The sequence below is a fragment of the Methylobacter tundripaludum SV96 genome, from assembly GCF_000190755.2.
Lineage (GTDB): Bacteria > Pseudomonadota > Gammaproteobacteria > Methylococcales > Methylomonadaceae > Methylobacter_A > Methylobacter_A tundripaludum.
The window spans coordinates 2,111,937-2,169,607 of sequence record NZ_JH109152.1 but is presented as its reverse complement, the minus strand read 5'-3'; the positions used below and the strand labels follow the sequence as shown (position 1 = coordinate 2,169,607).

Below are 57,671 nucleotides of genomic sequence, written 5' to 3'. Positions count from 1 at the left end.
AAACCACATTTTAAGTCTTAAATAAGAATCGTTTGCGTCATCATAACCATTTACTTTATACTGCTTTTACCCATTATTTGTGAGAGGCCGTATCAATGAAAAAAAATAAATTTTTAAAAAGCGGGATACTAGCAGCACTTGTCACTTTGAGCGCGCCTGCCAGCGCACTGGAAAAACCGCAGACTATGGAAGATATGTGGAAAATCATCCAGGCACAGCAAAAGCAAATTGATGAAATGAAAGCAGGGATGCAGGCGGCCCCTGTTCCAGCCAAAACGGCCGGTGCCGACGTAAAAACTTTAGAACGAAAAACCGATGTCTTGAGCCAGGAAGTTGAGAAATTGCGCACCAACCTGACTATTCCGGATGAAGTCCAGTATAAAAGCGCTTATGGCTTGGGACCTGCGGCATCCAAGGTCTATCAGGTAGGCAAAGGTCTGTCGATCGGCGGTTACGGCGAAGCCAATTATCAGGCCACCGTCGGCGACGAAAAAACCAAGAATGATAATGCCGATTTTGAACGAATGGTGTTGTATGCCGGTTACAAGTTCACTGACAGTATTTTATTTAACAGTGAGCTTGAATTTGAGCACGGTTCGACCGCTAATGGCGGCTCGGTATCGGTCGAGTTTGCGGCGCTGGATTTCTTTATCGATCCGATGGCTAATGTTCGCGCCGGTATGGTGTTAATGCCGATGGGTTTCGTCAACCTGATTCACGAACCGCCGTTTTATTTCGGCAATAACCGCCCTGAAGTGGAGCGGCAGATTCTCCCGAGTACTTGGCGTGATGTTGGCGTAGGCCTGTTTGGCGAAGTGTTGCCGAACCTGACTTATACCGCCTATGTCGTAAACGGCCTGGACGCCAAAAATTTTACTGCTGACGGCATCCGTTCCGGCAGGCAGCAAGGCAGTCAGGCCAAAGCCGAAGACCTGGCGTTTGTCGGACGACTGGATTATGCGCCTGCCGTGGTGCCGGGCTTGTCATTCGGGGGCTCCGCGTATTTGGGCAACTCCGGGCAAAATCAAACCTTTACCAATCTAACGACGAAAGCCCAACAGAACGTCAACGCCTTTATCCAGCTGTATGAAGGCCATGTGCAATGGAAATATCACGGACTGGAGTTCCGTACTTTAGGTTCCTGGGGACATATCGACGATGCAGGCGTGCTGAGTGCCGCCAAAGGCCAAACCATCGGCGAAGAAAACTACGGTTGGTACAGCGAAGTCGGTTACGACATATTGCCGTTGCTGAGTCCCAATACCACGCAATATCTGGCGCCATTTTTCCGTTATGAACAGCTGGATACTATCGCCACCGCGCCGGTCGGCTTTTCTGACGATGAAACGAAAAACAAGAAAATTTACCAGTTCGGCTTGCAATACAAGCCCATCCCCAATGTCGTCATCAAAGCCGATTATCGCAATTTCACGGCCAAAAAAGGCAGCTTGCCGGATGATTTCAACTTGGGCTTCGGCTTTATTTTCTAACTCATCAGCATTTCTCGGCATAAAGAACACGAACGACTGCCGCCGTTCGTGTTCTTTGCGGTAAATTGTTTGTTGGTGGTGTTAAACTATTTGCGTTTATCCACCTAAGTTTAATCAATTCAGCAAACGAGACACACTATGAAAACAATCAGGCAAGGGGGATTTTTTATTCTCTTTTTATTGCTGTTGACCGCAGTAACCCCAAGCTTCGCCACAATCTTTTACAGCAAGAATGAAGCGCTGGAACTGGCGTTCGGCAAAAGCGCACAGGTCGAGCAGTTATCGTTATTCCCCGATGAGCAACAAGTCGCCAAAATCGAGGAGCTGGCCAAGGTTAAACTCGATTCCGGCCTGTTTACGTTCTATGTCGGCAAAGATCAAGGCAAGGTACTCGGTTATGCGGCGATTGAAACCGGTACGGTCCGAACCAAACCGGAAACCTTGATGATAGTGCTGACCGCGGATGGCGAATTACGCAATGTCACTACCCTCGCTTTCCATGAGCCGCCGGAATATCAACCGCCGGAACGCTGGTTTGAACAGTTATATAAGCGTCCGTTAGCGGAAATGGATTTTAATAAAGGTGTCGACGGCATCAGCGGCGCAACCTTAAGCACCCGAGCGGCCGTCAGCAGCGTTCGCAAAGTGATGGCGATTTATCAAATTCTGGTAAAAGATCAGGGTCAACATTAATGCGTTATTTTGTTACCGGCGAGCAGCATCGCAAATCCTTACTCAATGCCCTGGTGTTAATGTTTCTGGTGTATATCGCGTTGTTATGGGTCAGTAACGGCATGATGTATTTTCATCATATGGACTTAACGCCCGATTCCGTAATTGCCTATTATCTGGGTTCCGAAGAACAGTTTACCCAGCCGCGCAGTTATCAGGGCATGCTGGAAGTTTCGCATTTTCATCTGTTCTCGATGGGCATGCTGGTGCTGACCTTAACCCATTTAATGCTGATGACCGAGTTCTCGGTGCGGCTGAAAATCTGGCTAAGCAGCTCGACATACGCGGCGGCATTGGCCGATGAAGCAGGCGGCTGGCTGGTCCGATTTGTCGATCCGCTATTTGCCTATTTCAAAATTGCCGCATTCGTGGTGCTGGAACTCTCACTGGCGGCTTTATTGATTGTAGTCATTACCACACTGGTGCGCGCCAGGATTCAGATGAGCAAAGCCCGTTCCGAATAACCCCCCGCTTTTTTATTTACCGCGAAGCAAACAGTCCTCTTCGCGGTAAATCCACGCTTATTCCATCCAGCTACTCTTAGCTACGCAGGCCCTTAATGGAAGCATCAAATTAGGTGATTCTACTAATTGCCTGAACGATCCGCTTCCTCTAACCTCCATACTCTAGCTATTTTTATCACGCCACCTGAATCCGGGCTGGACGATAACAAAAACAACACTCCCTATTCGCTACGATTCATCAGGAGGCCCACCATGCGCTATGCCTTATTGCCGGTTCTTGTTCTGGCGACTTTATTCGCCCAAAAGCAGGCCGACACCAAACCGCTGGCTGAGCCGGCCGCCGTCAATCCCCAATCAGTCCCCGATAAAAATAATCTGCTAGGTTTGCCGCCGCTGCCAATACCGGCAAACAACCCGCAAACCCCGGACAAAATTGCGCTGGGGGATAAACTGTTTCATGACAAACGCTTTTCTGTCGATGGCACCGTCAGCTGCTCAAAATGCCATGACGATAAACAAGCGTTTACCGACGGCCTGCCTGTTTCGATCGGTCACCACGGGCTGACCGGAACGCGCAATGCTTCCACCGTGCTCAATGCCGCATTCAACCAGTCACAATTCTGGGACGGACGCGAACCGGATCTGGAAGGTCAAGCCAAACAGCCGTTAATCAACCCGGTTGAACACGGCTTGACCGACCATAAACAGGTGCTCGAAATCATCCGCACCGATCCTGATTATCTTGCCACCTTCCAATCCGTATTTGATGTCAGCGCTAAAAAACTGACCATAGACCATGTCGCCAAAGCCATTGCCAGCTTCGAGCGCACCCTGATTGCCGGGAATTCACCGTTCGACCGTTATTATTTCAACGGCAAAACCGATGCGATGACCGATGCCCAGATTCGCGGATTCGAGCTTTTCATTGGCCAAGGCCGGTGCGTTTCCTGCCATACCATTGAGCAGGATCACGCGCTTTTTACCGACAATCGTTTTCACAATATCGGTGTCGGCATCAATCAAATTCAGCAAGACATTTCCCGGCTAACCCAGGCTTTTCTGGAGGCTAAAAATAAAGGCGGCCAAGTCGATACGATGGTATTGACCGATAAAAAGTCGTCGGAATTGGGCCGCTTTGCCGTAACCGATGAATTAAGCCAAATCGGCGCGTTCAAAACGCCTACCTTGCGCAATGTCGAGTTGACCGCGCCCTACATGCACGACGGCAGCCTGAAAACATTGAAAGAGGTGATGGTTCACTATAACAACGGCGGCGTGAACAAGGCGGACGAACGGGTGAACGATTTCCTGAGCGGCGGCATCCGTCCGCTGAATCTGACCGACCCGCAGCTGAACGATCTGGTGGCTTTTATGAAGGCGCTGACCAGCTCATGGTCCGGTTCCAGATATGCCAATCCGATACCCACCCAAGCGGCCAACTGAATGAGGAATTCACGTTATGAACACCATCGATAACAGTCGCCGGAATTTCATCAAAACCGCGGGTACTTTAGCCATCGGCACCACCTTACCGATCAGCTTGGTCGAACTGGCCTTTGCGGAAAGCAGCCAAAACTTCACCTTTGCCTATATTTCGGATGCCCATATCCAGCATATTAAAGACAACCGTTTTGTCAGAAACTGGGATCGTGGCCTGATCCGCGCCGTTGCGGAAACCAATCTGCTGACGCCCAAACCGGATTTTGTGATGTTCGGCGGCGATTTAGCGCAGCTTGGCAGCAAGCCCGAACTGGATCATGGCGCGGAAATCCTGTCGGCCTTGCATGGCAATGTTCATTACGTGATGGGTGAACACGATTATTACCTGGATCTGGGCGAATATTGGGGGAAGTTGTTCGGCCCCCAATACTACAGCTTCGACCATAAAGGCGTGCATTTCGTAGTGCTGAACAGTATCAAAACCTATGACGACTGGACCTTCAAGCGCTGGCCGACCGCCGAACAACGGATGCTGGAAATGGCCGATCTCGACAACCCGAACGGTTCGCCGTTCATGGTTGGCGAGGAGCAGCGAGTGTGGCTGAAAGATGACCTGGACAAGATCGACAAAGATACGCCGGTGGTGGTATTTTCCCATTCGCCGTTACAGAAAATCTACAAAGGCTGGAATTTCTGGACCGAAGATGCCGACCAAGTTCAGGCTCTGCTGCAACCGTTTAACAAGGTATCCGTCATTTACGGTCACGTCCACCAGATCCAGTACAACCAGATCGGCAATATCAGTTTCAACTCGGTGATGGCAACCGCCTGGCCGTGGCCTTATCCGCAAGCTTATGCCCAGGCGGAACAATATTTGCCCAAATTGACGGTGCCGATGAACCGGGCCGATCCGTTTTTTGACCGCGATGCCACCGGCTGGCAGTTTATCAACATAGCCAATGGCAACCTGGATTTGAATTACACGCTTTATAACAACACCAGCCGGATTGTCCGCTACAACACGGATAAAAAACGTCCGGAAGACGTTGCCTATCAGGACGAAAAGGCGCGGATTGTCCCCCAAACACATTATTAGCCGCGGCACAGGAGCAAAAACATGTCTACTTATCAAAAAACAGCGATGGCGCTGTGTTTGGCGTTTGCATCCACCGGTTCATCGTTGGCCGATGAATTTACCGAGGCCGATGTGCAACGCTGGCAGCAACAATTTATGGCCGTTGTGGGCGAAGGCCGCGAGTTATGGACCAGCCCCAAGTTAGGTACCAACGGCGTCGCCTGCGCCCAGTGCCATCCCAATGCCGCTAATACCCATCCCGAAACCTATCCGAAATTTCAAAAACAGCTGGGTAAAGTCGTGCCGCTTTGGCAAATGATCAACTGGTGTCTTAAAAATCCGCTGGAAGGACAGCCTCTGGCAGCCGACGATCCGAAAATGACCGTGCTACAGGCTTATGTTACCTATGAAAGACGGGGCGTAAAACTGGAGCCGGGCAAGCATTGATTTAACCCTGAAAAATCAATTGTCCACGAAAAACACGAAAGGCACGAAAACAATGTTACGCTGGTTCCCAAGCTCCAGCTTGGGAACCCAGATAGCGAAGCTCCAGCTTCGCGGGACAGGAAGCTGGAACTTCCGACACTGAATTCCCAAGCTGGAGCTTGGGAACTAGTACTCACTAAAATCTTTAACTTAAGCGCTGTGCCCCGAAACACTATAGCCATAACAGAATGTTTTTTCGTGCCTTTCGTGGACAAATCGCCGTTCGTTTTCAGGTTTAACAAACAATTTAAAATCACTCTTCAAGAAGACAACTATGAAAGCAAATATCGGCTTAATCGGCCTAGCCGTCATGGGACAAAACCTGGCGCTTAATATGAACGACCACGGTTTTAAGGTGGCGGTCTATAACCGCACTACGAGTACAGTCGATGAGTTCCTGACCGGCCCCGCCAAAAACACGCAGATTATCGGCACGCACTCGCTGGAAGAGCTGATCGACAACCTGGAATCGCCGCGCATCGTCATGTTGATGGTGAAAGCGGGCGAAGTCGTCGATCAGTACATCGACAAGTTAACACCGCTGTTATCAGCCGACGATATTATTGTTGACGGCGGCAATTCGCTATTCACCGACACCGCTCGCCGCATGCTCTCCCTGCAACAACAAAACATCCTTTACATAGGCGCAGGCGTTTCCGGCGGCGAGCAAGGTGCAAGACACGGCCCGTCTATCATGCCCGGCGGCAATAAAGCCGCATGGCCTATCGTCAAAACCATTTTCCAGTCCATCAGCGCGCAGGTTAATGGCGAGCCGTGCTGCGAATGGGTTGGCGATAACGGGGCCGGGCATTACGTCAAGATGGTGCATAACGGCATCGAGTACGGCGACATGCAGTTGATCGGCGAGGCTTACCAACTGATGTCCGACGGCTTGGGCTTAGGCGCTAATGAAATGCACTCGATATTTGCCGCGTGGAATCAGGGCCCGTTAAATTCTTACCTGATTGAAATTACCGCCGCCATTTTGGCGTACAAAGATGAAGACGGTCAGCTGCTGCTGAAAAAAATCCTCGACACCGCCGGGCAAAAAGGCACCGGCAAATGGGCGGGCATCAATGCCTTGGACTTGGGTATTCCGTTAACCTTGATCGGCGAGTCGGTATTTGCCCGCTGCTTGTCCGCGCAAAAAGAGGAACGGGTTAAGGCCGCGTCCGTACTGCCTAAACGCGCACTGCGGTTTATCGGCGACAAAAAAGCCATGATCAATGCCATCGGCGATGCGTTGTACGCGGCCAAGATTATTTCCTATGCACAGGGTTTTCGTTTGATGCGCGAAGCGTCGAAAGAATACGGCCTGTCACTCAATTATGGCGATATTGCGCTGATGTGGCGCGGCGGCTGTATTATTCGCAGCCTGTTTTTAAACGACATCAAACAAGCCTACGATGCCAATCCCGATCTGGAAAACCTGCTGTTCGCCGATTTCTTTGCCAAGACCATGAAACAAGCCGACGAAGGCTGGCGTAAAGCGGTAATATTAGGCATCGAGCTCAGCATCCCGACCCCGGCATTGTCCTCCGCCCTGGCGTATTACGACGGCTATCGCAGTGAAAAACTGCCGGCTAATTTATTGCAGGCGCAACGGGATTATTTCGGCGCGCATACCTATGAACGGACAGATCAACCCCGAGGCCGGTTTTTTCATACCGATTGGACCGGGCATGGCGGTAAAACGGCATCTACTAGCTATACTGTTTAAACTTAAACCGGACAAGCCGGAACCAAAACTAAAAGCTTTTTATTCACCACGAAGGCGCTACCGATGAAAGCCGAACCCTGTACCTACGCCATTTTTGGCGCCACCGGAAATTTGTCCCGGATTAAATTAATGCCGGCGCTGTATCATCTGGATGCCGCAAACCGCTTGCCTGAAGGCACCCGTATTCTGGCAATAGGCCGCAGACCGTGGGATCAGCAGAAATGGCTGGAAGAAGCTAGGCAGATGATTCAGGCCAAGGCTCCAGGCGATTTTGATGAAACCGTATTCCAGCGTTTTAGCGCCCGCCTGTATTATCATCAAGGCGATATAAAGCAGGCGCAGTGCTATACGGAACTGGTCGACACGCTCAACCGGGAAAACCAATTCCCTAAAAACATCGCGTTCTATCTTTCTATCAGTCCCGCTGACTTTGGCACCGTCATGGAGATGTTAAGCACTAACCGCTTATTCGATGAAGAACACGGTTGGCGACGGGTCATTATTGAAAAACCTTTCGGTTATGATCTGGACAGCGCCCAGGCCCTGCAAAAACGCATCAGCCGCTATTTAACGGAACAGCAAATTTACCGCATCGATCATTATCTGGGTAAAGGCACCGTGCAAAATGTGCTGGTGTTTCGTTTTGCCAATGTGATGCTGGAACCGTTATGGAACCGCAATTATATCGACCATATCCAGATCACCCACTCCGAGGACATAGGCATAGGCAGCCGCGCCGATTACTATGACAACGCCGGAGCCATGCGCGACATGCTGCAAAGCCACCTGCTGCAACTGCTGACGCTGGTCGCCATGGAACCGCCGGTTTCGATGGATGCCGAGTCCCTGCGCGACGAAAAAGTCAAAGTCCTGAAATCCATCCGTCCTATTCCCAGAGAAGCGGTACACGGGCATGCCTTCCGCGCTCAATATACCAAAGGCCGTATCGGCGGCGAGCAAGTGGGCGGCTATCTTCAGGAAGACGGCATACCGGCGAACAGCATGACCGAAACCTATGCCGCGATAAAACTGTATATCGATAACTGGCGCTGGCGGGGCGTGCCTTTTTACCTGCGTACCGGCAAGCGCATGGCCAAGGCGCAATCGACCATTTCGATTTGTTTTCGCCACCCGCCGCTACAGTTTTTCCGAGGCACCGAAGTGCAATGCATGAACCCCAACTGGGTGCTGTTGGGCATACAGCCGGAAGAGTGCATCCGCATTGAAATGACCGTCAAAGAGCCCGGCCTGGAGATGCGCACCCGCTCCACCAGCCTGGACGCCAGCTTCCGCCAGCAGAATGAAAAACCCATCGATGCCTATGAAGACTTATTGCTGGACGTATTAAAAGGCGACCGCTCATTATTTCTGCGCTTTGATGAAGTAGAATATGCGTGGCGCATTGTCGACCCCATCCTGCAAACCTGGGCGATTGAACGTGACTATATTGCCACGTACCCCGCCGGTTCCTGGGGGCCTGAAGACAGCCGCCGCTTATTCGACAAAGAAAGCCAATCCTGGCGCAGCTCATTAACCCCGGAGTGTAACTAAATGCAAAACAACAGCCGCTGGCATTATCTGGAAACCGCAGAACAAGTAGCAGAGGCCGCCTGTCAGCAAATTCTTAACGCCGCAACATCGGCTATTTCGGAACGCGGCAAATTCAAGCTGGTGCTAGCCGGAGGCGGCACCCCGGAAAAAGTCTATCGACTGCTGACCGAGTCGAATGCCGACTGGGCCAACTGGCACATTTATTACGGCGACGAACGCTGTCTTCCCGCAGATCATCAGGATCGAAACAGCCTGATGGCAAGCCGGGTTTTACTGGACAACGTGGCTATTCCGGCCAATCAGGTCTTTACCATTCCCGCCGAACGGGGTCCGGAACAAGCCGCTGAAAGCTATAGATTAACCGTCGCCGAGGCCGGTGCATTCGATATGGTGTTGCTGGGCATGGGCGAGGACGGCCATACCGCCAGCCTGTTCCCCGGCCATCAGCATCAACAGGATGAACTGGTGCATGCCGTTTACAATTCACCCAAACCGCCGCCGGAGCGCGTTTCGATCAGCGCCAAGGCATTGAGCAACACACGGGAATTGATCTTCCTGATCACCGGCGCGAACAAGCAGGAAGCCGTCAACCTGTGGCGCTCAGGATCGGATTTGCCCGTTGCAACAATTGAACCGGAAAACCCTATCGATATTTATATCGATAGCGACGCGTTTAAGCCGTAGTTCATAAGTGTAAGGGGGCTTTGTCACGAAGAAAAGCACGCTCCGTCGTGAGAACGATATGAATCGCGGTTTGTTAATCATGCTCGTACAGGGTGCGGGCCATAGGACAGGAGTGCAGGCTTCGCCTGCTGTACAAGCGAAGCTTGTACTCCTGCCTTTCATTCTGCTGATTACCGCGTCCCAAGTTTAATGATCCGCATAGCTAACCCGATTGAAGATCGAAAACCGGAAAAACAGACCGCAGTTCTAACGGCTACTTTGTCCGAGCGGTGGCATCCTGTATCATGTAGGACCTTGTGTGTGCTCATACAAAATACATATCCATTCAGATTCGATCTTGAACCTTTCACCTCGAGCCTTTCACCTTAAGACTTATGAACATCGGCAAACTGTATATTATTTCCGCCCCATCCGGCGCCGGTAAAACCAGCCTGGTTAAACAATTGGTTGCCGATCTGGACGACCTGACCGTATCGGTCTCCCATACCACCCGCCAGATGCGCCCCGGCGAAGCACACGGCCAGGATTATTACTTTGTCAGTGTCGCTGACTTTCAAGCCATGCAGGAACAACAGGCGTTTCTTGAACATGCCCAGGTTTTCGATAATTTCTACGGCACAGCGCAGCAGACCGTGGAAGAAAACCTGAAACAGGGCTTGGATGTCATTCTGGAGATCGACTGGCAGGGCGCGGAGCAAATCAAAAAACTGCTGCCCGACAGTCTGTCGATTTTTATCCTGCCGCCATCGACGGAAGTGCTATTGCAGCGCCTCAGAAACCGGGGCCAGGATGGTGAAGAGATCATCGCCCGCCGGATGCGCGACGCGGTGACCGAAATCCGCCACCATGACGAGTTCGATTATCTGGTGGTTAATGACGATTTTGCACTGGCGCTGACCGAATTAAAAAGCATCATCATCGCCAACCGGTTAACCCGGCAACGCCAGTTGCATAATCTGCGGCCTTTATTGGCATCGTTGCTTTCGTAGGGACAGCTAAAACATTTATCGTTCCCACGCTCCGGCGTGGGAACGATAAAAAAAAGAATTTACTTCAATATTTCCAGAGCATGAACGCTGGAATACACGCATTGGCTGATTACAGCGTTCCCATGCCGAAGCGTGGGAACGTAAAAACTTCGTGCTCCTCGTGTCTTCGTGGTGCAAAAACGTCCTCAAATAACCCCGTTCTCAATCACCGGCAGCACCCAGTACTTAATCCCCGAACCGGAAAACTCCGCTCTCAGTTGCGCCAATAATTGGGCTAATCCATCCTCCGGCACGTACATTTGAAAGCGGACTTTTTTCTGCCGTCCGGTGACCTGTTCGGCCAGCGACAAGCCTTCATTTTTATGATCATGCGAATTGACCGGAAAACTGCTAAAGCCGTGTTCCGATTCCAGCATCAACAGACTATCGACAACCGCTTCTTCAAGGCTGAGCGGCACGTTGAGTGTGACTAAATATTCCTTGCTGTTCATTGCTTCTCCTCCGGTGACAGTCCGAATAATTTAAACAAAATCGGCAATAAAAATAAGGTTAAAAAGGTCGATGACACCAAGCCGCCTATCACTACGATAGCCAATGGGCGCTGAATTTCAGACCCCGGCCCGGTTGCAAACAGCAACGGAATCAGGCCGAATGCCGCGATGCTAGCGGTCATCAGTACCGGGCGCAAGCGCCGGGACGAACCGACCAGCACCACTTTAACCAAATCCATGCCGGTTGCGAGCAGCTGATTAAAATAGCTGACCATGACCACGCCGTTAAGCACGGCAATACCGAGCAGCGCGATAAAGCCGACCGATGCCGGTACCGATAAATACTCCCCGGATAACCATAAGGCGAAAACGCCGCCGACCATCGCCAACGGGATGTTGGAGAGCACCAATGCAGCCTGACGAACCGAACCGAAGGTTGAAAACAATAACAAGAAAATCAGCCCTAACGAAACCGGAACGACCAACGACAATGTCGCCGCAGCGCGTTGCTGGTTTTCGAACTGTCCGCCGAATTCAACGGTGTAGCCGGTCGGCAAATCTACCTTGTCGGCAACGGCCTTGCGGGCTTCATCGACAAAGCCGACCAAGTCCCGGTTCAGTACGTTGCTGGTAATGACCACGAAGCGCTGGCCTCGCTCCCTGCCCACCGACACGACGCCTTCCACTTTTTCTATTTTGGCAACCGCCGTGACCGGCACCTGCCCGCCACCCGGCAAGGTAATTTGCAAATTGTCAAAAGTAGCGGTATTGCTGTCGCCGCGTAAAATTAACGGCGTGCGCTTGATGCCTTCCTGGACCACGCCCAACTTTAAACCTTCGATCTGCGCGCGCAGCAACGTTTCAATGCTGTCGCTGTCCAGGCCCAAGCGCCCTGCGGCCGATTTATCGATGGTCAGTTGCAAAAACTGCATCCCGTCATTTTGCTTGGCGAACACATCGCTGGCGCCGGTTATGTTTTTCAGTACCTCCGCTATTTGTTGCGCTTTTTCATTTAACACGGCCAAGTCGGTGCCGAATAATTTGACCGCCACATCGCCGCGCGTTCCGGTCAGCATTTCCGAGACGCGCATTTCAATCGGCTGGGTAAACTGAAAGGCAATGCCCGGCGTTTGCGCCATGACCTTCCTGATCTCATCCAGCAATTGTTCTTTGCTGTCCATGCGCCATTGCTTTTTAGGCTTGAGTATCAAAAAGGTATCGGTATCGTTCAAACTCATCGGATCAAGCCCCAACTCATCCGAGCCGACGCGGCCGACAACATCAATGATTTCGGGAATGTTTTTACGCAGGTTTTTTTGCACCTGAAGATCCAAGGCCACGGATTCCTCCAGGGTAATCGACGGCAATTTTTCCAACTGCACGATGATGTCGCCCTCATCCATAGTCGGCATAAAGGTGCTGCCGATCTGGGTAAAGACCAGTACGGTCACGGCCAACAGGGAACCTGCCGCGATAAATACCTTTTTGCTGTTGGCAAGACACCAGACTAAAGCGGGCTGATAAAGCTTTTGCAATTGTCTGGGCAGCCAGGGTTCTTCGTGCGACACCTCTTTCAGCAAATAAGAGGCGATCACCGGAATCACCGTCAGCGACAACACCAGCGAACCGCTGAGTGCAAACACAATGGTTAAGGCTACCGGCGTAAATAATTTACCTTCCAGCCCTTGCAAGGTCAGCAACGGTAAAAACACGATAATAATAATCAAAATGCCGGAGACAACCGGGGTAGCGACTTCGCGGGTGGCCCGGTAAATCACATGCAGTCGCGGCAAACGCTGGGCTTTTTCGACATGCGCCAGATGGGTGATCAGGTTTTCAACCACCACCACGGCGGCATCCACCAGCATACCGATCGCAATCGCAAGGCCGCCCAAGCTCATCAGGTTGGCCGACATGCCCATGTAGTTCATCAAAATGAAGGTGAACAGCGCCGCCAGCGGCAAGGCCAGTGCGACAACCAACGCGGCGCGCAAATTACCCAGAAATAAAATCAGCAGCACGATAACCAGCGCGATGGCTTCGAGCAGCGCATGTAAAACCGTATCTACCGCCTTGTCCACCAGGTTGCCGCGATTGTAAAAAACTTTGGCTTCCACGCCTTTAGGAAAGCCCGGGCTGATTTCGGCCAGTTTTTCTTCTATACCGGCAATGGTTTGCCTGGCGTTAGCGCCTCGCAAACTTAGCACCAGTCCGGTGACCGCTTCTCCTTCGCCATTTTTACTGACCGCACCGTAGCGGGTCAAAGCGCCGATTTTAATTTGAGCAACATCACCGACGGTAATAGGAACGCCGTTTCTGTTATCCACCGCGATAACGCCGACATCGTCCAGGGTTTTGATGCGGCCTTCGGCACGGACGATCAAGGCTTCCTCGCCATCGGTCAAACGGCCTGCGCCATCGTTGCGGTTATTGTTTTGCAGGGCAGCTGTCAGTTGAGCAATGCTGATGCCTCTGGCCGACATGCGGGTATTATCGGGTATGACTTCAAAACTCCTGACCATCCCGCCCAGCGAATTGACATCGGCAACGCCGGATACCGTGCGCAGTGCAGGCCTTATCACCCAGTCCAACAGACTGCGGCGTTCCATTAGGCTCAAGCCTCCGCCTTCCACGGTGAACATGAACATTTCGCCCAGCGGCGTGGTCATCGGCGCAATGCCGCCTTCGACACCCGCGGGTAAACTCCCCCACATCGTATTCAAGCGTTCGGCAATCTGCTGACGCGCCCAGAAAATATCCGTGCCTTCTTTAAAATCGACGGTAATGTCGGTCAACGCGTATTTGGCGATAGAACGCAGCATGGTTTGATGCGGAATACCCAGCAGCTCGACTTCGATCGGCGCAGTGATCCTGGCTTCGACTTCCTCGGGGGTCATGCCGGGCGCTTTGACGATCACCTTGACCTGGGTCGGCGACACTTCAGGAAAGGCGTCAATCGGAATGTTTTTAAAGGCGTAATAGCCTCCGCCTGCCAGCAGCACGACCAATAACATCATCATCAGCCGCTGACCCAGCGCAAAGCGAATCAAATTAGCCATTATTCATCGCTCCTAGCCAGTTGGCTTTAAGCGCAACCGCGCCGTTGATGACAATTATCGTTTCCACGCTCCGACGCTCATCTTTATACACAAGTCTGTCGAAGAGCGTCATTTCGCTATGGACGCTGGAATGGCGGGCTAGGATGTAGGCCGGAATAAGGCCATCCAAGCGCATAGCGCGAGGTGGCGTTTCCGGCGAGTTCGGGAGGTGTTTGCCGGAAACGCCAGTTCTCGCTGCCGCTCGAACCGGCTTATTCCGGCCTACTTCGAGATGTGTATAAATACGAGCGCTCCGGCGTGGGAATGCAGTTAGTGACGCTCCAGCGTCACGGTTAGCAACGCTGGAGCGTTGCCGAATGCGTTCCCACGCCGGAGCGTGGGAACGATGCGACATCATCAGCCGCTGACCCAGCGCAAAGCGAATCAAATTAGCCATTATTCATCGCTCCCCAGGCCCAGCCAGTTTGCTTTGAGCGCAACTGCGCCTTTAACGGCGATTTCTTCATCGCCGGTCAACTCGCCGCTGATAATGGACTCGTCACCCTGTTTACCGACTACGGTGACCGGAGTCACCGAAAATCCCTGTTGCGTGCGGATAAAAATAAAGGCTTTACCTTCATTCTGGGCAATCGCCGTATTGGGAACCTTAAAAGCCGCCTTGTCACTGGGCTGGATAATCCGGGTATTGAGTCTTTGTCCGGGGCGTAGAGAGGTAAAATCCTGCGTCTTTGTCACTACCGCTCTCGCCAGCATAGTCTGGTTTTCCGGGTTAACGCTTTGTCCCAATAAGGTGATTTTTGCTGTGATCTTGGTGTCTTCAACCGCCACCCGATCGCCTATTTTAATGCTGTCCATGCGTTCCTGCGGAATCGCAATTTCCAACCAAAGCTCATCCAGATTGGCGATACGGTATAACGGCGCCATCATATCGATATGCGTTCCGGCGACGGCCAAGCGCTCCAGCACCACTGCAGCAATGGGCGCCCGAACATTGAGCTGACGGGTTAAGCGGTGCGTTTGGGCAAGATGATTAACTTCGCCGGCCGTCATTCCGGCAATTTCCAGCAATTGCTTGTGTTCATCGGTCTCGGAAACAGAGGAATGATACTGGCTGCTGCTTTCCTGCCAGCGTCGATCAGGAATCACACCTTCTTCCAGCAATTTTTTATCCCGATTGTAGTTAATCAAGGAGGCTTGCTGTGCGGCGCCCGCTTTCAGGTATTCCCGTTGCAGCGTCAGCAGGTCGGGGCTGTTGAGCTGGGCTAGAACCTGCCCTTTTGCAACTTTATCGCCTATCGCCACATTCAGTTTGTCGATGACTCCGGCTTGCGATGCGCTGACAATATATTCCTGAGTCGGCGGAATCACCACTTTCGCCGGAGCGGACAACACCGGAATTTGCGTAACCGGCTCCGGTTTGCCCAATGTTACGCCGAGGTTTTCAAGATTTCCCTGGGAAATTTGAATAACGTTTTCAGCTGCATAACTGCCGAAACCGGCCAGACTCAATAACAACGCCATTGCAGAGCGGGTAAAAAACAGTCTCATGGCATAACTCCTATGACTTGATTATAAAGTGCAATATCACGCTGTAGCATGATTGCCCGTTGTTTGGCATTTAACACCGCTTGCTGGGTTCTGGACTGGATTTTTAACAAATCCATCAGATCGATTTCCCCGACCGAAAAGCTTAACTGGGTCATTTTTAAATGCTCTTCAGCAACTTGCTGTAACTCATTGGCAATACCCAATTCAGCCCGGTTGACCTCCAGGTTGTGTTCGGCCTCGTGATGCGCCTGTTCCAAATCGCGGGACAGTTGTTCGCGTTCCGCAATCAGTCTATTTAATTCGACATTAACCGCAGCAACCTGCCGCGCCATATGAGCGCTGCCGCCGAAAGGAACGGTAACGCCGATGTTGAAGCTTTCCGTTTGATTGCTTCGGGGATCATTAGTGAACCGGTCGCTGTTGATGCCGACCGCAAGATTGGTCTGGCCGGAGCCTATCAATTTAACCGCATTGAGTTCCGCCTGCTTGCGTTCGATCTGGTCGTTAATCGCCGCTAAGGCCGGATGATTTTGCTGAATTTCGGTTAGCTCAACCAGCTTTTCCTGGTACGCGCCTGGAATTCTGGTTATTTGCGTGATGCTGGTATAGCGTTTACGGGCATGCATTAATTCCGCTTCAGCCAGTGTTGCCGCTGAACGTTTTTGCAGCGATTCCGATTGCGCCAACAATAAATCGGCTCTGGGCAAATCGCCCAATTCGACGCGCCGCTGCACTTTAGCCAATAACTGATCGGTCAGCGTAAGCTCGGCTTTCGACTGTTCGTAACTTAAGTTTGCCAACGTCATATCCCAAAGGGCGGTTCTAATCAATCCTGCCACGCGTAATTTGACGGCCGCCGCTTGCGACATGGCACTGCTTTCCGCCAACTTTGCAGTCCTTTGTTCGGCATCGCGCTGGCCCAAATTCCATAACGGCACTTGCACCGTGCCGTCAATATAATGCAGGGTGCCGCTGGTCGCTTCCTGAAAACGCAGCCCCGCTTGCGACGCACCGGCAGTCCAACTGTCGCCGCGCCGCCCCATCGCCGCCGCCTCTTCTTCCAGCGATTTAAGCCAAGCCGTATCGGGATATTTCTCCAAGGTCAGATCAATGACTTTAGATAAACTCAAAGTCGCATCGCTTTCAATCGGGTCATGGTGCTCGACAACATGCGCCGCCTCGGCAAAGCTCAGCGCTATCGACGCAAAAAAAACAATATTCCCAAGCAGCAACTTAGGAATGAGCCTTCTGAAAAGGTTCAAAAAAAACATAGGTTAAACTCGATGCGGCGCTAACCGCGTTATAAAAATTTTATGAAAAACGGGTACATACGACTGCATGGATGCAGGTGGCAAAGGAATACCTGGCGTAGCGGTGGGCCAAGGTAACGTTTCGATACTTATAATTTAATACCATAACGCATCAATATTTGGGTCATTAAGAAATAGCATCCGGCCGTCACTGACATTGAAAGTCCCAGACTCAGATAAAAATTAACGCCATTCTTTAGCAAAATAGGTAAGCTGACAAAAAAAGCCAGGGAGGGAATAACCAGCCAAAAAACACCCGTTGCCAAATCAGACACTTTCGCAACATCCTTGGTATCAATGTAAAGCCAGAGTATCGCTAAAACAGATATGAGCGGCATTGAGGCAAATAAAGCGCCAATCAATGAACTTCGCTTCGATAGTTCCGATATCGCCACGATAAGCAGACTTGTAGCAATAACTTTGATTATTGTGTAGATCATTTTATGTCGCCGTTATTCTATTCCCGAATAATGGGAATAAGCTCAATGCAGTTTAGTGTAGAGACACAATAAATCACGCCTCCATGGAATAAAAGAAGGCTTATTGAGCGGGAGGCGCGCGAGGGGATAGCGAGGGGATAAGCAACCGGCAAACAAACTGCGCCGGTTGCGGAGAAAAATTAGTATCGAAAGGCGATAGCGCGGTTTTAAATAGTGCGCTCCGTTGATGCAGATAGTGATTGTCATCCAAATCTACCACGGCATTATCTTGTCCGTCTTTCATGCCGGCATCGACACCCACTATGATCCCGTCAGAATTGAAATCATAATTGACTGCCTGAGACATCAGGGCATCATGTTTAACGCCATACATTTCAAGGCCAGGGACATGCAGGCCCAAGTCTGAAACTTTCTCTCCGGCATGCGCATGCACCAACGGTGCAATCAATTGCAGTATTGCCAGAAAAATAAAGAGAAATTTGCGTAGTGCTGAAAACATACTCACAATGCTATGCTATTAAAAAGCAATTAACAACTTGTTGTTTAATTATCCACCCCAATAATACAAGAACCAGACTTGTTGCCTGAAGCAACAAACATCGCCCCGAAGCGTGCATGACAGGAATAGTCGGCATGATTCAACTTACTAAACTTGCGAGCATATGAACAAATATACCGGAATTATTGCTACTTTATTAATCGGTCTTTCCTTAACATTAGGCGGGATGTCGGACGCGGATGCCAAACGTTTCGGCGGCGGCAGCTCTTTTGGCGGCCGGTCCTCCTACAGCGCGCCGTATCAACGCTCGGTAACCCCACCCGCTCGCCCTGCCAACCAGCAACAAGCCGCTACGCCGAACCCGGCCGCCACACCTTCCAGAGCCAATCGTAGTGGCTTAATGGGCATGCTGGGCGGTTTGGCGCTGGGCGGGCTATTAGGCTCGCTGTTCTTTGGCGGCGGCTTTCAGGGCATCAACTTTACGGATATGCTGATTTTTGGCGGGATTGCCTTCTTGCTTTACAAATGGTTTGCCGCCAAAAAAGCGGGGGCTGCACAGCGGCCTGTCTATAACCGGACGGCTGATAACAGCTATCAGGATACGGCTTCAAGCGACCATGAGCCTGAACCGACTCAAGCTAATCCCGCCGGTTTTGACACCGACATCCTGTTCAAAAAAGACAACAACGCTACGCCGTCTTACGCCCAGCCGGTACAGCAGGATGCGGGATTCGCAAGCGCCGTTGTTCCCAAAGACTTCGACCAACAGGCTTTCCTTAGCGGAGCCAAGATAGCCTTTACCGAACTGCAAAAAGCCTGGGATGAACGCGATCTTGCCGAAATCCGCGGACTGACAACAGACAAAGTCTTTGCCGAAATCCAGGATCAGCTGAAGGCATCCGATGCGGCAAACCGCACTGAAATACTAAGACTGGAGGCGGAACTACTGGAAGTCAGGGAAGTCGGCTCGGAACTTGAAGCCGTGGTGCTGTTTGACACCATCATGCGCGAAGACGGCAATGCCCAAGCGGCGCAAGTCAGGGAAGTCTGGCATTTTATTAAACCGAAAGTCAGCATCCAGCCCAAATGGTACCTGGATGGTATTCAGCAATTGGAAGATTAATTATTGAGCGTAGCCAGGAATGAGCCGGTTCGAGCATCAGCAAGAACCGGCGTTTCCGGCAATCAGGCTGCCCGTTTTTTGTAACGAATCGATGAAATCACCGATAAGGCTATCAATACAGCCCCGGTCAAGCCGGTGATGACCTCAGGGATATGATGGGTCATGCTAACCAGCATAATGCCCGCCAGCACCCCGATCGCATAATGAGCGCCATGCTCCAGAAACACATATTCATCCAGCGTGCCTTTCCGCACCAGATAGACGGTCAGGCTTCGCACAAACATCGCGCCGATAGCCAAACCCAGCATGATAATGACCACATCCTGGGTAATCGCAAACGCGCCGATCACGCCGTCAAATGAAAACGACGCATCCAGCACTTCCAGATAAATAAAGCTCATCATGCCGCTTTTTTTAAGCACCGCGACAACCTCTTCGCCTTCTTCCTCATGCTCGAACAAGGCCGCTAAACTATCCACGATAACAAACAAGATAACCCCTGTGACGCCTGCAACCAGCGCATCCAAACGGATTTCCTGCGGCAGGTAGTTTTGGATGATTAACAGCGGCCCTAATGCCATGATAATTTCAATCGCTTCGAGCTTTCCGAATGAGGACATTTTTTCTTCTATGTAGCCCAGCCAATGCAACTCCTTGGTTTCATCAAAGATGAACGAATAAAACACCATCAGCAGGAACATGCCGCCGAATGCCGCAATTTGTACATGCGACGCGTCTAAATGTTTGGCATAAGTCGCAGTGTCTTTTAGCGCCATCTCGGTGACGCCCATAAAGTCGATACCGGTGGCCGCCGAAACAATCACGATAGGAAACAGCAGGCGCATGCCGAAAACGGCAATCAAAATCCCCCAGGTCAAAAAGTACTTCTGCCAGCGGTCATCCATACGCTTTAGAATTGATGCGTTAACAACCGCATTATCAAATGATAAACTGACTTCGAGAACTCCGAGAATAATGGCGATAAAAGCCCCCATTATTCCCCCCCAATAAAATGCTGCCGCTAAACAGACTGCGGTGACGAAAAAAGAAAGACGAAAATGTTGCATATATACTCTCTAAAGGTTGGTTATTTTTGTCAGGCAACTATAGGTGTATTTGATTTAAAATCAATATTTATAAAAGACTGAGGTCGGTTTTCATTGCTCGCAAACGGCATCAGAACCCAAATATAGGTTAAGCGCTGAATAGGGGTCGACAAACGCTTAAAAGTCTTTTATTTATCACGAAGAAAACAAAACTTCGTGTCCTTCGTGTCTTCGTGGCGATAAACTTTTATCGTAAGTGCTAAATTACAAACCTACATGCCGATGCCAAAATGCTAGAATTACACATTTTCACACACTGATGCTTATGCCCTTGTTCCGGTTGGCTGCTTTATTGTACCTGGCGCTCTGTTCATCACCTTTATTAGCGGAACTTGCACAGCCTTCCGAAAAAGTTTCATTGCAACTCAAGTGGCTACATTCATTCCAGTTTGCCGGCTACTACGCGGCAAAGGAAAAAGGCTTTTACGCTGAAGAAAAGCTGGATGTCACTATCCGTGAGCGTATTCCCGGCATCAATAACATTGAGCAAGTTCTAAAAGACCAGTCCCAATACGGCGTAGCCGATACCGGCCTGCTGGAACAACGGCTGGTCGGCAAGCCGGTCGTGGTTTTGGCCTCCATTTTCCAGCATAGCCCGCTGGTGTACCTTACCTTAAAAAATTCCGGCATCGTCAGCCCCTACGAGCTTAGAGGCAAACGGGTCATGGAGGACAGTTATGACAATGCTCCGCTGCTCGCCATGCTTTATGAAACGGGTATTTCTACCGATGAATTTACCCATTTGGATAACTCCTTCAACCCCGACGACCTGATCAACGGCAAAACCGATGCGATGGTCAGCTATCTCACCGACCAGATTGATTACTTCAAAAACAAAGGCGTCGAAATCAACATCATCGATCCTCGCAACTACGGCATCGATTTTCTGGGCGACAACCTGTTCACCACCGAACAGGAGATAAACCGGCATCCGGAAAGAGTTCGGCGTTTCCTGCGCGCTTCGCTCAAAGGCTGGGATTATGCGCTCAAACATCAGGACGAACTGATCAGGATCATTCTCAGTCAATACAATCCCGGCAACCGGCTTTCTGCCGAGCACTTGCGCTTTGAAGCGCAGGAAACGGTAAAGATGATTTTGCCGGAGACCGTCCCCATCGGCCACACCGACACCAAGCGTTTTCAACGCATCGCCGACACTTATCGGCAACTGGGCCTTATCAATTCAATAGATCATCTGGAAGGCTTTATTTACCTCCAGGAAAAGCACGGCAAGCTTGATTTCGCCCCGGAGGAACAGGCCTGGTTGCAGGCGCACCCGGTTATTCGCGTCGGCATAGACCGCGATTTTGCGCCGTACGAATGGATAGACGCCAACGGCAATTACGTCGGCCTGAGCGCCGACTATATTGCCTTGATCGAACAGCGGCTGGGCGTAAAACTTGACATAGTGAAGGATAAATCCTGGGCTGAAATGCTGGAAATGGCGCAACGCGGCGAGTTGGATATGATCGCCAACGCCAACAAAACGCCCGAACGTGAGCGCTATTTATTTTTCACGGAAGCCTATCTAAACACCCCCGCCATCATTATCAACGATAGTAATAACGGATTTATCGGTACGCTGGATCATCTCAACGGCAAGCAGGTGACGCTGGAAAGAGGCTACTTCATGCAAGAACTGCTCATGCATGACCATCCTGAAATACAACTGGTTCCGGCCGAAAATATTCACGATGCCTTGAATCTGGTCAGCAGCGGCAAAGCGGATGCCTATATTGGCGATGCCGCTTCAACCCACTACGCGATTAAAAGAGAGGGCATGCTTAATCTCGGTTTTTCCGGGGATACCACTTACAAAAGTTACCATCGCATGGCCGCCACCCGGCTTAATCCCGAGCTGGCATCCTTACTTGCCAAAGCACTGGCCGACATCCCCCAGGCTGAAAAAGACGCTATCCAGAATCGTTGGATGAGTTTGAAATATGAGCCCGGTGTAAAAACTGAAACCGTTCTGCTTTATGCCGCGGCGGCACTGTCGCTGCTTGCTTTTATTGTCACCTGGAATATGCGTTTACGACGCGACATCAGCAAACGGAAACAGGTTCAAGAAGAACAGCGTATGGCCGCCAGCGTTTTTGCCAGCACGCAGGAAGGCATCCTGATTACCGATGCACAGCGTAACATTATTGATATGAACCCGGCGTTCGGCAGCATAACGGGCTATTCGCGAGACGAAATATTGGGCAAAAAGCCAAGTTTGCTTAAATCGGGACTTCACGATACCAGCTTCTATGAAAACATGTGGCGGGCCATCAACCGGCAGGGCTACTGGCGCGGCGAAGTTTGGAACCGTAAGAAAGGCGGGGAAATCTTTGCCGAATGGCTCACCATTTCCGCGGTTGCCGATCAGCAGGGCAAAATAACCCATTACATCGGCACCTCTTCGGATATTACCCAGCTTAAAGAACAAGAACGGAAGCTGGAGCTCATGGCTCACTACGACCCGCTCACCGGTGTGCCCAACCGGATTCTATTGGCGGATCGTATGCATCTGGCCTTTGCCCAAACCAAACGCGATAATTGTTTAATGGCGGTGGGTTATCTGGACCTGGACGGTTTTAAACCGGTCAACGATAGACTGGGCCATGAAGCGGGCGACCAGCTGCTGATCGAAGTTGCCCTGCGCATTAAAAACGCGCTGCGCGAAGGCGATACCATCGCCCGTTTAGGCGGCGATGAATTCGTGTTTTTATTACTGGGTCTGGAAAAGGTTGAAGACTGCGAAACCACGTTGCACCGTCTGCTGGAAGTCATCAGCGAGCCTGTTTCCTTGAAAAACCAGGCCGTTTCGGTATCCGCCAGTATTGGCATCAGTATTTTCCCCGAAGATAACACCGACCCGGATACGCTGTTGCGGCATGCCGATCAGGCCATGTATCAGGCCAAACAAGAGGGCAAAAACTGTTTCCATATTTACAACCTGGAACTGGATCGTCAACTCCATTCGCATCGCGAGGCGCTAAACCGCATTGAACAAGCGTTTGAAAACGAGGAATTCGAACTTTTTTTCCAGCCCAAAGTCGACATGCAACAAGGCATCGTGTTTGGAGCGGAAGCGTTGATACGCTGGCGACATCCTGAACGCGGCCTGGTCATGCCGGGCGATTTTCTGCCGCTGCTTGAAAATCATGACATTATAACCCGGCTCGATGCCTGGGTTATCGACAAGGCCTTGCAGCACATGGAAAACTGGCAGAGTCAGGGGCTTCAACTCCAGATCAGCGTCAACGTCACCGCCAGATCGCTGCAAACCGACGATTTTATCCTGCAACTCTATTATGCATTTGAACGCCATCCCTCTATCAAACCGGCTCATTTTGAGCTGGAAATACTGGAAACCCAGGCGTTACTCGACTTATCTCTGACCTCCCAGGTTATTAAAGACTGTCAAACATTGGGCGTACAATTTGCGCTGGATGATTTCGGAACGGGCTATTCATCGCTGAGCTATCTCAAACATCTGCCTGCGGAAACACTTAAAATCGACCAAACTTTCGTGCGAAATATGCTGGAAAATGAGGATGATTTAGCTATCGTGCAAGGCGTTATCGGTTTGGCCGAATCTTTCCGGCGACAAGTCATCGCCGAGGGCGTGGAATCGATCGAACACGGCAGCGCTCTTTTGCAAATGGGCTGTCATCATGCGCAAGGCTACGGCATTGCCAAACCGATGCCCGCATCCGATCTTGCCGATTGGGTGAATGAATGGCGAGCGCCGACGGAGTGGAAAATATCCCATCCGCATCAGCTCAAAGCATAAAACGTTAGTAACTGCTCAACAGTCAAAAATAGAACGCTGATGACGCTGATAATTATGATTAAATAAGATTTTCTATGCCGGACGGGGTTTGCAACCCCGTCCGAAACGTTTAACTCCCACAACCATTAACCGACATGACGTATAACGAAGACTTTTTGATGCTGGCCAATCAGCTGATTGATGCCGGTCAATTTATCGACAGTAAAGGCTGGGTGCCTGCAACCAGCGGTAATTTTTCCGCACGCTTGCCTGACGGTACCATTGCCATTACCGTTTCCGGCAAGCACAAAGGTCGTTTGCAACTGGACGATATCATGCTAATCGATGCCGATGCCAACTCCCTGGATGGAAAAAAGCCATCAGCGGAAACGGCATTGCATACCTCACTCTATAAACGGTTTCCGGCCGTTCAGTCGGTATTGCACCCGCATTCGATTAATGCCACGCTGACCTCACGGCTGTTCAAATCCGAAATCGTGCTGGAAGATTATGAATTGTTAAAAGCCTTGGCCGGTATTGACACCCACGAAAGCCGGGTTGTTATACCTATTTTTGCCAACGACCAGAATATCCCCCGTCTGGCCGAACAAGTGGAACAGTATATGGACAAACACGGCGCCATTTATGCCTACATCATTGCCGGGCACGGGCTTTATACCTGGGGCAGTTCGGTACAGGAAACGTTGCGTCATCTTGAGGCGCTGGAATTTTTATTCGATTGTGAATTACGACTGCATGGAGTCAAAAGACGATGAGCGCATTAACCGTTTACCCCGACAATCAGCCTCAGTTAGGCGAAACAGCCACCGATTTTTCCGCCATCCAGGCCCGGCTGGGTGCCATCGGCGTACAGTTCGAACGCTGGACGGCCAACTGCGAACTAGCCGCCGATGCCGACCAGAACACCGTGCTTGCCGCCTACAGCGATTCCATCGAGCGCCTGAAACAGCAATACGCTTTTCAGTCTGTTGATGTGATCAGCTTAAATCCCGATCATCCCGACAAAGCCGTGTTCCGGCAGAAGTTTCTGTCCGAGCACATCCATGCCGATTTTGAAGTGCGCTTTTTTATCGAAGGTCGCGGCCTGTTTTACCTGCACGTCGCCGATAAAGTGTATGGCATATTATGCGAACAAGGCGATTTAATCAGCGTACCGGCCAACACCACGCACTGGTTTGATATGGGCGAAAATCCCCGGTTTAAATGCATCCGCTTATTCACCACGCCGGACGGCTGGGTGGCCGACTTTACCGGCAGCGACATTGCCAAATCCTTCCCTACCCTTGATCAATACGTTGCCGAGTTGTCATGATTAAAGCCATCGTCACCGACATCGAAGGCACGACCTCATCGATTTTATTTGTTAAGGATGTGCTGTTTCCCTATGCGCGGGCAAACCTGGCCGACTATGTCCGCAATCATGCAGACGACCCGCAAGTTAAGCCGCTGCTGGCAGATGTCTGTAAAGAAGCCGGTTCAGAATTATCTACCGAGCAAATCATAACCCAATTGATCCAGTGGCTGGACGAAGACAAAAAAGTCACGCCGTTAAAATCATTGCAAGGCCTGATCTGGGAAGCCGGTTACCGGCAAGGCGACTTCAAGGGTCATCTGTATCCCGATGCCGCAGCAAGCCTCAAAGCCTGGAAAACTGAAGGACTGGATTTATACATTTATTCTTCCGGTTCGGTTTACGCGCAAAAACTGCTGTTCGCGCATACCGAATACGGCGATTTAACGCCGTTATTTTCCGGTTATTTCGATACCCATATCGGCGGCAAGAAAGAACAACAATCCTATGACAACATAGCCGGACAGCTTGCCATACCGGCGAACCAGCTGTTGTTTTTATCGGATATTAAAGAAGAACTGGATGCGGCCAAAGCCGCCGGTTTTGAAACCATCTGGCTGACCCGAGACAGCTCACCAGACCCGCAAGCCGAGCACCGGCAGGTGAATAGTTTTGATCAAATCGGCGTAGGCCGGAATAAGACCACCCAAGCGTAGCGCGAGGTGGCGTTTCCGGCGGATCGAAGGTGTTTTCCGGAAACGCCGACTAGGTAGTACGTAGGATGTGCTGAACAAAGTGAAGCGCATCTTTCGCGATTGATGCGCTTCGTACCTCAGCACATCCTACTCACTACCTCCTGCGTATGTTGGCAAAGCACACACCTCGACGTCCGCCTTCCATAACTGAGCAAACAGCGGCAGCGCTTTATCCACTACACCGCTGGTCCAGCAGGATTCCCCCCCGACCCTGGCCCCATCCGCCAACAGATCGACAACTTCCAGCCGACGGCGAAGTTGCCGCGCAACGGCGGCAGCGGAATCTATGACAGTCACCCCGGGTCCGGCTATCTGCCGTATCAGCGGCGCCAAGAACGGATAATGCGTACAGCCCAGCACCAGCGTATCCGCCCCCCGCTCCAGCAATGGCAGCACATATCGCTCAAGCAATATCCGGGTCTTATCGCCCGACAGATCGCCCGCTTCCACTTGCTCAACCAGTCCGGGACACGCCTGACCCAATATCTCGACATCCGCGCCGTATCGCGCAAACAACTTCACAAAATTATCGCTAGCCAAGGTCCGGCTGGTCGCCAGAACACCGATAACGCCTGATTTGGAATTCTCTGACGCCGGTTTGACGGCAGGCTCCATCGCAATAATCGGCATGGAGAACCTTGAGCGCAACGTTGTTATCGCCGCGCCGGTTGCCGTGTTGCAGGCAACGACGATGGCCTTGGCGTTCCGGCTCACCAAAAACTCGGTAATGGCAATCGACCGATTCTCGATAAACTGCTGGGATTTATCGCCGTACGGCGCATGGGCCGAGTCCGCCACATACAACAAATCCTCCCCCGGCAGCGCCCTGCGAATCTCGTGCAGGACGGACAACCCGCCAACACCTGAATCGAAAACACCAATGGGATTTGCGGCATTCATGTTTTGCAACTTTACCGGGCAGTGAGAAACATTTTTACACCGGAAATGCCCGGAACCGACGCCGACAACTTTAGAATGGCCGTATTTGCCAACAGATAAATGAGCCTGAAAAAGGGGTCAATAAATCCCAATAACTCAGCCGATTTTTTAGTCTTGTTCATTAATGGTTCTAAATGATTTAGAGCGTTCTTTTTGCAATTGTTCAGCGGTCCTGTCATCGATCCGGTCCAATGGGTTTTGCATAAAACGGCATTATACCTTCATAAGGATAGATTTTCTTGTCCTTGCTGCCGGCAATCGGAAAGGCGAGTTCTTGACCAACGATTAAAATCCGTTCCACCTTGTTCTAAGGTATTTAGTTCGTTGATGTTAATGATTGGCTCCATTCTCTTATCATGAACAAGATTTAAACGTTTGCCAGACTCACTTTTTCCGTTAGAATGCAGCGCCCTTCCAGATTTACTTTGCATTGAAAGAGGCTAACATTTCACCCGAAGCGCATCATTCGGCTGGGCTAAAAGCCCTCTTGGAATTCCTATCATTCGTGAATCTTAAGTACCAAACAGGCTTTCATAGCGGCCAACTTGATAAAACCGCTCGACGAACCGCGACATAATTAAAGCGACACCCTTAATCTCCACCGCACACATAATAAAGAGGCTCACCTCACTATGCTCAACCTCAAAACTGTCATTCTAACGGTTACGCTTGCCCTGCTGATGGGAACAGCGATGGCCGATCCATCGCCAACCGCCACTGCAACGCCTCAAGGCACCGGTCACGCTTGCCCCACCGGTGAGTACGACGCGAATTATCCAGGCGTGCCGACGCAATGCGTAAAATGCGCCGCACCCGGTTGTCCTTCCTGCCACAACGAACGCACCAAAGAGACCGTTGCCGCTACTGATGCTGCTGAGCGTAATTGCCCACCCATCAAGCCTCACTGAATCAGGAGATAACCATGTTCTATTTCACAGCCACTCGCACCGCACTTATCGCCCTGATCGCCGGCCTACACTCAATGCCGATCCTGGCCGATACCACCGACACACCGTCCGACCCGGCCTGCATATACCAGGAAACCGACCTCAAAACTTACGGCGGCCAAGCCTACGCAGCACCTGAAGAAATCAAGTCGGTTAACGGCCAACTCACCGCCAAACTGAACGTCGTTTTTACCGAGCCTGCCAAAACCAAAATCGCCGGTTGCGGCGTTACCCTGCGTTCCTACAACGGCAAACTGGTTGGGCCGACCCTGCGCGTCAAACCCGGCGATACGCTGAACATCACCCTCAACAACGCCTTGGGCCAGACCGGCAAATTAACGCCGGAACAGCTTTGCAACAATCCCCACGATGCATTCGGCGGATCGCCGCTGCCCGATAAATTCAATTGCACCAACCTGCACACCCACGGCATGCACGTTTCGCCCAGCGGCGATGCCGACAATATTCTGGTCATGGTGCCGCCGGTTCCCTATAAGAATTCTAAAAATAGCAGCCTAAGCGCCAACCCCAGGCAAATCACCATTAACATCCCGAAAACCCATGGCCCCGGCACATATTGGTATCACCCCCATGTGCATGGTTCCACCGGCGTCCAAGTGGGCAGCGGCATGGAAGGCGCGATCATCGTCGAGGACGATCCCGTCAAAACGCCCGAATCGATCATGAAAGCCAACGCCAATGAAAAAATCTTCATGCTGCAAACCCTTCCCTACGACGACACCGGAAAGGTAAACGATTTCCTGGCCTTGGGCGATGACCGGGCTTTTGTACGAAACCGCTACCTGCTGGTCAACGGACAAATTGCGCCGACCATAAAAATGCGTCCCGGCGAAGTTCAACGCTGGCGTTTTATCGACAGCTCATTTAACCGCACCGCCCAACTCACTCTGGAAAAGCACGACTTGCACGAAATCGCCGTGGACGGTAATTACTTGAGCCAAGTGGACACCTGGGTGAACAACTGGGAACAAAAGGACTACTGCTGCACCGGCGATTGGGATCAGGAGAAAACCTTCAAGCTGAAAAGACAGGCCGTAGAGTTAATACCGGGCAGCCGCAGCGACATACTGGTGCAAGCGAACAAAACGCCCGGCCGTTACAAACTGGCCGCCGACACCTATATCAGCGGCCGCTTGGACCCGTCCACGGCGAGCTTTACCGACTATGTAGTCGCCTGGGTCGAAGTGGAAGGCGAACCGGTTGCAGACACCGGCCTGCCGACCAACGAAGAAATGGCTAAACTGTATCCTTATACCGACATCAAGGACAGCAATGTCAAATACAACCAAATCGCCACGTTTAACCGCGATCAACCGTTAGGCGGCAACGATGGCGGCATCGCCTGCAACCCGGACAGGGACAAAACCCCCTGCTATCCGATAGGATTCCAGGTGAACGGTCATGTTTTCGATGCCAACCAGCCGCGCGTTTTGGAGCTACGCCCCAATGCCGAAGAACTGGCAAAAGCGCCTGAAGACAGTAACGGCCCGCAAACCGGCACCGACAGCTGGATCGTCAGTTCCGCCGATCCGACCCGGAACCACGTCTTCCACATCCACACCAACGACTTCCAAACCACCCGCACCGACCCGCTCGGCAACACGGAAACCCTGTGGCGCGACAGCCTACTGGTGAAATACGGCCAGCCGCAAACCATCCTGACCCGTTATGAAGATTTCGACGGCAAAACGGTGTTGCATTGTCATTTGTTGTCTCATGAGGATATGGGGATGATGCAGGTGATTCAGTTTAAAAAGCGGGATACGGGGATGGCTGGGCATTAAGACAGGTTCGCATCGCCAACGCACATCATTCCCACGCTCCAGCGTGGGAATGCAGTCCGGGACGCTCCAGCGTCCCGTTTCAGTAAATATAAGAACTTACGACCATTATGGGAAGAAGCCGCTATACAATAACCGAACCCGACAGGCCACATTTCATGACCTGTACGGTATTGGAATGGTTGCCGGTTTTCACCCGCCCTGAAACCGTACAAATCATACTCGATTGTTGGCGTTACCAAAGAGAACACGAGGGCTTACGACTCTACGGCTACGTTATCCTTGAAAACCATTTACATTTTATAGCTCAAGCGAAAGACTTGAGCAAATGCGTGACTAGCTTCAAGTCATATACCGCCCGACAGATAATCGACCATTTGCAGGCAAAGCGCGTTGAACGATTATTAGCGCATTTACGTTTTTTTAAACGAGCGCATAAAGCAGACCGGGAATATCAGTTCTGGCAAGAAGGCGTTCATGCTGAACTGGTCTTTAGTGAAGCGATGATGCGGGAGAAATTGGATTATATTCATGGCAATCCTGTGAAGCGTGGTTACGTCAGCTTAGCGGAACATTGGCGTTATTCGAGTGCCGCTAATTATGCGGGGCTGGAGGGCTTGATAGATATGGATTTATGGTAAAGACGACGCTGGAGCGTGGGAATGATAAAAACAGCACGTCTTCATGGGTATGAATACCGCTTTCGGTGATGACCAAGCGGTCTGCGGGGATATCGGTTTTTAAATCCAAGATGGTCTGCAATGAGGTTTCAAAGGTACGCAGGTTGCGGTTGTTGATGCCGATCAGTTTGGTGTCCAGCGTTAGCGCTCTTTGCAGTTCTTCCGCATTGTGAACCTCCACCAATACATCCATGCCCAGTTTGGTTGCGGTGTCTGACAGCTCGTGCATTTGGCCGTCTTCCAATGCGGCGACGATAGTAATACGCAGTCGGCACCCAGGGCGCGGGCTTCATAGATTTGATAAGGGGCGATCATGAAGTCTTTCCTTAGCACCGACAACGGGCAGCGTTCCCTGACCATTTGCAGATAAACTTCCGAACCTTGGAAAAACTCCTTATAGATTAATACCGACAGACAGGCCGCGCCATTCATCGCGTAATCCTGGCCGATCGCGATCGGTTGGAAATCTTCCCTGATCACGCCTTTGCTAGGCGAAGCTTTTTTGATTTCCGCAATAATGGCCGGGGTTTAAAACCCCGGCCCTAACGTTTCTTTAACGACTGAACTATACAGTTGCACTGAACCAATACCAAACGTTTCGGACGGGGCAACATGCCCCGTCCGGCTTTGTAAAGCTGGATGCGTCGACGCATGCGCAAATATTTCCGGCCTCGCCGGCGAGGGCTGGTTAAAACCACTTGAAGCAAGCCAGCGACTCGCTTGGCGCAAAGCGCCCAGCTCCATATATTGCAAACCGTGTTAAACAATGCCCGACTGCGGCGTTGATGCTTATGGTTGCCAACGGATTTTGCAGCCGTTTAAGTCGCAGGTTTCAATCGCCGGATGCGAAAAACCGCATGTCCGGTAGTGTGGGAGAGGTAACGGGCGAAGTCCCGTCACCACGCCCGCTCGCCGCTCTGGCTCCTTTGATTCAGACGAAAGGCGTCCTGCGAGACGCTGTCGGCTGCCCGCAGGATCTTCTGAAACAAAATCGTCAATGGCTACCGTCGGTTACTTACTATGGATAAATCCAACTGGTCACCTGATTCTGCACACCCGGATTTTTCGGCAGGTTGATGTGATCAACGAATGCCGCCACATAGGTATTGCCGGCCTCGCCGTGGGTCCAGGTTGAGAACGACGCGCTCCAGTATGGTACGACCATGTCACCTTTCAAGTTGATCGTGCCCGGACGGGAAAGCTGCTGGCCCACTGGTTGGGTTCCATCGTAGTTATACGCAATAGTGGTGTCCAAGTCGTTGCCCCAAATCAGATAGAGATTGTTCGTCCAGATCGTTGGATTCTGGCTCAGCTTGCTGAAGAATCCTTCCGGCGCGGTAAAATCGGCAGCCCCCACTCCGTACCCGCTTTCGAGAGCACTGATGATCGTCGGATCAAACACGCTGTACGTAATGCTTGTTTTATTGACATCGGTAATAAAATTGTAGCCTGGGGGTGGCAACAGTTCGAAGGTGGACGGATAAGCGGTATCGTCGACAAACTCTTGAATCTGCGTACCCGGTATGCCGATCAGTGCCAGGATGAGTGACGGAATCTCATCTGTGATCGCAGCCAAGGCCAGCGGTGCGCCAAGATGCGGCGTCCCCAAGGTGATAAGATTCGGCGTGATCCCGGCAAAGTTTTGCGATGCTGCCAGCCCACTTTCCCAAACGTAGCGCGAAATCAGGCCGCCCATGCTGTGGGCGACGATCCAAAACTTGGGCGTATTGGCGCTATAGGTCGAAAAAAGCACACTCAACAGGGTGGCGAGAGATTGCGCAGAGGTATTATTGTTCTGCCGCCAGTCGTACCCGAAGCCAACCACCACATCCTCGGTAGTAGTGGGAAACGGGTTGGGATCGTATGTCGAATTGGAAGTCACGTAGATCGGTGGAATCGAGGTTCCGGACTTCGTCGCAAGCGCAGTGATAAGCGGCGTATAGGCCGCTGAGATGCTGCCTACGGTCAAGTCGGTCTGCTCCAGCAAACTGGCCGCCTCCTGCAGATTTTTGAACACTTCGGTCGTCCAGACCTCGTTTCCCGCGGGATCAAACAGCGTGCTTCCGGTTGTGCCTGGAATGACAATAATAATGTTCTGAGTCATGAAACTCTCCTTTACTTTAATAGATGTTTATTGTGGAGCTAACCCGACGGTCGTCAGGCCGGTCGGCTTGAGTGCAGGGTTAGATTTACTTTCCGATGTGCTGCGTTACTGTCGCCCCGGTGATCAACGCGGTCAGACTTGATTTCAAACGCAATCATTAAAAGCTCGTAGGATGCGGTGAGGTACGAACAGCATCAATCGCGAACGATGCGGTTCACTTCGTTTACCGCATCCTAAGAACTATATAGGCCATCGGAGATGGCCTAACGTGGACTATAACCAATCAAAAAAAAGAAACCCTACGAAAGCCTACAGAAAGTCGCCCATCCACCGGGTTTGCCGCAGCAATTCTTTTTATCGCAGCAAGCCAAGTACAGTTACGATGAAATCCTTTGAGAACTTTATATGAACGTTGTTTGAGGCATCTTTTTACCGTCGAACGAGAAAATGTTGCGTTATGCCACGGTCACTTTGATACATAACTGATAGCCCTGCCCACGTACAGCCTTGATGGGTTGATTGACGGCGCCCGCTTGCATGAGCTTTTTGCGCAAACGGACGATCTGGACTTCCAATGTGCTTTTACTGAAATCAGCCTCCGCTTTGCCTGATAATTCGATCAACTGCCAGGATTCCAGCCGGTGGCCCGGCGCGCGGGCTAAGACCGACAGCATCGCGGCTTCATGGGCGGAAAGGCTGACGCCGTCCTGAGGGCCTTGCAAAAACAAGGCGCCAAGATTCAGCAGAAAATCAGGCTGTGCCTGTTCGTGACGTTTCATCCGTCTTGCTAGGGCTTGTACGGCGGCGCCGAGCTCTTCCACCGAGGTAGGTTTGGTCAGGTAAAGGTCGGCGCCGCTTTCATAGCCGGACAGTTTTTCGTTGATCTGATTGCGTGCGGTCACCATGATGATGCCAATCCCAGGTTGTGCTGCACGAAGGCGGCGCGCGAGGCTGATGCCATCTTCGCCCGGCAGGTTGAGGTCGATCACCATCAGGTCAATGGGGAATGCGCCGACTTCGTCATTCAGGGCTTCTGCGCAATTTGCGCCAACCGCGTTATGTCCCATGTTGGATAACGCTTCGACGGTGACTTCACGTAGGGCATCGTGGTCTTCCACGACAACGATGTTTAGCAGGGTATCCATAATTCGAACCTTACTTCGTTTTCAGACGGGCAATAGCGGATCCAGCCGCCAAGCAATTCGGTCACGCTACGCACCAGGTACAGGCCAAGCCCGGAACCGGTCTTGCCTTGGGCGCCGGGACCTCGGTAATACTTGTCGAACACGCGCTGCGGGTCGGGCATGTCGGTCGTGCCGGGCGCATTGGCAATGCTGTTGAGAATGCCCTGTCGGCCTTGATGTTCAAGCAGGCTGGCATTGATATACACGGCGCTTTGCGGTTCGGCGTATTTGAGCGCGTTGTCGATCAGGTTACCCAAGGCAATGCGCAGCAGCTGAGGGTCGGTATCGACTGTCGGCAGTACTCCGAACTGAATCACCAGCCGTTGCGGCGTTGCGCTGGCTGTACGCAGTTCGGCGAGCATCGTGTCTACCCGGCAAGATTGTCGCTCAGGAATAAGCTGACGTTGCTCCAGTTGATCCGCTTGCAGGCAGCGCTCGATGACGGCATCCACATCCTGCACGGACTGCTGGGCGTGTTTCTTGACGGTGCCGCTGACTTCTTTCATTCCCAAAGTCATGCGGATGACCGACAACGGCATTTTGAGTTCATGGTTGAGCATGGACATGAAGCGGTTTTGCACCTCACGCTGGGTTCGTTCCATGTTAAGCTGCTGCCGGATTAATGCCAGCTTCAGCACAGCCTGTTCGCCATCGCGCAGCAGCTGGCGGGAGCGAAGATGCAGCAGCGCGAACATCAGACAGGCAGAGATGAATCCGTTCACCGACATGGTATGCAGATTCCACTCGATGGCTTTGACCCAACCCAGTAAAGGTAGTAGGCCTATGAGCATCGAAACGGCCAGCAAGCTGTATATCGTACGCAGGATGCGGCGACCGGGAGCAGCTTCCTGGCGGGCGCTAAAGGCCAGAACGACAAGCATGGGAGTAGCCAGGGTAACCATCAGGGCAATGATATGCAACGCAAGGCGTGTGTACCCGGAAACCATGATCGCCAATGCGCCCAAAATCACCAGAATAATGGCATCGAGTCCCCACATGGCGAGACGCAAAGGCGCAAAAGGAGTGAGCAGCATGCGATGGAATATCGCGGCGAAGAAGACGTTCGCCCATATGATAAGGCTGGTCAGTTTATCAACCGGACCGGAAGGATCGGCCGCGAGCAGCGGTGCGAGCCAACCCATCAGTGCAAAGCTATGGAAAAGATAGGTAACTTGGTGAAGGATGAACCAGGCTATCACGCGTTGACGGCTGGAAACATAGTTGTTGATAGCCCAGATCAGCAACGATAACATGAAGCCCAGGTATCCCGTTTGATACATGCTGAGCCACATATCCTTGATCTGGGCTTGATGCGGTTCAAGCGCTTCCACATTGAGAATCGATGAGCTGGTGGTTTTGAGCCGTAAGTAATAGACGCCTTCCGGCTTGACCGGTTTGATCGCAAAACCCAATACCACCGATGCCCTTTCACGCGCCAAGTAGGATGTGCGGTCGCCGGTGACGCGGGTTTTCCATCCGCCCGGAACAGCGGGTTCAGGTTCGTAAAGTTTTATTTCATCGAGAAAAGCGGGACGGATACGCAACACCAGTTCGCCGCCATCGGCGCATGGCCGCACCACGATGCGCAGCCAGTGGGCTGAATCGGTATAACCTTTGGATAGAATGGCGTCGAACGGTAGAAACGTTGCCTGGGCGGCTTCCGCTATGGACAATGTACCGTTGCGATCTTCGAGAACGGCGCGCGAAACAATGCAATCGCCGCCCCACGCCGCGGATGAGAGACTCCAACTCAAGACCAGGAACAAAAGAAAGGGAAATGAACGCATAATTCAATGATCGATGGTCAGACTCAAAGTTACCTGATTGGCAAGAGTGCGGTTAAACCTAGAAAAATCATTTTCGTCCACGAAAATCAACAGCAGGCGTCTCTAGGCGGCACAAAAAGCATATAATTTTTCAAAGAGATACGAAACTTTAGCCCGTCACCCAAAGAGTGAATGGCTAAATCAACAGTTGTTTCGTGGATTAACTGCGGTTTTCAGGTTAAAAGTGACGCTAGCTTATCGAACCGGTTAAATTTTCGATGGCTCCCAAACTCTATCTTGAGAACTCAGCCACCTGAAGCTCTAGCTTTCATCACATAAAGGCTGCAACGATACCCGTACTTTCCAACCACAAGCTGCGTTGTTTACCTACCCGGAAACCATGGGTTGGATACGTGCTAAAACTCTTGGTGTTTTTTACAACAGGACCCGGGCATTCGACTATACGGTTATTTCATCCTTGAAAACCCTCTGCATCTTATCGCCGCTTCGAAAAATTTAAGCCGCGATATACTCCTTCACGGCAAAGCAAGTCCTCGCGCATCTGGAAAAATGCCGCTCGGTAAAACTATTTGTCTCTCCAATGAGCTACGCCCGTCGTTATGCACCAGTATTATTAGATGCGTCACCCGGTATGAATCCCTGCCGGGGCATGACATGCTGTTAAAGATTTGTGTATAACGATGAGCGCACGGCGTTGGAACCAGGCAATCGGGGTTGCCTACAACCCAAACAACTCCCTCATCTTCTGCCCCGGACTTTCCGCCCGCATAAACACTTCGCCAACCAGGAAGGTATAGATGTCATTATCCAGCATCAGCTGTACGTCTTCATGGGTATGAATGCCGCTTTCGGTAATGATTAAACGGTCTGCGGGGACTTGCGTTTTTAAATCCAACGTAGTCTGCAATGACGTTTCAAAGGTGCGCAGGTTGCGGTTGTTGATCCCGATCAGTTTGGTGTCCAGCGTTAACGCTCTTTGCAGTTCTTCCGCATTATGAACTTCCACCAATACATCCATGCCCAGTTTGGTTGCGATGTCCGACAGCTCGTGCATTTGGCTGTCTTCCAGCGCGGCGACAATCAGCAATATGCAGTCGGCGCCCAAGGCGCGGGCTTCATAGATTTGATACGGGTCGATCATGAAGTCTTTTCTTAACACCGGCAGCGGGCAGCGTTCCCTGACCATTTGCAGGTAGACTTCCGAACCCTGAAAAAAATCCTTATCGGTTAATACCGACAGGCAGGTCGCGCCATTCATCGCGTAATCCTGGCCGATGGCGATCGGTTGGAAATCTTCCCTGATTACGCCTTTGCTCGGCGAGGCTTTTTTGATTTCTGCAATAATGGCCGGTTTCTTAGCCAATACCTTGCTTTGCAGGGCGTTATAAAATCCGCGTGGGCTTTCTACGCCTCCGGCAATTTCTTCCAGATTGGCGATGGTCATGCCCAGTCTGCGTCTGGCAACTTCTTCGGCTTTTTTATCGAGGATTTTTTTTAAGATGTCTGGCGTATCGGTCATGGTTTCTAGTCGTTTTATGAAGTTTTTGAATATGCGATCAACGCATCGAATTTGGCTTTTGCCGCGCCGTTGGCGATAAGCTCTTGGGCTTTTTCAATGCCGGCGCTTAAGGAATCGGTGATATTGGCCGCGTAAATTGCCGCGCCTGCATTGAGCGCCACGATGTCCCTGGCCGCTCCGGCTTTATTGTCCAGCACCGATTTTACCATCACTAAGCTGGAAGCGGCACCATCAACGGCCAATTCTGCCAGGCCGGCACGTTTAAAACCGAATTGCTCCGGCGTAATCGTGTAACAGGTCACTTCACCGTCTTTAAGCTCGGCAATGGTTGAAGGCGATGCAATGCTGATTTCATCCAAGCCATCGTCGGCGCTAACCACCAGCACATGTTTGCTGCCGAGTTTTTTTAACGCCTGCGCCAGCGGCTCCACCCACTGTTTGGCGAATACGCCGATCAACTGATTGGGCGCTCCGGCGGGATTGGATAACGGGCCCAACAGATTGAACAGGGTCCTGACGCCCATTTCTTTACGGGCATTGCTGGTATGTTTCATTGCACCGTGATGTTTGGGCGCAAATAAGAAGCCGACGCCGATTTCATTGACGCAGTGCGCGACTTGCTCGGCCGTTAAATCCAGGTTTACCCCGGCGGCTTCCAGCAAGTCGGCGCTGCCGCAACTGCTGGACACTGAGCGATTGCCGTGTTTGGCTACCTGTCCGCCCGCTGCGGCGACGACAAAGGCGCAGGTAGTGGAAATGTTAAAGGTGTTCGCGCCGTCGCCGCCGGTGCCGCAGGTGTCGATGACATGGTCGCCTGTTACAGCCACTTTGGCGGCCAGTTCGCGCATCACTTCGGCGGCGGCGGCGATTTCGTCGATGGTTTCGCCTTTGCAGCGCAAGGCGATTAAAAAGCCGCCGATTTGAGCATCGGTGGCGTTGCCGCTCATGATTTGCCGCATCACCTCGCGCATTTCATCGGAACTGAGATTTTGTTTATTCAGCAGGACTTGCAGGGCTTGTTGTATGTGCATGTTTTTGTTTGGGGTAATTATGTTTCACCACGAAGACACGAAGTTTATATTTTGATTTTCTCGGCAATTGCTCCTGCATTGCTCTACCTCCTGCATCCGTGCAGTCGTTCGTGCTCTTCGTGTCTTCGTGGTGAATCTTTTTATATGTTTAAAAGTTAATTCAATTCATCCTGCAAGCGCTGATAAATGCCGCCGAAGCTGCCATTGCTCATCAACACGAAATGCCCGCCGTAGCGCGCTTCGAATTTTAGCTTATTGATGATGTCATCCAGCGATGAACAGATTTCGATATTACCGGCGTATTTTTTCAGCTCGCCCAAGTCCCAGCCCATTGCTTCCGGCTGGTAGATGATAGCCATATCGGCATTGCCTAAGGATTCCGCCAGTGTTTTGGTATGTACGCCCAAGCGCATGGTATTCGAGCGCGGCTCGACGATGGCGATGATGCGCTCCTGCCCCACCTGTTTGCGCAAGCCGTCCAGCGTCGTTTGTATCGCGGTCGGGTGATGAGCGAAGTCATCGTATATAGTCACGCCGTTGATGCTGGCGATCACTTCCATGCGGCGCTTGACGTTTTTAAACCGCCCCAGCGCGGCTATCGCATCCTTGGGCAGGATGCCGACGTGTTTTGCAGCAACTATCGCAGACAGCGCGTTGTAGACATTATGCTCGCCGGTCAGCGACCACTCGACACAACCTTGCTCTTGGTTGTCCATCTGCACATTAAACCGGCTGCCGTCGCTGTTGATCAGTTGCGCGTTCCATTGAGCATCTGAATTAATCGAAGTCTTGGCAACCGGCGTCCAGCAGCCCATCGCCAGTACGTCATTGATATTGGCATCGCATTCGGGACTGATAATCAGGCCCTCGCCGGGCACCGTCCTGACCAGATGATGGAATTGTTTTTTGATCGCATCCAGGTCGGGAAAAATATCGGCATGGTCGTATTCCAGGTTATTCAGGATCGCGGTGCGGGGGCGGTAGTGGACGAACTTCGAGCGCTTGTCGAAAAACGCAGAATCGTACTCATCAGCTTCGATCACAAAAAAATCGGACTCGCCCAGCCGCGCCGAAATGCCGAAATTTAACGGGATGCCGCCGATTAAAAAGCCCGGATTAAAACCTTGGTGCTCCAGTATCCAGCTGAGCATGCTGGTCGTGGTGGTTTTACCGTGGGTTCCGGCAACGCCCAGCACCCATTTGTCCTGCAACACATGCTCCGCCAGCCATTGCGGACCCGATACGTATCTGAGCCCCCTGTTTAGCACCGCCTCGACTTCAGGATTGCCGCGCGACAAGGCATTGCCGATAATCACCAAGTCGGGTTTGCCGTCCAGGTTTTCCGCCCGATAGCCTTCCATCAACACGATGCCTTGCTGTTCCAACTGTGTGCTCATCGGCGGATAAACGTTTTGATCGGAACCGCTGACTTGGTGACCCAACTGCCGTGCAATCACGGCGAGTCCGCCCATGAATGTTCCGCAAATACCTAAGATGTGAATGTGCAATGTTTTGTCCTGAGTTAAATTATTTTTTGACCGGTGGTTTGGCATCCGGCTTTTCTGCCGGTTTGCCGCCTGCGCCGTCTTTGGCTGCTGCTGCCGCTTCTTCTATCGGCACTTCCGCCTCTTCTTTTGCCCCGGCTTTTTCCAGAATTTTAATGATTTTTTCGTGAGCGGTTTTTTTGGCTCTGGCCATGACCGTCACATTTTGTTTATCCAGTGCGTTAACATCGGCCCCGGCTGTAATCAGGGAATTTACGATGTCTACATTGCCGAAAACCAGCGCATCCATTAATGCGGTCGATCCTGAATTATCGGCGATGCTGACATCGGCCCCATACGCCAACAGGGCCTTAACAATCTGTACATTACCGTTGAAGCTCGCGGCCATCAGCGCGGTGCGACCGCTGGCTGTTTTACCGTTAACATCAATCCCTTGTGCCAGCAAAGCCTCTGTTCTTTCAATCTTGCCCATCATTGCCGCCGCAAATAAATCTTTGGCGTCTTCTGCCTGAGTCGCTTGGGATAAGGCCAACAGCAGGATTAAAAAGCAGTCTTTGTATTTCATACTGAATAGTTACTTGCGTTTAATGAAAAGTTACGATGAAATAATCAACACATAACCTATATGATCTAATAATGAACGAAAAAAACAAAATAATAGTTGAAGCCACGCCTCATTTCATAGAGGCGCAATCTTCTCCCGATGAGGATCGCTATGTCTTTGCCTACACCATCACTATCACCAACGTCGGCGAAATACCGGCAAAGCTGCTTCAGCGTCATTGGCTGATTACCGATTCCAATGGCAAAATTCAGGAAGTCAGAGGCGATGGCGTTATAGGCGAACATCCTTATCTTAAACCCGGCGAGTCTTTTCGTTACACCAGCGGTGCGATGATAGCCACTCCTGTCGGCACCATGCAGGGCGACTACACTATGCATTCGGATGATGGCGATCATTTTAGCGCAGACGTCCCCCGGTTTACCTTATCCATCCCAAGAACCCTGCATTAAAAATGTCTATTTATGCTATCGGCGATATTCAAGGCTGTTTTGATGAATTATTAAGACTCCTCGATACTATCTCTTTTAATGAACAGTCCGATCAACTGTGGTTTGCCGGCGATCTGGTCAATCGCGGCCCCAAGTCTTTGGAAACCCTACGCTTTGTCAAATCGCTGGGGGATTCTGCGATCACGGTGCTGGGCAATCATGATTTGCATTTGTTGGCCGCATCCTGCGCGCCCAAAATAGCCAATAAAAAAGACTCGCTGCTGCCGATACTTGAAGCGCCGGATAGGGATGAGTTAATCGATTGGCTGAGACATCGGCCGCTGTTTCATTTTAACGAGGATTTCTGCCTGGTTCATGCCGGTCTTCCGCCTCAATGGGATTTTAAAAGGACCCAAAAAATGGCTTTGCTGGCGGAACAGGCCTTAAGAGGTCCTGATTATCGGGCGTTTTTGAAACAAATGTACGGCAACAAGCCCAATATCTGGTCATCCAACTTGAAAGGTGTTGAGAAGCTGCGTTTCATCATCAATTGCTTTACCCGAATGCGTTATTGCGATGTTAACGGTCGACTGGATTTTGTTAATAGCGGACCTTTAGGCTCCCAACCCAAAAGTCTTGTTCCCTGGTTTGAAGCGCCTAAACGTAAAAACGCAGACCTGCGCATTATCTTCGGCCACTGGTCAGCCTTGGGATATTACGAAGGACCCAACTGTTACGCGATTGATACCGGTTGTCTTTGGGGCGGACAATTAACTGCATTAAAACTCGGTGAGTCCGTGCAGCGTTTCAGCATTGATTGCCCTGAATCCAAAAAACCCAATAAAAGTTATCTCGCTGTAGCGAGTTAAGTTGCTGCCTTTAAAAACAACGTAGGGCGCGCCCTACGTTGTTTTATCTGTCGAATCCGCGTTCTACTTTTTAACTTTTTCCAACTTCAAAAAACTGTAGCTGAACGACACATCGGGATCATCCTGAACATCTTCCCGTTCCACCTCAGTCCATTGATCTGCATCAATCTCGGGAAAAAACGTATCGCCGGGGAAATCCTGATGTATTTGCGTCAGGTAGAGCGTATCGGCAACCGGCAGCATCGACTTGTAAAAATCCGAGCCGCCGATGACAAAGATCTCATCGCTGTCGCCGCAACTTGCCAGCGCCTTGTCAATATCGTTAAAAACCAGACAGCCCGGTTGGCTGTATGACGGATTCCTGCTGATAATGATATTGGTGCGCCCCGGCAACGGCCTGCCTATCGACTCATAGGTTTTTCGGCCCATCAAAATGGGTGCGCCCATGGTTATTTTTTTAAATTTTTTAAGGTCGGCAGATAAATGCCAGGGCATCTGATTATTCAGGCCGATGGCCCGGTTGCTCGCCATCGCGACGATAAGTGATATTTTCATTTTAATGCAGTATTCTTTGAATAATTAAATTTTACCCAAGCATCATACTATGAAAAATATACTGGTTGTATTTACCGGGGGAACTATCGGCTCTATTGCAACTGGCGGCACCATCAATACATCCGACAGCACATCGTTCGAATTGATCCGGCAGTTTCAACAGCATGATGAAAATCACCGGCAAATCCATTTCGACACCATCCAGCCCCTACAGATCTTAAGCGAGAACCTGGCGCCCGGCGCCTGGAAAACCCTCATTGCAGCCATAGAAGCCGCCCGGCCCGATCAATATGACGGCATCATCATTACCCATGGCACCGATACCCTGGCTTATACCGCTTGCGCGTTGAGCTTTTATTTTAATGCCGCCAAGATTCCGATGCTGCTGGTTTCCAGCGATTATCCGCTGGAAAATCCAAAGGCCAACGGACTGGAAAACTTTATCTGCGCGGTCGAGTTTATCCTGCAAAAAATCGAGACTGGGGTTTTTGTACCCTATCGAAACCACCAACAAATTACGCAACTGCATCAAGGCACCCGATTGGCCTGCTCTTTACAGTTAAGCGGCGATTTTTTCAGCGTTCAGGGCAAGAGTTACATGCAATTCGAAAACCGACAGTTTTCATTATTGAATCCACCTGCGCAACAAACGCCGCCCCGGCGCATCCCGTTAAAAGCCTATTTTTCAGACCGCATCTTAATGATAAAGCCCTATCCCGGACTGGATTACGCGCGGTTTAACCTGGACCATGTCGATGCCGTTTTACATGATTTATATCACTCCGGTACCGCGTATGCATCGCCGCAATGGGGCGAAAACTATTCGTTAATTGAATTTATGAAACGCTGCGAAAAACAAGGAATCACCGTTTATCTGGCTCCGGCGATTAAATCGGCCGATGCCTACCAAAGCACTCAAGCCTTAATCGAACAAGGCGCTAAAATAATCTGGGATGTGTCGATTGAAGCGGCCTATGTAAAACTGCTGCTGGCTTATGGGAATTTTGACGACAAGCAGGAAATAATGGATTTTATGGTCGAGGATATTGCCGGGGAACATCTTTAATTACACTGAATGCCAACCAAAGGATTTGCACTGCGAAGAGCGCGAAGTTTTATGTTTCATCTTCGAACTCTTCGTGTTTCTGCACACCCCTACGCTGCCCGTGCAGTCGTTATTCGGCAATAAAACGACTTTGATAATCTTCCATGGCTCGCCTGATCACTTCATGCGCTTCTTCCCGCCCATAAACATTGGTTATTTCGCAGGAACTCTTTTCGCTCGGCAGCTGTTTATAAGTCAGGAAATAATGTTTCAGGCGGTTGATATACGACTCGGGGCAGTCTGACACGTCATTCCATTGCCGATAGAACTCGTCACCTTTCATGACGGCAATAATCTTGTCGTCGGCTTCGCCTCCATCCAGCAAACGAAAACCGCCGATCGGTATCGCCTGTAAAAGAATGTCGCCATGCGTCACACTTCGCTCGCTCAAAACGCAAATGTCCAGCGGGTCTCCATCGCCTTTCGCAACAAGTTTGCCTGATTTTAATGCGGCAAATTCGGCAACCCTGTCTGCACAATAGGTTTGCGGAATAAAGCCGTAAAGCGTCGGCACCGTGTTGGAAAACTTTTGCGGACGATCGATTTTCAGATACCCGGTTTCTTTATCGATTTCATATTTAACGGTATCCGACGGGACAATTTCGATAAAGGCCGTGACGATGTCCGGCGTATGGTCGCCCGGACTAATGCCGTGCCAAGGGTGCGCTTTGTATTGAATATTCATGTGTGAGGGTTCATTTTGCTTAAAAAAAGAAAAGTGCTGTTTTCGGTCTTGATCGCTAAATCGTTAAACAGAAATCGGCGCCTTGATATGTTCGTGTGCCTGATAATCAATGACTTCAAAATCTTCATATTGGTAATCGAATATCGATTCCGGCCTGCGTTTTATTCTTAATGTCGGCAGCGCGTAAGGCTTGCGAGTTAGTTGCAGGTTAGCCTGCTGCTGATGATTCAGGTAAAGATGCACATCGCCGCCGGTCCAGACAAAATCGCCGACTTCCAAATCGCACTGCTGAGCGACCATGTGCGTCAATAATGCATAACTGGCTATATTGAACGGCAAACCCAAAAACGTGTCGCAACTGCGCTGATAGAGCTGACAAGACAACTTGCCATCGGCCACATAGAACTGAAAAAACGCATGACAGGGAGCCAGCGCCATTTTTCCTAGCGCCACATTCTGTTGCGGACTGATGCTTTCATCGGGCAGATCCGCCACATTCCAGGCGGAAACGATAATCCGGCGACTGTTGGGGGTGTTTTTAAGTTGTTCGATAACTTGCTGAATCTGGTCGATATGCCGACCGTCGGGTGTCGGCCATGAACGCCATTGATGGCCGTAGACGGGTCCTAACTCGCCGTTTTGATCCGCCCATTCGTTCCAGATGTTGACATTATACTGATGCAAAAAACTCAGGTTGGTCTCGCCTTTTAAAAACCAAATTAATTCATAAATTATTGATTTTAAATGTATTTTCTTGGTCGTAACCAATGGAAAGCCTTCCGCCAGCGGAAACCGCATCTGATGCCCGAAAATGGACAACGTGCCGCTACCGGTTCTGTCGCCTTTTGGGCTGCCTTGTTGAATAATATTATCCAGTAATTGTAGATACGGCTTCATGCGGTTTTTCTCGGTAATTGCTCCTGCATTACTCCGACTCCTGCTTCCTTGCAGTCGTATGGGCAAAATAAAATAACGCAGCGCCGATTATTATCATCGGTGTTGACAGTATCTGTCCCATCGTCACCCAGTCCAAGGCCAAATAGCCTAATTGCACGTCCGGCATTCTGAAAAATTCGACAAAAAACCTGAAGCAACCGTAAAAAAACAATGCCATACCGGTCGTAGCCATAACTGGTCTTGGTTTGCTGGAATAAACCCAGAGTATGGCAAACAACACGACGCCCTCTAAAAAGGCTTCATACAATTGAGAAGGATGACGGGCTAGAGGACCGCCGGTAGGAAAGATCATGGCCCATGGCACATCGGTGGGTCTGCCCCACAATTCGGAATTGATAAAGTTGCCAATACGCCCTGCGCCTAAACCGATAGGCGCCAGCGGCGCGATAATATCGGTCAATTGCAGCATGCTGCATTGCTGCTTTTTGGCGAACAACCACATCGCGATAAACACGCCCAACATGCCGCCGTGAAAGGACATGCCGCCCTGCCATATTTTAAACAGGATAAGCGGATTACTGAGGAATCCTTCAAAATTATAAAACAGGATATAACCGATCCTGCCGCCCAGGATTACGCCGAACGCACCGTAAGTAACCAAGTCTTCTATGGCTTCCGGTTTGATCGGCGACCAAGGTTGCTCGGCGCGTTTTTGCCCCAAAAACCACACGGCAGCAAAACCGATCAGGTACATAAGGCCGTACCAGTGAATTTTTACCGGCCCTAGACTTAAAGCGATGGGATCAATTTGTGGAAAATTCAGCATAATTGTCGGATGAATAATTTATTGAAATGGTGATTATGATGGGTAAGCCCTTTTTCAACTTTAGTGTAATGCGGAGTTGTTATCCAAGCTCGTATAGTATTTGCCTTATTGTATCTTTAGGCACATCCGGCAGACTAGCATGTTTTGTCTATTGCGCTTAATGATCACCTGGCAAAGCATCGCCACCCCCACTAAAGTCGGCGAATACTTACCCACTTGATCATGGAATCATTAATCCAGGGCGAACAACTTTAGTACCCCACCATGCGTCTTAAACTCTGCTGCATGGCTGCTTTAAAGGCTGCATCATTGGCTAACAACTTATACAGATCCAGTTCATTGCGCCGATTTTTCAATATCACATCTTCGAATATCTTCTCGAACGCCAAATCCCGGTTATGCACATCCGGATTGTTTTGGTACTTTTCTTCGAAATCCGGATGGGCCTTGATGCCGTCGGCAATATTGATGAATTTGATACGCTGCTCTTCGGGAGTCGCTCCCCAGCCCTGAAACCAGCGCTCATTGAAACTGCGGATAATCTCGTCCAGCTGATCGTGCTCTTCTTCACCGCCATGAGCGCCGCGAGGATTAGGATTTTGCGGTTCCAGTTCGGTTTCGCTGTCATCCAAACCGATGCTGTGATTGAGTTTGACGCGCTCCAGGCCGTATGACGACAAATCGACCGAATTCAACAATTCGTCGATCTGATCCGCATCCGGGTCTTTAACGATCAGTTTGGGAATCAGGAATTTCAGGAACCAAAACAGCTTTTCCCAGACGGCAATTTCATACGGCATGATCGAAGCCATTTGTCCGTAGATTTTGACGAACTGTTTAGCCTTGATCTTGAAATCGACTTTGTCGTTGTCCTCCAGCTCCAATTCATAGTTAAAACGGGCTGCCGCCGTGTCGATGATCGGACTCAGTTGCTGGGCGTCGGCATTGTCAAAGTACAGTTTGACGAACTGCTCGACCTCATGCCATTCATAAACTCCGACATCGTCCAACGCGTCTTTCAGTTCGTGCAGTACGTTAATATCCGTGGCTTCCGATAAACGGGTTGCGGTATAAAAAGGATCGAAGGCCGTTTTAATATCGTCCACCGCATTAAAGAAATCGAGGATGAACAGGTCTTCGGTCTTTTTGCCCCACTTCGGCGCAGCGCGATTCAGGCGGGACAGCGCCTGCACTGCCAGCACCCATTGCAGCTTTTTATCGACATACATCGCACAAAGTTTGGGCTGGTCGAACCCGGTCAGGTATTTGTTGGCCACAATCAGCAAGCGGTACTCGTCCGTATCGAAATAATCGCGGGTATCGTTTTCGGCAAAGCCGTTTATCTGGGCTTCGCTGTACTCGATTCCGTCAACCTCCTTGACCCCTGAAAACGCAATAAGCGCCTTGAACGGCTTGCCGCGTTCATCCAGCAAACGGGTTATGGCTAGATAATAACGGATCGCAGTTTCGATGTTCTGGGTGATCACCATGCCCTTGGCTTTGCCTTTGAGCTTTTTGCTGTTCACCACCTGCGGAATAAAATGATCGAGGATGATTTCCGCTTTAATGTTGATGGTCTGCTGATGGCGTTCCACATAAGCGCGCAGTTTTTTCTGGGCTTTGCTACTGTCGAACAGCGGATTCTCGGCAATCGATTTTTGAATCTCGTAGTAGCTTTTATAAGTGGTGTAATTGGCCAGCACGTCGAGGATGAAACCTTCCTCGATGGCCTGTTTCATCGAATACAGATGGAACGGCTCGAAGCTGCCGTCCGGCTGTTTGCAGCCGAATTTCTCCAGCGTGGTGTTTTTGGGCGTTGCGGTAAAGGCCAGATAAGAAGCGTTACCGCGCATCTTGCGGGATTGCATGGCTTGCAGGATTTTATCCTGGGCGTCCAAACCTTCTTCCTCGCCATTCTTGGTTTTGCCCATCGCCTTATTCATGTTGTCGTGCGCGTCACCGCTTTGGGAACTGTGCGCCTCGTCGATGATCACCGCAAAGCGCTTGTCGCTCAGATCGGCAATGCCGTCGATGATGAAAGGGAATTTCTGAATGGTGGTGATGATAATCTTCTTGCCCTGCTCCAGGGCGCTTTTCAGTTCCGAGGATTTGAACGCCGGGGCAATGATGTTTTTGACTTCGGAAAACTCCTTGATGTTCTCGCGCAACTGCTTGTCCAGCAAGCGGCGGTCGGTGACGACAATCACCGAATCGAACAACGGCTTTTCCAAATCAGTAGTCCCCGGCGTATCAAGGCTGGCCGGATAGGTTTCGATCAGCTGATAGGCCGCCCAGGTGATGGAGTTGGATTTACCCGAACCGGCCGAATGCTGAATCAAATAGGTTTGCCCCACCCCGTTTTTAGCGGCATGCTCTACCAGCCTGCGCACGACATCCAATTGATGATAACGCGGAAAAAACAGCGCGCGCTTGGGCAGCGGCTCTTTACTGCTGCCGTCGAGCCGGACGAAATGCTGGATGATGTTGGCAACGCTGGCTCTACTGAATATCTCTTGCCACAGGTAAGCGGTTTTATGGCCCTCCGAATTGGTCGGGTTACCTGCGCCGAAGTTCTGTCCCTTATTGAACGGTAAAAAGAACGTGCTTTTACCCTCCAGCTTGGTGGTCATATAGACCTCATCGGTATCCACCGCCATATGCACCAGGCAGCGGCCGAATTGCAGCAAGGGCTGGTTAATGTCGCGGTCGTCGCGGTACTGTTTCTGGCCGTGGTAGCGGGCGGTTTGTCCTGTCCAGGGATTTTTCAGCTCCAGCGTGGCGAACGGCAGGCCGTTGATGAACAGCACCAGGTCGATTTCTTCCAACGTATTGGCCAGCGAATAGCGCACTTGCCGGGTGCTGCTGAAGATGTTTTCGGCAAAGTTCTGTTTGATCTTGTCCGAACTGCTGGCCAGCGGCGCCGGATACATCAATTGCAGGTTCGCGTCATCTACATTCAGGCCCTTTTTCAGCAAATGCAGCAGGCCGTATTTTTTGACCAGCCGGTCGAAGCGTTCCAGCACCTTCAGCTGCCAATCGCCGCCGTGTTTTTGCAGCTTTTCCAGTTCTTCGTGTTGGGTCTGCTCCAGAAAATCCCAGAACCGTTTGCTGTCGAGCGCATAACGGGCGTTGAAGTCCTGCGGCAAGCCGAGCTGGTAGCCGTGATTCTGGCTGAATGGCAGATCACCACCTTCTGCAATGGCCTTTTGCGCTTCCAGGCAGGTGCCGGTCAGATGTTTTTCGATTGCGATTTCCAGGGCTTGTTCGTTGGTTTGGCTGGCCATGCTCTCTCCTTACGCCACTTTGATCTTGCCGGTCACGGCGCTGTTGATCAGGGTGGCTTTGTATTCTTTCAGTTTGTCGATTTGCTGTTGTTGTATCGAAATGGCTTGGTCGATTTTGGCGGATTCGGTTTCGATGTGGGTGACGATGGCGGTTTGTTCTTCGACAGGAGGAACTACTGTCACCAATTGCTTAAATTCGTTCCAATACAATCTTTTTCGGAAATCGGTAATTCCTTTTGAATATCTATCCATTTGTTGAATAAATTCAGGACATCGATATTGATATTCGAAATAGGAAGAGACTATTTTTTCATTCGGCACGGCAACGATATATGCGGGACTTACCATTCCTTTGATTTTCACAGCGCCAATCGCTCCCTGCCAAGCACGCATCATATTGAAGGCTATATCGCCAATCTGCACCAAACTGTATTTGGTCTTGTCTTCAATTTTAATCCGTCCACGAATGTTTTCATCTTCAGATATTTCTTCCGATGAAACAGCCGTGTGAATCGAAACAGATAATAAAGGCAAACCGTCCTCACCGGGTTCGACTCTTTCTCTAAATATAACGCGATTTGCCAATATAGCCCAATGCGCCGGTATCTTACCAAGCCACTCCACGCCGGAGTCGCGCATCGGAGCGTCTGGGTTAAGACTGCGGGTGACGGCGTTTTGAATCAGGATTTGTTTGTGTTCTTTGAACAGGGTGATCTGTTTTTCCTTAATCGCTACGGCCTGGTCAAGCTGCGCGGTTTTGCGATCCAGAAAGGCGGCTATGGCGGTTTGTTCGGTAAAAGCGGGAAGTGGAATGTGAAAAGATTTGTACTTTGGTACAGAAATACAAGGAACAGCTCCTGGATTCGTAAACCAATCAAAATCAATTACTTTATGTAAATAGTAGTTAAACACTACACCAATGCTTACAGCTTCGAAAGCTATACAGTTATTATCAATTATTGAACTAGAAGTTGATATTTTCCTATGGTTTTTTCTAAGGGCTTCACCTATCTTAGCAGTGATTAGTGAGCCAGAAGGTATCAAATTCCACTTCAGTTTTTTTGCTGTTTTGAAGTTCACGTAGTTTGATGCATGACTGATATACATGCTGTCACCACCAATATCGCTCACTTTATAAAACGGCAACTCACCAGTGTGCTTTCCCTGCTCCTCTACAGGAAATCCATTACCAGAGTGTTCAGCAATGATAAATTTTAATCTTTTGATCTCCCAATGCTCCGGAATCTCCCCCAGCCATTCCACGCCAGAATCCTTATATATTTCATATTTCGGCATCGCCGCCAATTGCTCAATCATCGCCCACCCCATCCGTTTTATTCAGCAATTGCGCCTGCACTTTAATCCGTTCCATCTCCAGTTCGCGTTTCAGTTCGGCTTCGCTCGGCAGATAAGGCAGGTATTTGGCAGCGAACAGCTGTTCGCTGTCGGTCGGTACCGAGTATTTCACCACCGCTTCGCTTTTCCGGCTGCACAGGATCAGGCCGATGGTGGGGGTATCGTCTGCGGCCCGTTGCTGCCGGTCGAAAATGCGCACGTAGCTGTCCATCTGGCCGACGTCCTGATGCGTCAGTTTGCCCAGTTTCAGGTCGATCAGTAGAAAGCATTTCAGTTTGAAATGGTAAAACACCAGATCGATGTAAAAGTCCTGGTCTTCGGTGCGGATGCGCTGTTGCCGGGCGACGAACGCGAAACCTTTGCCCAGTTCCAGCAAGAACGCTTGCAGGTTGTCGAGCAGCCCTTGCTCCAGGTCGGATTCCAAAAGCTGTTGGCTGGGCAGGTTAAGAAAGTCCAGGATATAGGGATCGCGCAACACGTCGTGCGGCCGCAGTTGTTCCTGCTGTAGTAATGAGGCAATGTTTTGTTCCGCTTCGGCCCGAATCGGCGCCTTGTCCTGACTGGACAATAATCGTTCATAATAGAGTTTGTCGATTTGCCGTTCCAGTGCTCTGGCGCTCCAATGCTGTTCGGCTGCTTCCCGTTGATACCAGTCTCTGGCGACTGGGTTTTCGATGCGAATCAATTTTCTATAGTGCGTCCAACTCAAATTGTGACGCAGTGCGTCACAATTTGGAAAACAGAGGTAAAAGCTGCGCATATTACGCAAATTGCTGGCATCAAAGCCTTTGCCGAATTCCGCCGTCAATTGCTCCGAGAGCATCTGCAATTGTTGTTTGCCGTAAGCGGCGCGGGCTTGGCCCTGTTGTTCGTGTTCGACGATCAGTCGGCCGATCTGCCAGTAGCTTTGCACCATCGCGCTATTAACCGCCTGCCGAACCTGCTGGCGGGCTTGTTGGATAACGGCGGCGATATGAGTAAAAAGCGGTGCGACTTCTTCGCTAAGCGCCGAATTGAGGCTTAAGGGTTTTAATTGCTCAAAATCTTGCATGCTCGGCACCTATATCTGGCTCACATCAATGCCTAGAATATCGGCAATCAAGCCTTCCGCCCGCCGTTCCAGGGCGATAATGTCACTGGCCACTTCTTTCATGCTGCGCAACGGCTTGTGGCGGTAGAAGTATTTATTGAAACTGATCTCGTAGCCGATTTTGGTGGAGTCGAGATTGATCCAGGCTTCGGCAACATGCGGTTTGACCTCCGCCAGGAAATAACTGCGGATATCACCTTTTAGTGGTATCGATTCGCTATCGCGTAGATCGGTGTTGGTTTCGTAGCTCAGGTACTCGCCTTTTTTATCGGTCGAATAATAGCCGTAATCCGGCAGATCCTGTTCGGTGCAATCCAGGTGATGCAACAGCTGGTCGAGTTTGTCGCCACCGAGTTTAAGTTTTTGCGCGATAACTTTTTCGGCAGTCTCGTCGTACCAGCTGACGGCGTTGAGGATGGCTTTTTTGTCGCCGGCGCTCAATTTGATGCCCTGTGCCTTTAATGCTTCGTCCACCTGTCCCTTGAACTGATTGAAATCGCTGGACTCGGCTTCGCCTATCGCGGCCATCAATGCCTTTGCAGCCTGCACCAGATCCAGCTGTTTTTTCCAGGTATTCGGGCTGAGCAGTTTTTGGCGGTTTTTGGTGTTCAGGTTTAACTCATTCTCATCGCACCAGACGAGAATAGCCTTTTCCCGCTCATCCAAAGTACCGGGCTGATAAACAGCCTCGCCCCATTGGCTGTAAATCCACTGCATCGGCTCGCGTAAGGATTTGTCGAAACGCAGGGTTTCGATGCGCTCGTTGCTAAACTGGGCCTTGCGGCGATCGGGCCGCTCGATGTTGACCTTGTAGTAGCCAAAATCGCTGTTGTCGAACACCTGCGCCGCAATACCGGCATCATCGGCTTGGCGTTCCTTGGTTGCCAATTGCAAGTAAGCGGTGACGATTTCCCGGATATGTTCGTAGGCGAACTCGCAGTTTTTGTTGCCTAGGTTTTTGCGCAGCTTGCGATAAAGCTGACTGGCATCGATCAGTTGGACTTTGCCCTTGCGTGGCTGCGCTTTATTGTTGGACAGCAGCCAGATATAGGTGGTGATCCCGGTGTTATAAAACAGATTATTCGGTAACTGGATGATCGCTTCGAGCAGATCATTTTCGATAATATGGCGGCGGATGTTGCTTTCGCCGCCGCCAGCATCTCCGGTGAACAGGCTGGAGCCGTTATGTACCGAGGCGATGCGCGAACCGTACGGGCTGTTATCCAAGCTTTTCATCTTGCTGACCATTTCCATCAGGAACAACAGCTGGCCGTCGCTGGAACGCGGAGTGGCGTCTACGGTTTCCGGATTTCCCCAATAATCTTTCAGCGTCACCCGAAAGCGCGGGTCGATCACGTCGGCGCCGTCTTTGATGTATTTCTGCTCGCTGGCCCAGCTTTTGCCATAAGGCGGATTGGATAGCATGAAATCGAAGCGGGTTCCGGCAAATTCATCGGTAGACAGCGTGGAGCCGACCCGGATGTTGGACGGGTTGTTGCCTTTGATCATCATGTCGGATTTACAGATGGCGTAGGTCTCGTCGTTGATTTCTTTGCCGTACAGATAAACATCTCCGGTTGCACGAATAGCGCCTTCCTCATCCTTGATGAAGTTTTGCGATTCGGTCAGCATGCCGCCGGAACCACAGGCCGGATCGTAGATAGTCATGACCGGGGGTATCTTATCTTTAACCGGATCGAAAATCAGATGGGTCATCAGCTCGATCACTTCGCGGGGCGTGAAGTGTTCGCCAGCCTCTTCGTTGTTGTCTTCGTTGAATTTGCGGATCAGCTCTTCAAACACATAACCCATGCCCAAATTGGTAAGCGCAGGCAGGCGGTTGCCGTCCGGGTCTTCCACTTCATGCGGTGTGAGATTGATGTTCGGCGAGGTAAACTTTTCCAGCACATCCAGCAAGACATCCTTGCCGGCCATATGGCGCACTTGGGCTTTGAGGTTGAATTTGTCGATAATCTCTTTGACGTTGGCGCTGTAGCCGTTCAGGTATTCTTCGACATTGGCCAACAGGATTTGCTGGTTATTCGTGGCGGTTTTGAACAGCTGGTTGAGCGTCCATTTGCTGGTGTTGTAAAAAACATAACCGGAGGCATCTTTCAGGCCGTTATCGTCCAATTCGGTCAGACCCATATCGTTTCTCTGGAAAGCGAGTTCTTCCAGTACTTTGGCTTTGCTGGGTTCCAACAAGGTATCCAGGCGGCGCAAAACAACCATAGGCAGAATCACATCGCGGTATTTGCCGCGGACATAGACATCGCGCAGGCAATCGTCGGCGATAGACCATATGAATGAGACAAGTTTATTGTGCGCGGCGTGGTTCATTTGATTCCATTATTCAAAGCATTATTTAGAAAACTAAGCTGCTAATTCCTGATCGCGTTGATTGGTTTTGGCTCCATTGTTATCTTGAGGTTGTTTTCTAAGGAAGCGCTGATTTAATCCTTCGATAAGCTCAGGATGGACGGTAACGGACTCCGTCGTGGTGAGCCCTTCGGGGCTTCCTACAATCAGCCTTGTCGAACCATGAACAAAAAGGTTTATTCAGCGCTTCCTGTTAGATGGCATAATTAGTGAAATGATGACCATTGAAAAATAACTTCTTTTTCAACTTTAGTGTCACGCGAGAATATTGTTTTGTCATAATAAATGAAAACATCCGGAACCTATGCCATTAATTGTGAAAAATTTCTGTGTGCCAGCAGCACAGATGGGTGGTTGTTATCCAAACTCGTGTCAGATATGTTTATTATATCTTTAGCTCCATCTACCAACCTAATAAGATATCTCTTTAGCAAAGACAGATTGATATGCTGCATACATTCAATTTGCGCATGATGGTGAGATAGATAAGCCTCAGAGAAAATAGCGGCTTTTATTGCTAACCAAATAATTAATTTCAGGTAAAGAAACGAGGAGGTGTTCCGGTTCTAGGTGGCGATTGAGATCGATGGTTAATCTTTAGCATCACAGCAAATTTCAAAGGTTTTACCAAGAATTACACCAGGGTTTGATATTGTCTAAAAAACGAAGGTTTTTTAGACAATATCAAACAGCATAAAATCAATGCATTGTAAGACTAATAAATTTCTCTAAAAATGAAACCATAAAATACGGCTAAGGTTAGATGTACTTCACTGGGTTGGTTAATGCCGATGCTATACGGTATTAGGCTGGGCAAATGATCTTGAATCCGTAAATTTCTGCTTTTGGGGATTTTCCCATGTAGTTTAAGAAGCAGTTCTTTCCTGTATCAGTTTTGAATTCGAGCTTTCCTGCTGGTGGCAAATAGACTCCGCCCGCTTTCCCGTCTAACTCATAGGTAATCGAATTGCTTGTACCTGAGGTGACGCTGAATGGAGTAGTATTTCCGAGCATTACAGCAGAATTAGCATCCAACCAGAAATCAACCTCACCAGATGCTAAACCGTCACTTCTTTGCAGGCGAGAAACGTTCGCCTGGATTGCCTGTGCTTGTTGTTCGATTTCGACTAAGCGTTTTGAAATCTCAGGTGAAGGGTTGAAAGACATAACAATTTTTTGCAAATCCTTAACTTGCCCAAGCAAGGTATTTGATCCAATAACAGTTTTCTCTGGCGCATTCAGAAGATTAAAATTATATGTCGCGTATGCTCCTGAGACGGCAGCGACAATTGGAATAATAATTGATATGAAAATGCTAGTTCCTGAAGAGCTATGTACTATGACTTTTTGTGTGTGATTTCCACTGTGTTGAACACTGCCACCAGAGGCTATACCTGAATTCATGTTGGTTTTCGATGTTTTTGTAGCTTTATCTTCTTCATAGTCATTCATTAAAATTTACCCCTAGTTTTACATAAAAAAACAATGCTATTACAGTGTCAATATTTGTTTAGAAGACCACCATGATTTTTAATATAAAGTGATAAGTTATAAATTGGAATAATTTATTGTTTTATTGTGCCAAAATATATGTATCTACGCGATTGTAAATACAACTTGCTCTAAATGGTAAAATTTCAACAAGCGTCAACATAATCGGCTGTTGTGCCAAAAATCTTGATTTTTGGCACAACAGACCACACTTATATGTCAATCAGCGTCCAATATTTACCAGTAAACAGAGCCATAATTGACCATGAAAATTATTAGAAGATTGTTTTTTAAGGTTTATTTTATAGGGACTGGTAAAAATTGATGCTGAAAGTGGTAACTTTTGCACGCCGATTTCTAGCCAGCCAGGCTTTCATTTGCAATTAAAGTGAGCCCGCTACAATGGGATGCGAGCCGGCACTGATAAATGCAAGCTCATTTGCAGATAATGTGAGCCGGGCTACATTTTCATTTGCAATTAATTTGAGCGCAAAACTGCGTTAAATGCGAACCCAACCGATTTCAAACGCGAGCCGTTACAATTAGTCCTATGCCAACTATTTAGGAAAGATGTCTAATGGCAAGCATGCACACTCAAAATTAAGCTACCAATCCCCGCTGGAATTTGAGCGGGAATTCTATAAGAAGACTGCTTAAGAAAGTGTTCGGTTTTAGTTAACACTCACAGACTGGAGTAACCGACGGGATGGAGCAGGCCTCGCCCAATGCGATGCCAGCCCCGTCGGTATGCCGTTTAAGCGATCAGTGATCCATCATTGCCCTTCCTCATAGACTGACGCATTGGTTTGATATCCATATAACCTATAACTCGATGTTCAAGTTTTTTTAGCGTGACTGAGACGAGCCCAGATAAATCAAGGCTCTTTCGTCAATGTATTCAGGCGTCAAATCATAGCACTTATGGCTGTAAAGCCTGATTTGGCAGGATTCTTAAAAATCAACAATTAAAAACTTGAACATCGAGTATAAGAAGCCCCTTGTACCCTGAGGTTTGTAATCAACCCAAGGCTCGTTGGTCTTGTCGCCAATAACAAACTACTGCGGATTTGAAACACTGATTGCAGTCTTTAAGTTGTAAGCGACTTCCGTTGCGGTCAAGGCTCTATTGTAAATGCGCACCTCATCGATATAGCCATGGAAATACTCACCCCAAACGCTGTTGCCACCGATGCGCAACACCCCGCCTTGTTGAATCAGACCATTCTGCGCGCTCTTGGCGACCTCTGTGCCATTCACATAAAGTCGTTGATATTGTCCATCATAGGTTGACACAAGATGTGTCCACTGATTTACCGGTAATTGGTTGGGACCTGATATGACACGATAAGTTCCATCATTGAAAGAAGAAACAGGTGCACCGGCGTTCTCATAGGCATAGAGGTTGTAGACCGCACCCCCGGATTGTTCCTTAAAGAGTACAGTTCCGTTGTTTGCCAGGGACTGCGGGTATACCCATGCCTCAAGGGTCATGCTGGTTGAAAGATCCAGTGATGCGCTGTCTTGGACTGTGACCCAGGCATTTGTACCATTAAATTGCAGGGCATTGCCACTATGACCGTTGGTTATTCTAACGGCATTACTAATAGCGCCAAGGTTACTATTACCTGAAGCGTCGTTAACGGTCGTACCACTGGTTTCCTCAAAGCCGTAAGCCGCTACCAAGCCGGTATTACTGGTACCCGTAGATGTAGATGTAGCCGTAGTCGAACTAACTGCGGTCTTTAAGTTGTTGTTAACTTCCGTTGCGGTCAAGGCTCTATTGTAAATGCGCACCTCATCGATATAGCCTTGGAAATACTCACCCCAAACGCTGTTGCCACCGATGCGCAACACCCCGCCTTGTTGAATCAGACCATTCTGCGCGCTCTTGGCGACCTCTGTGCCATTCACATAAAGTCGTTGATATTGTCCATCATAGGTTGACACAAGATGTGTCCACTGATTTACCGGTAATTGGTTGGGACCTGATATGACACGATAAGTTCCATCATTGAAAGAAGAAACAGGTGCACCGGCGTTCTCATAGGCATAGAGGTTGTAGACCGCACCCCCGGATTGTTCCTTAAAGAGTACAGTTCCGTTGTTTGCCAGGGACTGCGGGTATACCCATGCCTCAAGGGTCATGCTGGTTGAAAGATCCAGTGATGCGCTGTCTTGGACTGTGACCCAGGCATTTGTACCGTTAAATTGCAGGGCATTGCCACTATGACCGTTGGTTATTCTAACGGCATTACTAATAGCGCCAAGGTTACTATTACCTGAAGCGTCGTTAACGGTCGTACCACTGGTTTCCTCAAAGCCGTAAGCCGCTACCAAGCCGGTATTACTGGTACCCGTAGATGTAGATGTAGCCGTAGTCGAACTAACTGCGGTCTTTAAGTTGTTGTTAACTTCCGTTGCGGTCAAGGCTCTATTGTAAATGCGCACCTCATCGATATAGCCTTGGAAATACTCACCCCAAACGCTGTTGCCACCGATGCGCAACACCCCGCCTTGTTGAATCAGACCATTCTGCGCGCTCTTGGCGACCTCTGTGCCATTCACATAAAGTCGTTGATATTGTCCATCATAGGTTGACACAAGATGTG

49 protein-coding genes and 1 pseudogene are annotated in these 57,671 nt (G+C 50.3%); 21 read left to right on the top strand and 29 right to left on the bottom strand.

The annotated features are described in order from the left end of the window. Positions 1 to 95: 95 nt before the first annotated feature. From METTU_RS09805 to gmk, 10 genes are all read left to right on the top strand, one after another. Positions 96 to 1,490: a putative porin gene (locus METTU_RS09805; RefSeq protein WP_006891308.1), complete on the top strand. Its 1,395-nt coding sequence runs from the start codon at positions 96 to 98 to the stop codon at positions 1,488 to 1,490. A 138-nt stretch (positions 1,491 to 1,628) separates the two neighbouring features. Further along, positions 1,629 to 2,183 carry an FMN-binding protein gene (locus METTU_RS09800; RefSeq protein WP_006891306.1) on the top strand — a complete coding sequence of 185 codons (555 nt, stop codon included), beginning with the start codon at positions 1,629 to 1,631 and terminating at the stop codon, positions 2,181 to 2,183. After that, positions 2,183 to 2,686, top strand: a complete 504-nt coding sequence (locus tag METTU_RS09795; RefSeq protein ID WP_006891305.1) for an Aq_1264-related membrane protein — start codon at positions 2,183 to 2,185, stop codon at positions 2,684 to 2,686. Before METTU_RS09800 ends, METTU_RS09795 begins: the two co-directional genes overlap by 1 nt. 252 nt (positions 2,687 to 2,938) lie before the next feature. After that, positions 2,939 to 4,129 carry a cytochrome-c peroxidase gene (locus METTU_RS09790; protein WP_006891304.1) on the top strand — a complete coding sequence of 397 codons (1,191 nt, stop codon included), beginning with the start codon at positions 2,939 to 2,941 and terminating at the stop codon, positions 4,127 to 4,129. A 16-nt stretch (positions 4,130 to 4,145) separates the two neighbouring features. Continuing rightward, positions 4,146 to 5,222 carry a metallophosphoesterase family protein gene (locus METTU_RS09785; RefSeq protein ID WP_006891302.1) on the top strand — a complete coding sequence of 359 codons (1,077 nt, stop codon included), beginning with the start codon at positions 4,146 to 4,148 and terminating at the stop codon, positions 5,220 to 5,222. Positions 5,223 to 5,243: 21 nt separating this feature from the next. Next, positions 5,244 to 5,648 (top strand): hypothetical protein, encoded by a 405-nt coding sequence (locus METTU_RS09780; protein WP_006891301.1) that lies wholly within the window; start codon positions 5,244 to 5,246, stop codon positions 5,646 to 5,648. A 313-nt stretch (positions 5,649 to 5,961) separates the two neighbouring features. Further along, complete coding sequence (gnd, locus tag METTU_RS09775; RefSeq protein ID WP_006891300.1) at positions 5,962 to 7,407, top strand: decarboxylating NADP(+)-dependent phosphogluconate dehydrogenase; 1,446 nt, start codon at positions 5,962 to 5,964, stop codon at positions 7,405 to 7,407. 63 nt (positions 7,408 to 7,470) lie between these two features. Then, the gene (gene zwf, locus METTU_RS09770; protein ID WP_006891299.1) at positions 7,471 to 8,958 is read left to right on the top strand and encodes a glucose-6-phosphate dehydrogenase; all 1,488 of its coding nucleotides are present in this window, start codon (positions 7,471 to 7,473) and stop codon (positions 8,956 to 8,958) included. After that, complete coding sequence (pgl, locus tag METTU_RS09765; RefSeq protein ID WP_006891298.1) at positions 8,959 to 9,642, top strand: 6-phosphogluconolactonase; 684 nt, start codon at positions 8,959 to 8,961, stop codon at positions 9,640 to 9,642. Between the two features lie 374 nt (positions 9,643 to 10,016). Further along, positions 10,017 to 10,631: a guanylate kinase gene (gmk, locus tag METTU_RS09760; protein ID WP_006891297.1), complete on the top strand. Its 615-nt coding sequence runs from the start codon at positions 10,017 to 10,019 to the stop codon at positions 10,629 to 10,631. Between the two features lie 185 nt (positions 10,632 to 10,816). Here the strand turns inward: gmk and METTU_RS09755 are convergent, their stop codons facing one another. From METTU_RS09755 to METTU_RS09725, 7 genes are all read right to left on the bottom strand, one after another. Further along, complete coding sequence (locus METTU_RS09755) at positions 10,817 to 11,122, bottom strand: DUF3240 family protein (RefSeq protein ID WP_006891296.1); 306 nt, start codon at positions 11,120 to 11,122, stop codon at positions 10,817 to 10,819. Next, positions 11,119 to 14,181, bottom strand: a complete 3,063-nt coding sequence (locus METTU_RS09750) for an efflux RND transporter permease subunit (protein WP_006891295.1) — start codon at positions 14,179 to 14,181, stop codon at positions 11,119 to 11,121. Before METTU_RS09750 ends, METTU_RS09755 begins: the two co-directional genes overlap by 4 nt. Continuing rightward, on the bottom strand, positions 14,174 to 14,617 hold the full coding sequence (locus METTU_RS09745; RefSeq protein ID WP_006891294.1) for a hypothetical protein: 444 nt from the start codon (positions 14,615 to 14,617) through the stop codon (positions 14,174 to 14,176). Before METTU_RS09745 ends, METTU_RS09750 begins: the two co-directional genes overlap by 8 nt. After that, a complete protein-coding gene (locus METTU_RS09740) occupies positions 14,617 to 15,729 on the bottom strand; it encodes an efflux RND transporter periplasmic adaptor subunit (protein ID WP_006891293.1) in 1,113 nt (370 codons plus the stop codon). Before METTU_RS09740 ends, METTU_RS09745 begins: the two co-directional genes overlap by 1 nt. After that, positions 15,726 to 17,000, bottom strand: coding sequence for a TolC family protein (locus METTU_RS09735; protein ID WP_006891292.1), 1,275 nt, complete (start codon positions 16,998 to 17,000; stop codon positions 15,726 to 15,728). Before METTU_RS09735 ends, METTU_RS09740 begins: the two co-directional genes overlap by 4 nt. 128 nt (positions 17,001 to 17,128) lie before the next feature. Continuing rightward, the gene (locus tag METTU_RS09730) at positions 17,129 to 17,479 is read right to left on the bottom strand and encodes a DUF3147 family protein (protein WP_006891291.1); all 351 of its coding nucleotides are present in this window, start codon (positions 17,477 to 17,479) and stop codon (positions 17,129 to 17,131) included. Positions 17,480 to 17,579: 100 nt separating this feature from the next. Beyond that, positions 17,580 to 17,978 carry a hypothetical protein gene (locus METTU_RS09725; RefSeq protein ID WP_006891290.1) on the bottom strand — a complete coding sequence of 133 codons (399 nt, stop codon included), beginning with the start codon at positions 17,976 to 17,978 and terminating at the stop codon, positions 17,580 to 17,582. A 163-nt stretch (positions 17,979 to 18,141) separates the two neighbouring features. On the opposite strand from METTU_RS09725, the gene METTU_RS09720 reads away from it, so the two are divergent. Further along, positions 18,142 to 19,101 carry a Tim44 domain-containing protein gene (locus tag METTU_RS09720; protein WP_006891284.1) on the top strand — a complete coding sequence of 320 codons (960 nt, stop codon included), beginning with the start codon at positions 18,142 to 18,144 and terminating at the stop codon, positions 19,099 to 19,101. Between the two features lie 62 nt (positions 19,102 to 19,163). On the opposite strand, the gene METTU_RS09715 is transcribed toward METTU_RS09720, so the two are convergent. Further along, a complete protein-coding gene (locus METTU_RS09715) occupies positions 19,164 to 20,168 on the bottom strand; it encodes a DUF475 domain-containing protein (RefSeq protein WP_006891281.1) in 1,005 nt (334 codons plus the stop codon). Positions 20,169 to 20,466: 298 nt separating this feature from the next. On the opposite strand from METTU_RS09715, the gene METTU_RS21755 reads away from it, so the two are divergent. From METTU_RS21755 to mtnC, 4 genes are all read left to right on the top strand, one after another. Next, positions 20,467 to 23,988, top strand: coding sequence for an EAL domain-containing protein (locus METTU_RS21755; RefSeq protein WP_050897746.1), 3,522 nt, complete (start codon positions 20,467 to 20,469; stop codon positions 23,986 to 23,988). 134 nt (positions 23,989 to 24,122) lie between these two features. After that, positions 24,123 to 24,743 (top strand): methylthioribulose 1-phosphate dehydratase, encoded by a 621-nt coding sequence (locus METTU_RS09705; protein ID WP_006891279.1) that lies wholly within the window; start codon positions 24,123 to 24,125, stop codon positions 24,741 to 24,743. Beyond that, positions 24,740 to 25,300 carry a 1,2-dihydroxy-3-keto-5-methylthiopentene dioxygenase gene (locus METTU_RS09700; protein ID WP_006891278.1) on the top strand — a complete coding sequence of 187 codons (561 nt, stop codon included), beginning with the start codon at positions 24,740 to 24,742 and terminating at the stop codon, positions 25,298 to 25,300. The genes METTU_RS09705 and METTU_RS09700 overlap by 4 nt, the downstream gene beginning before the upstream one ends. Beyond that, the gene (gene mtnC, locus METTU_RS09695) at positions 25,297 to 25,995 is read left to right on the top strand and encodes an acireductone synthase (protein ID WP_006891277.1); all 699 of its coding nucleotides are present in this window, start codon (positions 25,297 to 25,299) and stop codon (positions 25,993 to 25,995) included. Before METTU_RS09700 ends, mtnC begins: the two co-directional genes overlap by 4 nt. Positions 25,996 to 26,121: 126 nt before the next feature. Here the strand turns inward: mtnC and murI are convergent, their stop codons facing one another. From murI to METTU_RS23190, 3 genes are all read right to left on the bottom strand, one after another. Continuing rightward, positions 26,122 to 26,934: a glutamate racemase gene (gene murI, locus METTU_RS09690; protein WP_006891276.1), complete on the bottom strand. Its 813-nt coding sequence runs from the start codon at positions 26,932 to 26,934 to the stop codon at positions 26,122 to 26,124. 11 nt (positions 26,935 to 26,945) lie between these two features. Beyond that, a complete protein-coding gene (locus tag METTU_RS23635) occupies positions 26,946 to 27,095 on the bottom strand; it encodes a hypothetical protein (RefSeq protein WP_169624885.1) in 150 nt (49 codons plus the stop codon). A gap of 99 nt (positions 27,096 to 27,194) precedes the next feature. Continuing rightward, positions 27,195 to 27,404, bottom strand: coding sequence for a hypothetical protein (locus tag METTU_RS23190; protein ID WP_150107770.1), 210 nt, complete (start codon positions 27,402 to 27,404; stop codon positions 27,195 to 27,197). 201 nt (positions 27,405 to 27,605) lie between these two features. Here METTU_RS23190 and METTU_RS23185 point away from each other — a divergent pair, with 201 nt between their 5' ends. The 3 genes from METTU_RS23185 (at position 27,606) to METTU_RS09675 (ending at position 30,363) form a co-directional block, all read left to right on the top strand. Next, positions 27,606 to 27,881, top strand: a complete 276-nt coding sequence (locus METTU_RS23185; RefSeq protein WP_006891272.1) for a hypothetical protein — start codon at positions 27,606 to 27,608, stop codon at positions 27,879 to 27,881. A gap of 14 nt (positions 27,882 to 27,895) precedes the next feature. Continuing rightward, entirely contained in the window at positions 27,896 to 29,725 is a 1,830-nt protein-coding gene (locus tag METTU_RS09680) for a multicopper oxidase family protein (RefSeq protein WP_006891271.1), read from the top strand. Between the two features lie 107 nt (positions 29,726 to 29,832). Further along, a complete protein-coding gene (locus METTU_RS09675; RefSeq protein WP_006891270.1) occupies positions 29,833 to 30,363 on the top strand; it encodes an REP-associated tyrosine transposase in 531 nt (176 codons plus the stop codon). A gap of 34 nt (positions 30,364 to 30,397) precedes the next feature. On the opposite strand, the pseudogene METTU_RS09670 reads toward METTU_RS09675, so the two are convergent. From METTU_RS09670 to METTU_RS21750, 8 genes and pseudogenes are all read right to left on the bottom strand, one after another. After that, a pseudogene (locus METTU_RS09670) lies at positions 30,398 to 30,927 on the bottom strand (indole-3-glycerol phosphate synthase TrpC); the annotation flags it as partial. A 493-nt stretch (positions 30,928 to 31,420) separates the two neighbouring features. Next, positions 31,421 to 32,506 carry a lipase family alpha/beta hydrolase gene (locus METTU_RS09665; RefSeq protein WP_006891269.1) on the bottom strand — a complete coding sequence of 362 codons (1,086 nt, stop codon included), beginning with the start codon at positions 32,504 to 32,506 and terminating at the stop codon, positions 31,421 to 31,423. Between the two features lie 455 nt (positions 32,507 to 32,961). Next, positions 32,962 to 33,651, bottom strand: a complete 690-nt coding sequence (locus METTU_RS09660; protein WP_006891268.1) for a response regulator transcription factor — start codon at positions 33,649 to 33,651, stop codon at positions 32,962 to 32,964. Further along, positions 33,636 to 35,477, bottom strand: a complete 1,842-nt coding sequence (locus METTU_RS09655; RefSeq protein WP_006891267.1) for a sensor histidine kinase — start codon at positions 35,475 to 35,477, stop codon at positions 33,636 to 33,638. The genes METTU_RS09660 and METTU_RS09655 overlap by 16 nt, the downstream gene beginning before the upstream one ends. A gap of 718 nt (positions 35,478 to 36,195) precedes the next feature. Next, positions 36,196 to 36,996 (bottom strand): indole-3-glycerol phosphate synthase TrpC, encoded by an 801-nt coding sequence (gene trpC / locus METTU_RS09650; protein WP_006891266.1) that lies wholly within the window; start codon positions 36,994 to 36,996, stop codon positions 36,196 to 36,198. A gap of 14 nt (positions 36,997 to 37,010) precedes the next feature. After that, the gene (gene trpD, locus METTU_RS09645; protein WP_006891265.1) at positions 37,011 to 38,027 is read right to left on the bottom strand and encodes an anthranilate phosphoribosyltransferase; all 1,017 of its coding nucleotides are present in this window, start codon (positions 38,025 to 38,027) and stop codon (positions 37,011 to 37,013) included. A 155-nt stretch (positions 38,028 to 38,182) separates the two neighbouring features. Then, positions 38,183 to 39,535 (bottom strand): UDP-N-acetylmuramate:L-alanyl-gamma-D-glutamyl-meso-diaminopimelate ligase, encoded by a 1,353-nt coding sequence (mpl, locus tag METTU_RS09640; protein WP_006891264.1) that lies wholly within the window; start codon positions 39,533 to 39,535, stop codon positions 38,183 to 38,185. A 19-nt stretch (positions 39,536 to 39,554) separates the two neighbouring features. Beyond that, a complete protein-coding gene (locus METTU_RS21750) occupies positions 39,555 to 40,097 on the bottom strand; it encodes an ankyrin repeat domain-containing protein (protein ID WP_006891263.1) in 543 nt (180 codons plus the stop codon). Between the two features lie 71 nt (positions 40,098 to 40,168). Here METTU_RS21750 and apaG point away from each other — a divergent pair, with 71 nt between their 5' ends. Continuing rightward, positions 40,169 to 40,546 carry a Co2+/Mg2+ efflux facilitator ApaG/CorD gene (apaG, locus tag METTU_RS09630; RefSeq protein ID WP_006891262.1) on the top strand — a complete coding sequence of 126 codons (378 nt, stop codon included), beginning with the start codon at positions 40,169 to 40,171 and terminating at the stop codon, positions 40,544 to 40,546. Positions 40,547 to 40,548: 2 nt separating this feature from the next. After that, complete coding sequence (locus METTU_RS09625; RefSeq protein WP_006891261.1) at positions 40,549 to 41,394, top strand: symmetrical bis(5'-nucleosyl)-tetraphosphatase; 846 nt, start codon at positions 40,549 to 40,551, stop codon at positions 41,392 to 41,394. Between the two features lie 63 nt (positions 41,395 to 41,457). Here METTU_RS09625 and folA read toward each other — a convergent pair whose 3' ends face one another. Continuing rightward, positions 41,458 to 41,949: a type 3 dihydrofolate reductase gene (folA, locus tag METTU_RS09620; RefSeq protein ID WP_006891260.1), complete on the bottom strand. Its 492-nt coding sequence runs from the start codon at positions 41,947 to 41,949 to the stop codon at positions 41,458 to 41,460. A gap of 49 nt (positions 41,950 to 41,998) precedes the next feature. Here folA and METTU_RS09615 point away from each other — a divergent pair, with 49 nt between their 5' ends. Further along, positions 41,999 to 43,015 (top strand): asparaginase, encoded by a 1,017-nt coding sequence (locus METTU_RS09615; protein ID WP_006891259.1) that lies wholly within the window; start codon positions 41,999 to 42,001, stop codon positions 43,013 to 43,015. A gap of 109 nt (positions 43,016 to 43,124) precedes the next feature. On the opposite strand, the gene METTU_RS09610 is transcribed toward METTU_RS09615, so the two are convergent. From METTU_RS09610 to METTU_RS23630, 9 genes are all read right to left on the bottom strand, one after another. Beyond that, the gene (locus METTU_RS09610; protein ID WP_006891258.1) at positions 43,125 to 43,739 is read right to left on the bottom strand and encodes an inorganic pyrophosphatase; all 615 of its coding nucleotides are present in this window, start codon (positions 43,737 to 43,739) and stop codon (positions 43,125 to 43,127) included. Between the two features lie 63 nt (positions 43,740 to 43,802). Beyond that, a complete protein-coding gene (gene thyA, locus METTU_RS09605; protein WP_006891257.1) occupies positions 43,803 to 44,636 on the bottom strand; it encodes a thymidylate synthase in 834 nt (277 codons plus the stop codon). A gap of 28 nt (positions 44,637 to 44,664) precedes the next feature. Then, on the bottom strand, positions 44,665 to 45,462 hold the full coding sequence (lgt, locus tag METTU_RS09600; RefSeq protein WP_006891256.1) for a prolipoprotein diacylglyceryl transferase: 798 nt from the start codon (positions 45,460 to 45,462) through the stop codon (positions 44,665 to 44,667). Between the two features lie 251 nt (positions 45,463 to 45,713). Further along, positions 45,714 to 48,746 carry a type I restriction endonuclease subunit R gene (locus METTU_RS09595; RefSeq protein WP_006891255.1) on the bottom strand — a complete coding sequence of 1,011 codons (3,033 nt, stop codon included), beginning with the start codon at positions 48,744 to 48,746 and terminating at the stop codon, positions 45,714 to 45,716. Positions 48,747 to 48,755: 9 nt separating this feature from the next. Further along, positions 48,756 to 50,063: a restriction endonuclease subunit S gene (locus METTU_RS09590; protein WP_006891254.1), complete on the bottom strand. Its 1,308-nt coding sequence runs from the start codon at positions 50,061 to 50,063 to the stop codon at positions 48,756 to 48,758. Next, positions 50,056 to 51,153 carry a PDDEXK nuclease domain-containing protein gene (locus METTU_RS09585; RefSeq protein ID WP_006891253.1) on the bottom strand — a complete coding sequence of 366 codons (1,098 nt, stop codon included), beginning with the start codon at positions 51,151 to 51,153 and terminating at the stop codon, positions 50,056 to 50,058. Before METTU_RS09585 ends, METTU_RS09590 begins: the two co-directional genes overlap by 8 nt. A 9-nt stretch (positions 51,154 to 51,162) precedes the next feature. Continuing rightward, the gene (locus METTU_RS09580) at positions 51,163 to 53,532 is read right to left on the bottom strand and encodes a type I restriction-modification system subunit M (protein ID WP_006891252.1); all 2,370 of its coding nucleotides are present in this window, start codon (positions 53,530 to 53,532) and stop codon (positions 51,163 to 51,165) included. An 843-nt stretch (positions 53,533 to 54,375) separates the two neighbouring features. Further along, positions 54,376 to 55,023 carry a hypothetical protein gene (locus METTU_RS09575; protein WP_006891251.1) on the bottom strand — a complete coding sequence of 216 codons (648 nt, stop codon included), beginning with the start codon at positions 55,021 to 55,023 and terminating at the stop codon, positions 54,376 to 54,378. Between the two features lie 1,095 nt (positions 55,024 to 56,118). Further along, positions 56,119 to 57,671 (bottom strand): LamG domain-containing protein (locus tag METTU_RS23630; protein WP_169624883.1); only part of this gene is annotated, 1,553 nt, incomplete at its 5' end.

Excerpts from the sequence above, each read along its gene's own strand:
- METTU_RS09665 (WP_006891269.1), bottom strand. The coding sequence starts at position 32,506 with ATGACTCAGAACATTATTATTGTCATTCCAGGCACAACCGGAAGCACG.
- METTU_RS09680 (WP_006891271.1), top strand. The coding sequence starts at position 27,896 with ATGTTCTATTTCACAGCCACTCGCACCGCACTTATCGCCCTGATCGCC.
- thyA (WP_006891257.1), bottom strand. The coding sequence starts at position 44,636 with ATGAAGCCGTATCTACAATTACTGGATAATATTATTCAACAAGGCAGC.
- METTU_RS09745 (WP_006891294.1), bottom strand. The coding sequence starts at position 14,617 with ATGGCTAATTTGATTCGCTTTGCGCTGGGTCAGCGGCTGATGATGTCG.
- METTU_RS09790 (WP_006891304.1), top strand. The coding sequence starts at position 2,939 with ATGCGCTATGCCTTATTGCCGGTTCTTGTTCTGGCGACTTTATTCGCC.
- METTU_RS09700 (WP_006891278.1), top strand. The coding sequence starts at position 24,740 with ATGAGCGCATTAACCGTTTACCCCGACAATCAGCCTCAGTTAGGCGAA.
- METTU_RS09660 (WP_006891268.1), bottom strand. The coding sequence starts at position 33,651 with ATGGATACCCTGCTAAACATCGTTGTCGTGGAAGACCACGATGCCCTA.
- METTU_RS21750 (WP_006891263.1), bottom strand. The coding sequence starts at position 40,097 with ATGAAATACAAAGACTGCTTTTTAATCCTGCTGTTGGCCTTATCCCAA.
- METTU_RS09805 (WP_006891308.1), top strand. The coding sequence starts at position 96 with ATGAAAAAAAATAAATTTTTAAAAAGCGGGATACTAGCAGCACTTGTC.
- mtnC (WP_006891277.1), top strand. The coding sequence starts at position 25,297 with ATGATTAAAGCCATCGTCACCGACATCGAAGGCACGACCTCATCGATT.
- METTU_RS09735 (WP_006891292.1), bottom strand. The coding sequence starts at position 17,000 with ATGTTTTTTTTGAACCTTTTCAGAAGGCTCATTCCTAAGTTGCTGCTT.
- METTU_RS09625 (WP_006891261.1), top strand. The coding sequence starts at position 40,549 with ATGTCTATTTATGCTATCGGCGATATTCAAGGCTGTTTTGATGAATTA.
- apaG (WP_006891262.1), top strand. The coding sequence starts at position 40,169 with ATGAACGAAAAAAACAAAATAATAGTTGAAGCCACGCCTCATTTCATA.
- gnd (WP_006891300.1), top strand. The coding sequence starts at position 5,962 with ATGAAAGCAAATATCGGCTTAATCGGCCTAGCCGTCATGGGACAAAAC.
- METTU_RS09715 (WP_006891281.1), bottom strand. The coding sequence starts at position 20,168 with ATGCAACATTTTCGTCTTTCTTTTTTCGTCACCGCAGTCTGTTTAGCG.
- trpC (WP_006891266.1), bottom strand. The coding sequence starts at position 36,996 with ATGACCGATACGCCAGACATCTTAAAAAAAATCCTCGATAAAAAAGCC.
- METTU_RS23190 (WP_150107770.1), bottom strand. The coding sequence starts at position 27,404 with ATGCAAAGTAAATCTGGAAGGGCGCTGCATTCTAACGGAAAAAGTGAG.
- METTU_RS09720 (WP_006891284.1), top strand. The coding sequence starts at position 18,142 with ATGAACAAATATACCGGAATTATTGCTACTTTATTAATCGGTCTTTCC.
- METTU_RS09740 (WP_006891293.1), bottom strand. The coding sequence starts at position 15,729 with ATGAGACTGTTTTTTACCCGCTCTGCAATGGCGTTGTTATTGAGTCTG.
- METTU_RS23185 (WP_006891272.1), top strand. The coding sequence starts at position 27,606 with ATGCTCAACCTCAAAACTGTCATTCTAACGGTTACGCTTGCCCTGCTG.
- METTU_RS21755 (WP_050897746.1), top strand. The coding sequence starts at position 20,467 with ATGCTTATGCCCTTGTTCCGGTTGGCTGCTTTATTGTACCTGGCGCTC.
- METTU_RS09580 (WP_006891252.1), bottom strand. The coding sequence starts at position 53,532 with ATGAACCACGCCGCGCACAATAAACTTGTCTCATTCATATGGTCTATC.
- METTU_RS09575 (WP_006891251.1), bottom strand. The coding sequence starts at position 55,023 with ATGAATGACTATGAAGAAGATAAAGCTACAAAAACATCGAAAACCAAC.
- METTU_RS09705 (WP_006891279.1), top strand. The coding sequence starts at position 24,123 with ATGACGTATAACGAAGACTTTTTGATGCTGGCCAATCAGCTGATTGAT.
- METTU_RS09755 (WP_006891296.1), bottom strand. The coding sequence starts at position 11,122 with ATGAACAGCAAGGAATATTTAGTCACACTCAACGTGCCGCTCAGCCTT.
- METTU_RS09785 (WP_006891302.1), top strand. The coding sequence starts at position 4,146 with ATGAACACCATCGATAACAGTCGCCGGAATTTCATCAAAACCGCGGGT.
- METTU_RS09675 (WP_006891270.1), top strand. The coding sequence starts at position 29,833 with ATGGGAAGAAGCCGCTATACAATAACCGAACCCGACAGGCCACATTTC.
- murI (WP_006891276.1), bottom strand. The coding sequence starts at position 26,934 with ATGAATGCCGCAAATCCCATTGGTGTTTTCGATTCAGGTGTTGGCGGG.
- pgl (WP_006891298.1), top strand. The coding sequence starts at position 8,959 with ATGCAAAACAACAGCCGCTGGCATTATCTGGAAACCGCAGAACAAGTA.
- lgt (WP_006891256.1), bottom strand. The coding sequence starts at position 45,462 with ATGCTGAATTTTCCACAAATTGATCCCATCGCTTTAAGTCTAGGGCCG.
- METTU_RS09725 (WP_006891290.1), bottom strand. The coding sequence starts at position 17,978 with ATGTTTTCAGCACTACGCAAATTTCTCTTTATTTTTCTGGCAATACTG.
- folA (WP_006891260.1), bottom strand. The coding sequence starts at position 41,949 with ATGAAAATATCACTTATCGTCGCGATGGCGAGCAACCGGGCCATCGGC.
- METTU_RS09595 (WP_006891255.1), bottom strand. The coding sequence starts at position 48,746 with ATGGCCAGCCAAACCAACGAACAAGCCCTGGAAATCGCAATCGAAAAA.
- METTU_RS09610 (WP_006891258.1), bottom strand. The coding sequence starts at position 43,739 with ATGAATATTCAATACAAAGCGCACCCTTGGCACGGCATTAGTCCGGGC.
- METTU_RS09585 (WP_006891253.1), bottom strand. The coding sequence starts at position 51,153 with ATGCAAGATTTTGAGCAATTAAAACCCTTAAGCCTCAATTCGGCGCTT.
- METTU_RS09730 (WP_006891291.1), bottom strand. The coding sequence starts at position 17,479 with ATGATCTACACAATAATCAAAGTTATTGCTACAAGTCTGCTTATCGTG.
- METTU_RS09780 (WP_006891301.1), top strand. The coding sequence starts at position 5,244 with ATGTCTACTTATCAAAAAACAGCGATGGCGCTGTGTTTGGCGTTTGCA.
- METTU_RS09795 (WP_006891305.1), top strand. The coding sequence starts at position 2,183 with ATGCGTTATTTTGTTACCGGCGAGCAGCATCGCAAATCCTTACTCAAT.
- METTU_RS09655 (WP_006891267.1), bottom strand. The coding sequence starts at position 35,477 with ATGCGTTCATTTCCCTTTCTTTTGTTCCTGGTCTTGAGTTGGAGTCTC.
- METTU_RS09800 (WP_006891306.1), top strand. The coding sequence starts at position 1,629 with ATGAAAACAATCAGGCAAGGGGGATTTTTTATTCTCTTTTTATTGCTG.
- METTU_RS09750 (WP_006891295.1), bottom strand. The coding sequence starts at position 14,181 with ATGGCTAATTTGATTCGCTTTGCGCTGGGTCAGCGGCTGATGATGATG.
- METTU_RS09615 (WP_006891259.1), top strand. The coding sequence starts at position 41,999 with ATGAAAAATATACTGGTTGTATTTACCGGGGGAACTATCGGCTCTATT.
- METTU_RS09590 (WP_006891254.1), bottom strand. The coding sequence starts at position 50,063 with ATGATTGAGCAATTGGCGGCGATGCCGAAATATGAAATATATAAGGAT.
- gmk (WP_006891297.1), top strand. The coding sequence starts at position 10,017 with ATGAACATCGGCAAACTGTATATTATTTCCGCCCCATCCGGCGCCGGT.
- zwf (WP_006891299.1), top strand. The coding sequence starts at position 7,471 with ATGAAAGCCGAACCCTGTACCTACGCCATTTTTGGCGCCACCGGAAAT.
- trpD (WP_006891265.1), bottom strand. The coding sequence starts at position 38,027 with ATGCACATACAACAAGCCCTGCAAGTCCTGCTGAATAAACAAAATCTC.
- METTU_RS23635 (WP_169624885.1), bottom strand. The coding sequence starts at position 27,095 with ATGAACAAGACTAAAAAATCGGCTGAGTTATTGGGATTTATTGACCCC.